Annotated in this window: 48 protein-coding genes and 1 tRNA gene (2 of these 49 running past the window's edge); 35 read left to right on the top strand and 14 right to left on the bottom strand. The window is 51.9% G+C overall.

Going from position 1 to position 57,671, the window contains the following annotated elements:
* The 3 genes from NSQ73_RS20200 to NSQ73_RS20190 form a co-directional block, all read left to right on the top strand.
* Window positions 1-531, top strand: partial view of an RsmB/NOP family class I SAM-dependent RNA methyltransferase gene (locus tag NSQ73_RS20200; protein WP_340987886.1) — the 3' portion only. The gene continues 1,056 nt to the left of window position 1, outside the view; only the last 531 of its 1,587 coding nucleotides appear in the window; its start codon lies beyond the left edge, outside the window; the stop codon is at window positions 529-531.
* 3 nt (window positions 532-534) lie between these two features.
* Window positions 535-1,299, top strand: coding sequence for a pseudouridine synthase (locus NSQ73_RS20195; protein ID WP_171718427.1), 765 nt, complete (start codon window positions 535-537; stop codon window positions 1,297-1,299).
* Window positions 1,300-1,953: 654 nt separating this feature from the next.
* On the top strand, window positions 1,954-2,757 hold the full coding sequence (locus tag NSQ73_RS20190) for a Cof-type HAD-IIB family hydrolase (protein ID WP_340987885.1): 804 nt from the start codon (window positions 1,954-1,956) through the stop codon (window positions 2,755-2,757).
* Window positions 2,758-3,271: 514 nt separating this feature from the next.
* On the opposite strand, the gene NSQ73_RS20185 is transcribed toward NSQ73_RS20190, so the two are convergent.
* Together NSQ73_RS20185 and NSQ73_RS20180 are read right to left on the bottom strand one after the other, a co-directional pair.
* Entirely contained in the window at window positions 3,272-3,361 is a 90-nt protein-coding gene (locus NSQ73_RS20185) for a sporulation protein YjcZ (RefSeq protein ID WP_197073075.1), read from the bottom strand.
* 115 nt (window positions 3,362-3,476) lie between these two features.
* Entirely contained in the window at window positions 3,477-4,883 is a 1,407-nt protein-coding gene (locus NSQ73_RS20180; protein WP_340987884.1) for an RsmB/NOP family class I SAM-dependent RNA methyltransferase, read from the bottom strand.
* Window positions 4,884-5,073: 190 nt separating this feature from the next.
* Between NSQ73_RS20180 and NSQ73_RS20175 the strand changes: the two genes are divergently transcribed.
* Genes NSQ73_RS20175 through NSQ73_RS20165 form a run of 3 tightly spaced genes read left to right on the top strand, consistent with a single transcriptional unit; the run spans window position 5,074 to window position 10,986 of the window.
* Complete coding sequence (locus tag NSQ73_RS20175; protein ID WP_340987883.1) at window positions 5,074-6,210, top strand: glycosyltransferase family 4 protein; 1,137 nt, start codon at window positions 5,074-5,076, stop codon at window positions 6,208-6,210.
* Window positions 6,211-6,214: 4 nt separating this feature from the next.
* Window positions 6,215-7,687 (top strand): metallophosphoesterase family protein, encoded by a 1,473-nt coding sequence (locus NSQ73_RS20170; RefSeq protein ID WP_340987882.1) that lies wholly within the window; start codon window positions 6,215-6,217, stop codon window positions 7,685-7,687.
* On the top strand, window positions 7,684-10,986 hold the full coding sequence (locus NSQ73_RS20165) for an AAA family ATPase (protein ID WP_340987881.1): 3,303 nt from the start codon (window positions 7,684-7,686) through the stop codon (window positions 10,984-10,986). The genes NSQ73_RS20170 and NSQ73_RS20165 overlap by 4 nt, the downstream gene beginning before the upstream one ends.
* Here NSQ73_RS20165 and NSQ73_RS20160 read toward each other — a convergent pair.
* Entirely contained in the window at window positions 10,973-12,100 is a 1,128-nt protein-coding gene (locus NSQ73_RS20160; RefSeq protein ID WP_340987880.1) for a YkvI family membrane protein, read from the bottom strand. The genes NSQ73_RS20165 and NSQ73_RS20160 overlap by 14 nt on opposite strands.
* Before the next feature lie 177 nt (window positions 12,101-12,277).
* Between NSQ73_RS20160 and NSQ73_RS20155 the strand changes: the two genes are divergently transcribed.
* From NSQ73_RS20155 to NSQ73_RS20135, 5 genes are all read left to right on the top strand, one after another.
* Window positions 12,278-12,847 (top strand): xanthine phosphoribosyltransferase, encoded by a 570-nt coding sequence (locus NSQ73_RS20155; protein ID WP_042135769.1) that lies wholly within the window; start codon window positions 12,278-12,280, stop codon window positions 12,845-12,847.
* Between the two features lie 108 nt (window positions 12,848-12,955).
* The gene (locus NSQ73_RS20150; protein ID WP_039309077.1) at window positions 12,956-13,273 is read left to right on the top strand and encodes a hypothetical protein; all 318 of its coding nucleotides are present in this window, start codon (window positions 12,956-12,958) and stop codon (window positions 13,271-13,273) included.
* 131 nt (window positions 13,274-13,404) lie between these two features.
* Window positions 13,405-13,623 (top strand): hypothetical protein, encoded by a 219-nt coding sequence (locus NSQ73_RS20145; protein ID WP_076244252.1) that lies wholly within the window; start codon window positions 13,405-13,407, stop codon window positions 13,621-13,623.
* 121 nt (window positions 13,624-13,744) lie between these two features.
* Window positions 13,745-14,536 (top strand): SDR family oxidoreductase, encoded by a 792-nt coding sequence (locus NSQ73_RS20140; RefSeq protein ID WP_340987877.1) that lies wholly within the window; start codon window positions 13,745-13,747, stop codon window positions 14,534-14,536.
* A complete protein-coding gene (locus NSQ73_RS20135) occupies window positions 14,533-15,210 on the top strand; it encodes an AlkZ-related protein (RefSeq protein ID WP_340987876.1) in 678 nt (225 codons plus the stop codon). Before NSQ73_RS20140 ends, NSQ73_RS20135 begins: the two co-directional genes overlap by 4 nt.
* Before the next feature lie 510 nt (window positions 15,211-15,720).
* On the opposite strand, the gene NSQ73_RS20130 is transcribed toward NSQ73_RS20135, so the two are convergent.
* Entirely contained in the window at window positions 15,721-16,179 is a 459-nt protein-coding gene (locus NSQ73_RS20130; protein WP_042135775.1) for a hypothetical protein, read from the bottom strand.
* Window positions 16,180-16,368: 189 nt separating this feature from the next.
* Here NSQ73_RS20130 and NSQ73_RS20125 point away from each other — a divergent pair.
* The 9 genes from NSQ73_RS20125 to NSQ73_RS20085 all read left to right on the top strand — a co-directional run bounded on the left by NSQ73_RS20125 (window position 16,369) and on the right by NSQ73_RS20085 (window position 24,762).
* Window positions 16,369-16,452: transfer RNA gene (locus tag NSQ73_RS20125), tRNA-Leu, on the top strand.
* Window positions 16,453-16,695: 243 nt separating this feature from the next.
* Window positions 16,696-17,706: a phosphotransferase family protein gene (locus NSQ73_RS20120; RefSeq protein ID WP_340987875.1), complete on the top strand. Its 1,011-nt coding sequence runs from the start codon at window positions 16,696-16,698 to the stop codon at window positions 17,704-17,706.
* 83 nt (window positions 17,707-17,789) lie between these two features.
* A complete protein-coding gene (locus NSQ73_RS20115; protein WP_340987874.1) occupies window positions 17,790-17,951 on the top strand; it encodes a hypothetical protein in 162 nt (53 codons plus the stop codon).
* Between the two features lie 35 nt (window positions 17,952-17,986).
* Complete coding sequence (locus NSQ73_RS20110) at window positions 17,987-18,430, top strand: hypothetical protein (protein WP_340987873.1); 444 nt, start codon at window positions 17,987-17,989, stop codon at window positions 18,428-18,430.
* 56 nt (window positions 18,431-18,486) lie between these two features.
* The gene (locus NSQ73_RS20105; protein WP_340987871.1) at window positions 18,487-18,942 is read left to right on the top strand and encodes a hypothetical protein; all 456 of its coding nucleotides are present in this window, start codon (window positions 18,487-18,489) and stop codon (window positions 18,940-18,942) included.
* 819 nt (window positions 18,943-19,761) lie between these two features.
* Window positions 19,762-21,108: a citrate transporter gene (locus NSQ73_RS20100; RefSeq protein ID WP_218639448.1), complete on the top strand. Its 1,347-nt coding sequence runs from the start codon at window positions 19,762-19,764 to the stop codon at window positions 21,106-21,108.
* A 101-nt stretch (window positions 21,109-21,209) separates the two neighbouring features.
* A complete protein-coding gene (locus tag NSQ73_RS20095) occupies window positions 21,210-23,342 on the top strand; it encodes a hydantoinase/oxoprolinase family protein (RefSeq protein WP_340987870.1) in 2,133 nt (710 codons plus the stop codon).
* Between the two features lie 60 nt (window positions 23,343-23,402).
* Window positions 23,403-24,107, top strand: a complete 705-nt coding sequence (locus NSQ73_RS20090) for a hypothetical protein (protein WP_052429454.1) — start codon at window positions 23,403-23,405, stop codon at window positions 24,105-24,107.
* Window positions 24,094-24,762, top strand: a complete 669-nt coding sequence (locus NSQ73_RS20085; protein WP_039309052.1) for a GntR family transcriptional regulator — start codon at window positions 24,094-24,096, stop codon at window positions 24,760-24,762. Before NSQ73_RS20090 ends, NSQ73_RS20085 begins: the two co-directional genes overlap by 14 nt.
* A gap of 92 nt (window positions 24,763-24,854) precedes the next feature.
* Here NSQ73_RS20085 and NSQ73_RS20080 read toward each other — a convergent pair whose 3' ends face one another.
* The 3 genes from NSQ73_RS20080 to NSQ73_RS20070 form a co-directional block, all read right to left on the bottom strand.
* Entirely contained in the window at window positions 24,855-26,003 is a 1,149-nt protein-coding gene (locus NSQ73_RS20080) for a DUF2812 domain-containing protein (RefSeq protein ID WP_340987869.1), read from the bottom strand.
* The gene (locus tag NSQ73_RS20075) at window positions 26,000-26,365 is read right to left on the bottom strand and encodes a PadR family transcriptional regulator (protein WP_256703871.1); all 366 of its coding nucleotides are present in this window, start codon (window positions 26,363-26,365) and stop codon (window positions 26,000-26,002) included. The genes NSQ73_RS20080 and NSQ73_RS20075 overlap by 4 nt, the downstream gene beginning before the upstream one ends.
* Before the next feature lie 92 nt (window positions 26,366-26,457).
* Window positions 26,458-27,144 carry a DUF7002 family protein gene (locus NSQ73_RS20070; RefSeq protein ID WP_340987868.1) on the bottom strand — a complete coding sequence of 229 codons (687 nt, stop codon included), beginning with the start codon at window positions 27,142-27,144 and terminating at the stop codon, window positions 26,458-26,460.
* Between the two features lie 80 nt (window positions 27,145-27,224).
* Here NSQ73_RS20070 and NSQ73_RS20065 point away from each other — a divergent pair, with 80 nt between their 5' ends.
* The 7 genes from NSQ73_RS20065 (at window position 27,225) to NSQ73_RS20035 (ending at window position 37,201) form a co-directional block, all read left to right on the top strand.
* Window positions 27,225-28,130 carry a GNAT family N-acetyltransferase gene (locus tag NSQ73_RS20065; protein ID WP_340987867.1) on the top strand — a complete coding sequence of 302 codons (906 nt, stop codon included), beginning with the start codon at window positions 27,225-27,227 and terminating at the stop codon, window positions 28,128-28,130.
* Between the two features lie 505 nt (window positions 28,131-28,635).
* A complete protein-coding gene (locus NSQ73_RS20060; RefSeq protein ID WP_340987866.1) occupies window positions 28,636-30,276 on the top strand; it encodes a response regulator transcription factor in 1,641 nt (546 codons plus the stop codon).
* A gap of 67 nt (window positions 30,277-30,343) precedes the next feature.
* The gene (locus NSQ73_RS20055) at window positions 30,344-32,158 is read left to right on the top strand and encodes a sensor histidine kinase (protein WP_340987865.1); all 1,815 of its coding nucleotides are present in this window, start codon (window positions 30,344-30,346) and stop codon (window positions 32,156-32,158) included.
* A 167-nt stretch (window positions 32,159-32,325) separates the two neighbouring features.
* Window positions 32,326-33,237, top strand: a complete 912-nt coding sequence (locus NSQ73_RS20050; RefSeq protein WP_340989338.1) for an ABC transporter permease — start codon at window positions 32,326-32,328, stop codon at window positions 33,235-33,237.
* Between the two features lie 23 nt (window positions 33,238-33,260).
* Window positions 33,261-34,136, top strand: a complete 876-nt coding sequence (locus NSQ73_RS20045) for a carbohydrate ABC transporter permease (RefSeq protein ID WP_340987864.1) — start codon at window positions 33,261-33,263, stop codon at window positions 34,134-34,136.
* Between the two features lie 64 nt (window positions 34,137-34,200).
* On the top strand, window positions 34,201-35,760 hold the full coding sequence (locus NSQ73_RS20040; protein ID WP_340987861.1) for an extracellular solute-binding protein: 1,560 nt from the start codon (window positions 34,201-34,203) through the stop codon (window positions 35,758-35,760).
* Window positions 35,761-35,791: 31 nt separating this feature from the next.
* Window positions 35,792-37,201, top strand: coding sequence for an FAD-dependent oxidoreductase (locus NSQ73_RS20035; protein WP_340987859.1), 1,410 nt, complete (start codon window positions 35,792-35,794; stop codon window positions 37,199-37,201).
* Between the two features lie 227 nt (window positions 37,202-37,428).
* Here NSQ73_RS20035 and NSQ73_RS20030 read toward each other — a convergent pair whose 3' ends face one another.
* A complete protein-coding gene (locus NSQ73_RS20030; RefSeq protein WP_340987858.1) occupies window positions 37,429-38,283 on the bottom strand; it encodes a YihY/virulence factor BrkB family protein in 855 nt (284 codons plus the stop codon).
* A 468-nt stretch (window positions 38,284-38,751) separates the two neighbouring features.
* Window positions 38,752-39,084: an HIT family protein gene (locus NSQ73_RS20025; RefSeq protein WP_340987855.1), complete on the bottom strand. Its 333-nt coding sequence runs from the start codon at window positions 39,082-39,084 to the stop codon at window positions 38,752-38,754.
* A 125-nt stretch (window positions 39,085-39,209) separates the two neighbouring features.
* Between NSQ73_RS20025 and NSQ73_RS20020 the strand changes: the two genes are divergently transcribed.
* Window positions 39,210-40,142: a hypothetical protein gene (locus NSQ73_RS20020; RefSeq protein WP_340987854.1), complete on the top strand. Its 933-nt coding sequence runs from the start codon at window positions 39,210-39,212 to the stop codon at window positions 40,140-40,142.
* A 203-nt stretch (window positions 40,143-40,345) separates the two neighbouring features.
* Here the strand turns inward: NSQ73_RS20020 and NSQ73_RS20015 are convergent, their stop codons facing one another.
* Entirely contained in the window at window positions 40,346-41,206 is an 861-nt protein-coding gene (locus NSQ73_RS20015; RefSeq protein ID WP_340987853.1) for an SDR family NAD(P)-dependent oxidoreductase, read from the bottom strand.
* A gap of 159 nt (window positions 41,207-41,365) precedes the next feature.
* Here NSQ73_RS20015 and NSQ73_RS20010 point away from each other — a divergent pair, with 159 nt between their 5' ends.
* From NSQ73_RS20010 to NSQ73_RS20000, 3 genes are all read left to right on the top strand, one after another.
* Entirely contained in the window at window positions 41,366-41,806 is a 441-nt protein-coding gene (locus NSQ73_RS20010) for a MerR family transcriptional regulator (RefSeq protein ID WP_042135848.1), read from the top strand.
* 488 nt (window positions 41,807-42,294) lie between these two features.
* Window positions 42,295-43,389 (top strand): glycerol dehydrogenase, encoded by a 1,095-nt coding sequence (locus tag NSQ73_RS20005; RefSeq protein WP_340987851.1) that lies wholly within the window; start codon window positions 42,295-42,297, stop codon window positions 43,387-43,389.
* A 130-nt stretch (window positions 43,390-43,519) separates the two neighbouring features.
* Window positions 43,520-44,467, top strand: a complete 948-nt coding sequence (locus tag NSQ73_RS20000) for a divergent polysaccharide deacetylase family protein (protein ID WP_340987850.1) — start codon at window positions 43,520-43,522, stop codon at window positions 44,465-44,467.
* Here the strand turns inward: NSQ73_RS20000 and NSQ73_RS19995 are convergent.
* The gene (locus NSQ73_RS19995; protein WP_340987849.1) at window positions 44,454-45,251 is read right to left on the bottom strand and encodes an N-acetylmuramoyl-L-alanine amidase family protein; all 798 of its coding nucleotides are present in this window, start codon (window positions 45,249-45,251) and stop codon (window positions 44,454-44,456) included. The two genes, NSQ73_RS20000 and NSQ73_RS19995, sit on opposite strands and share 14 nt — an antisense overlap.
* Before the next feature lie 195 nt (window positions 45,252-45,446).
* Between NSQ73_RS19995 and NSQ73_RS19990 the strand changes: the two genes are divergently transcribed.
* Window positions 45,447-45,635: a YqzE family protein gene (locus tag NSQ73_RS19990; RefSeq protein ID WP_042135853.1), complete on the top strand. Its 189-nt coding sequence runs from the start codon at window positions 45,447-45,449 to the stop codon at window positions 45,633-45,635.
* A 128-nt stretch (window positions 45,636-45,763) separates the two neighbouring features.
* On the opposite strand, the gene NSQ73_RS19985 is transcribed toward NSQ73_RS19990, so the two are convergent.
* The 3 genes from NSQ73_RS19985 to NSQ73_RS19975 form a co-directional block, all read right to left on the bottom strand.
* Entirely contained in the window at window positions 45,764-46,831 is a 1,068-nt protein-coding gene (locus tag NSQ73_RS19985; RefSeq protein WP_340987848.1) for a hypothetical protein, read from the bottom strand.
* Window positions 46,832-47,024: 193 nt separating this feature from the next.
* A complete protein-coding gene (locus NSQ73_RS19980; protein ID WP_340987847.1) occupies window positions 47,025-48,101 on the bottom strand; it encodes a YqhG family protein in 1,077 nt (358 codons plus the stop codon).
* A complete protein-coding gene (locus NSQ73_RS19975; RefSeq protein ID WP_042135858.1) occupies window positions 48,101-49,846 on the bottom strand; it encodes a DEAD/DEAH box helicase in 1,746 nt (581 codons plus the stop codon). Before NSQ73_RS19975 ends, NSQ73_RS19980 begins: the two co-directional genes overlap by 1 nt.
* Window positions 49,847-50,395: 549 nt before the next feature.
* On the opposite strand from NSQ73_RS19975, the gene NSQ73_RS19970 reads away from it, so the two are divergent.
* The 3 genes from NSQ73_RS19970 to NSQ73_RS19960 all read left to right on the top strand — a co-directional run.
* Complete coding sequence (locus NSQ73_RS19970) at window positions 50,396-53,047, top strand: adenosylcobalamin-dependent ribonucleoside-diphosphate reductase (protein ID WP_340987846.1); 2,652 nt, start codon at window positions 50,396-50,398, stop codon at window positions 53,045-53,047.
* A 567-nt stretch (window positions 53,048-53,614) separates the two neighbouring features.
* Window positions 53,615-56,746: a hypothetical protein gene (locus NSQ73_RS19965; RefSeq protein ID WP_340987845.1), complete on the top strand. Its 3,132-nt coding sequence runs from the start codon at window positions 53,615-53,617 to the stop codon at window positions 56,744-56,746.
* A gap of 23 nt (window positions 56,747-56,769) precedes the next feature.
* On the top strand, window positions 56,770-57,671 hold the 5' portion of the coding sequence (locus NSQ73_RS19960) for a hypothetical protein (protein WP_340987844.1). It continues 1,156 nt past the right edge of the window; only the first 902 of its 2,058 coding nucleotides appear in the window; its start codon is at window positions 56,770-56,772; its stop codon lies beyond the right edge, outside the window.

The following is a 57,671-nucleotide window of genomic DNA, read 5'->3' as shown; positions in this document are numbered from 1 at the left end:
AGAGCAGATAGCGGGCGCGCAGGCAAGGGCGGACGGGGGCTTGGCAAAACTGGAGCTGCTGCCGGACGGCAGGTCCAGGGAACCGGAGAAGAAGCGTCACTTGCGGTATATGCTGATTTTATTCAGGAGCTCCTTGGGAAGCTGCCCGCCGGATATCCGGTATGGTTCGGAGATCACTTATATATCTCGCCGCTGCCGCGTGAAGCGCTGGACGGACTGAAGACGATCCGTCCGGGCTGGTATGTCGGTCATATGAAGAGCGGCCGGTTCATTCCCGGGCATCCGCTGGCAATAGCCTTGCATCCTGCGGAGAGCAGCCGAAGTGTGTCGCTGTCCAGTGCAAGCGGTGAAGCTGTCTCCTACCTGAAGGGAGAGACCTTGTCGATTCCGGAAGAGCGCCTGTCCATTAAGGCCGGTCATGCCTCCAAGGGTTACATGCTCGTCTGCATTGACGGCTTCAGCGCAGGCTGGGGCAAATGGCAGGACGGTATGCTGAAGAACGAATATCCCGCAGGCTGGAGGTGGACATAGGTTATGAGTGGAGCAGGAAATACGAATAAGAAGCAGCGGATTGATAAAGTATTGTCCCATATGGGCATTGGCTCACGCAGCGATATCCGCAAGCAGGCGAAGCAGGGGCTGATTACGGTGAATGGTGCTGTCGTCAAAGACAGCGGCTTTCATGTAGACCCCGGGCAGGACGTGATCGAGGTTGGCGGTGAGCCGGTTCTCTACCGTGAATACATCTATCTGATGATGAATAAACCGCCGGGCGTCCTGTCCGCGACTGAGGACAAACGCGACCGTACTGTTCTGGATCTGCTTAAAGCTGAGTATGCGCTGTTCGAGCCGTTCCCGGTGGGACGGCTGGATAAGGATACCGTGGGTTTGTTGCTGCTCACCAATGACGGCAAGCTGGCTCATGAGCTGCTGTCCCCGCGCAAGCATGTACCCAAAACCTATGAAGCTACGGTCGAAGGTGAGGTCGATGCAGCGGATGTGGCCGCTTTTGCAGCCGGTGTGGAGCTGGAGGATGGGTATGTGACACTTCCGGCAAGCCTGAGGATTCTGAGCAGAGAAAGAGGCAGCAAGGTGCTGTCGTATATCTCGCTCACGATCACGGAAGGCAAATTCCACCAGGTGAAGCGGATGTTCGTGGCGGTCGGGAAGAAGGTTGTCTTCCTGAAGCGCGTATCGATGGGTGAGCTGAAGCTGGATGAGAGCCTGCCGCTCGGTGCCTGCCGGGAGCTGACTGCTGAAGAGCTGGAGCTGCTGCGCGGGGGCGGAGCGGAAGAATAAGGTGGCGGGTATAAGTGATGCAGCGGCGTATCCAGCAAATGAAGAGCGGACCTGGCAGATTGCCAGATCCTAAATGGTGGAAGGTTAATACAACTTCGGCGGACCGCCGGGGCTTGGGCTTGCATGCAGTAAAGCTGAAACGACTGTACACGTACACCGGACCGTAGCGGATACGAGCTATGCAACTTCAGAACTGAAAAAGTGAGTGTATTCAACAATGCTGCTTTTTGATTTGCTCCGTCCAAATGAAAATTCAGAGATAGTTGTATAATGTACAATTAAAAACAGCGAAAAGGGATGCTTACGTCTTATAACTGTATTCTGTACAACTAAATCTGCCCAAATGGGTGAAAACCAAGGCGCAATGGCAGTTTAATTGTACGAAATACAACTAAACGGAGAATCGGTTGTAAATCAGACGTTTTAGTTGTACAAAGTACAATTAAGCATATTGCATACCGTAATCGGGTTACGGTAATGGCTCGCTTACCGTACCTCCGAGGCTCACGCACTATTCAGCCGATTTTGGGCAGCTGCGCGGGTGAAGGATTTACACAACCTTTGATATAAACGAAATCTTAGTTGATGGGGTTTAGGTAAGCTTTTGATACAGAGTGAGGTAAATATTATACAGAGAAATAAGGATGGTGGAGTATGAAATACAAGCTGATAGCACTTGATGTGGATGGAACGCTGCTGGACGATGATCATCACTTAAGTGACGAGAATAAAGCGGCCATTGCCGAGGTTACCCGCCAGGGCGGTCAGATCGTATTGTGTACAGGACGCAGCCCGCAGAATTCGATTCCGTTCATGGAAGAGATGGGCTTGTCGGGGTACGTGCTGGGGCATAACGGAGCGGTGACGGTGAGTGTGAAGGACCGAAAAGTACTGCACCAATATGGAATGGACGCCAGGGGGCTCGATCCGTATATTGCGTATTGCCGCGAACATGATATTCATTTCGACGTTAACACTGCATTCGATATGTATGTCGATAATGTCGAGAACTTGACCAAGGAAGCCAACTTCATGTATGAGCATTTCCGGATTATGCCTGCATCTCTGCCGGCCTGGGAGGATTTCCGCGAACCGATTGTGAAATTCACCGTGTTCACGCAGTCTGATATTCTGGATGAAGCGCAGCGGGAATGGTCTACCTGGGGAGAGCAGTACAACATTCTGCGCAGCGGAGAGTTCTTTGTGGACTTCATGCACCCGGAAGCCTCCAAAGGCAATGCCCTGAAGAACCTGGCCGCAGAGCTGGGCATTCCCCAGGAGCAGGTCCTGTCGATCGGCAATTATTATAATGATATTTCTATGCTGACGTATGCCGGCCTGGGTGTTGCTATGGACAACTCACCGCTTGAGGTCAAGGCAGCAGCAGATGCGCTTACCGGAACGAATAATGACAATGGCGTGCGCGATGCGCTGGTGAAATACTGCCTGTCTTCCTGACTTCTGTCTTGATTGGCCCCGGCGGTGTACTAAGTGGAAAAACGTCATCTAATTATGCGGAAATCTCCGGACACAGGGCAGCAGTTGGAAAAAAGACACTTAATTCCACTCCCTCTGGAGAATATCGGGAATATGGGCGGAATTAGTGACGATAATCCACTTATTATTGGCAAAGCAGCAGAGACGGAATGATTAAGTGTTGAAAATCCAACTATTCCCACAGCCCGGGCTGCTTCACAGCATTTAGGATCAGTGAAGCTTGCTGAAGACGAAGGCTTACATAAAGCATGGTTCAGTGCCTTGGCGGCTCTGTACTGTGCTTTTTTTGTGGAGTTCCCCGTTCAGATAAAAAGAAAAACGCAAATAAAAAGTGGAAATGTAAAGTGAAAATGTAAAACGCAAATAAAAAGTGCAAATAAAAAGCGCAAATAAAAAGCGCAAAAAAGCAGCCTTGCCGCTCCTCAAAGGAACGGCCGGGCCGCTTGTGTCTATACGCTATGCTGCTTAAGCGGAATTAGACAAACAACGAACGGGAAATGATAACGAGCAATATGAAGAGCACCAAAATCGCACCGGTCGATGTGAAGCCTGGAACTGCACCCATGTCTGATTCCTCCCTTGACTCATGTCTGTTCCCATTGCCGCGTTAGTAGTTCAGCGGAGCTCCATGGGATAATGACATCATATGCGCAAGGAGGCTCCCTGAACTGGTCAGCAGCCTAAACCTCATCAATATGGGCTTTCAGAATCCGCAGGCCCTTGGGCAGATGATTCTTCAGCTGGCCGGAGCTGGCTTTGCCCCAGCCTACGGGCAGGCCATCCACACTGACCAGTGTCCAGCCATGCAGGCTGGCCGGAACAGGCAGGCTCTCTCCGCGCAGCCAGGCCTGGATTTCCGGACCCCCGGCAGGCATATCATAGCTCCGCGCCGCCTGATCCGGTCTTAACGCCATGGCCAGAGCGTGGGCGGGTTCGATCCGGTTTTTCTTCAAGTGCGCAATATGCAATCCGGCACGCGGAACCTTAAGGCCGTCGAGCAGGCCGGTGTGCAGCCGGTCATTGAATGCTTCGGGCAGCAGATACAGGGATTCACCGAAGAGAAGCGGTACGCCGCTTCCGGCAAAGCCGGGTAGTTCTACCGACGACCAGCTCATAAACTGCTGGTAGGCATCCCGGAGCGAGGAGCTTACTTTCGGACTGTTCTTGCCGCGGTCTCCGCGTTTGCTGCGGCCCTGGCGCTGTGCAGGTTCGGCATCTTCCTCTCCAGCTGCCTTGCGCAGCAGGGCTACGAAATGCCCTTCACCTTTTTCCAAATGAGGCCAGAGCCGTTTCGTAATGATCAGCTCCATATCGGGATAGCTCTGTATGAAGTGTTCGATCGTCTCTTCGTTTTCTTTGCGGTTAAAGGTGCAGGTCGAATAAGCCATACTGCCGCCCGGCTTCAGCATAAGGTAGGCATCCTGCAATATATCCCACTGTCTGGCCGCGCACATCTCCACATGCTTCGGTGACCATTCGCTTACGGCAGCGGGATCTTTGCGGAACATTCCTTCACCGGAGCAAGGGGCATCAAGCATAATCCGGTCAAAAACTTCAGAGAACCGCTTGGAGAGTTCCCCCGGGGTGGCCGAGGTGACAAGCGCATTAGCTATCCCAAGCCGCTCTACGTTTTCTGCGAGTATTTTGGCCCGTTCCGGGTGGATTTCATTGGATATCAGCAAGCCTTGTCCCTGCATCAGCGCGGCAATATGGGTGGTTTTGCCTCCCGGTGCGGCAGCCAGATCGAGTACAGTTTCCCCGGGAAGCGGTCCAAGCAGCTCAGCTGCGGACATTGCCGAGGGCTCCTGAATATAATATAGTCCGGCGGTATGGTAAGGATGTCTCCCCGGCCGTGCAGGCTCTTCATAATAAAATCCTGCCGGACACCATGGCACCGGAGTCAGGCTAAATTGGGATATTGCTTGTTCCGCTGCGGCGCGGCCCGGATCTGAAATGCTTTTTAAACCATTGAACCGCAGACCCTGGGTCCGCCGTGCATGATAGCTCTCCAGAAAAGCGTCTGCCGTATCCCCCAGCATCTCTCTAATGTCAGCGGTGTAAGCGGCAGGCAGCCGTTCTTCATTCATACTTCATTCTCCTCTAGTCAAAATCCAAGATAAGTAAAGCTGTCATCTTAGTTGCTGTTTCAGGTAGATACCGATAAAATCAAAGTATGGACCTTAGCGTACCTGTAATTGTACTTCTACATATACACAACTATATCATAATTGCCGGGTCTCACCGTAATCAGGGCAATTGTAAAGGGAGATGTACCTTATGAACTTGCTGCAAGCGCTATTCTTCCCGCCGGAGCAGCCCGGTGGTGTATCTTCTATGATCCCTTATCTGCAGGAACGCTTCCGGTCCAGCCGCTGGGAGATGGATTTGTTCTGGCTGCCCAAACGGATCCGGGGCAAGGGACGCGAAGAAATTGTCTTTGAAACCTTTGACTGGACGCAATATGGCGAAAGTCCGGTTGTGCAAAAATATATCCAAACCTACCGCGATTATATTTGGTGGACGAAGCTGCGGATGAGCAAAAGCTATGATCTGATCCATGCCCATCACCCGATTGCCGGGCTGGCGATGAAAAGAATATATCCGGAAATTCCTTTAATTCAAACGCTGCACTCCAGCTATGAACGCGAGCTGATTCTGAATGGAGCCATCCAGGAGGGCGGCCTGGAGCATCAGTTTCTGGCCTCGATTTACCGCGAGCTGGAGCATGTCAGCGACAGGCTGATGACGGTTTCGCGCGCTTTTGCCGAATATTTAACTCCTTATATTGATCATCCTGCGAGCATCGGCGTCATTCCCAACGGGTTCGACGAGAAGAGATTCAAGCCTGTGCCGCATGACAATGATATTCCGCAGCTGGTCACTGTTACCCGTCTGGTACCGGCCAAAGGGATAGATACACTGTTCAAGGCTTGTGCCGAGCTCAAAAAGCGGGGTCATGAATACGTACTGCATATTATCGGGGACGGACCGAGCCGTGCGGAGCTGGAGCAGCTGGCGCAGGATTTGGGGATTTATAATGAAACGATCTTTTACGGCTATACGCTGCATCCGGAGGAATTCATGCCGTTCTTTGATATTTTTGTCCTCCCTTCGCGGGCGGAGGCATTCGGCTCAGTCTTTGCGGAAGCTGCACTCAGCTGCCTCGCACTTGTCGGGACAAATGTCGGCGGGATTCCCGAGCAGATTGAAGATGGCGTCAACGGGCTGCTGGTGAATCCGGATGATGAGCTTGGACTGGCAGATGCCCTTGAGAAAGTGATCAGTGATCCCGGCTACCGTTATGAGCTGTCCCGTTCGGCCTGGGATAAGGCCAAAAGCCTCTATTCCCTGACCCGGGTAGCCAATGAACTGAAGAAGACTTACCTGCAGTTTCAGCCGGGAATGAAGGGGTGAGGGTATGATTCCTTTTCGATTCCTGCATGCTGCGGATCTGCATCTGGACAGCCGGTTTGCAGGGCTGTCCCATCTGCCGCAGGCCATACGCTCCTATCTCCGGGAGTCCACCTTCGCCGCCCTCGGGCGGCTTGTTGGCGTAGCTATAGAGCAAAAGGTAGATTTCGTTGTGATCAGCGGGGATGTCTATGATGTCTCCGATGCTTCTCTTCAGGGCCAGCTCCGGTTCCGGGAAGCGCTGGAGGAACTCGGGCGGCACGGGATTCAGGTGTTCCTGATTCACGGGAATCATGATCCGCTGGACGGGCCGCGTCTGGCAGCGGCACCGCCTGATCATGTTACTGTGTTCGGCGGTAATGAGCCTGAACAGGCCATCGCCTGCCGCAGAGAGGATGGCAGGGAGGTAGCCGTGATCAGCGGAATCTCCTATCCGACTGCCAAAGTGACTGAGAATACGGCGCTGCGGTATAACCGTCAACCGGGCAGCAGCCTGTTCCACATTGCCCTGCTGCACGGCAATGTGGACGGGGATCTCCAGCATGAGACGTACTCTCCGTGCAGCCGCAAGGATCTGATCAGCAGAGGCTACGACTATTGGGCGCTGGGGCATATTCATAAACGCAGTATTCTGCATGATCGTCCGCCGATTGTCTATCCGGGAAATATTCAGGGACGAAGTATTAAAGAGACTGGCCCTAAAGGCTGCTACACCGTCCACGTGGATGCAGAAGGTGCTGCGTCGCTGACCTTCCATGAACTGGACAGTGTGCGCTGGCAGGTCCGTGAGATCCCGGTGGAGGGTCTGGCGGATGAGGCTGAGTGGACGAGGGCCGTTGAGAATGCGATTGAAGACCTCCGGGAAGAAACACCGCAGCAGATGTCTGTGGTAAGATTCCGCCTGACCGGACGGGGAGCTATACATAAGATACTTACAGAGAAGGGGGCGGCAGATGATCTGCTCTCTGAGCTGCAGCGGCGGGAAACGGTCCGTGCGGAGCGTAAGGAGTATGCGGGGCTCGTATGGACCGAAGGCTTCGCTATTGAAACGGGACTGGCGGTTGACCGGGGCCGTCTGCTGCTGGAGGACAGCTTCCTCGGCGAAATGCTGCGGCTTGCCGGACGGAGCGGCGGGAACGAGCAGGAGCTGGAGGAACTGATCTCTACCGCGCTAAGGCCGCTAATGGAGAATCAGGAGCTGCGCAAGCTGCTCATGTCCGCAGGGAGCGAAGAGAAGCGGGACTGGCTAAGCAGTGCTGCGGAGCTGGGCATTATGCTGCTGAGCGGTGTGGAGGAGCAAGCCGGTGTGCCGCAGAATCCTGCGGCAGGAGAAGAGGTTCTGTCTGCCCGGGCCAGCGGGCCCTTGGAAAAAGACGGAGACGGTGGATCAGCGGTGAGCATGGTGATACAGGTGGACGAGGGCAGTGACGGGGAAGCGGCGGACCTGACTGTATGGCGGGAGCGGGGGGATGCTGAATGAAAATTGAGTCTTTGCGGATTGACGGCTATGGCCGTCTGGCCCGTCGGGAGATGAAGCTGAACGAAGGTGTCACTGTGCTCTTCGGGCGTAATGAAGCCGGCAAAAGCACTACCCTGCAGTTTATCCGCGCGATGCTGTACGGCATCCCCGGCCGGGCGTACCCTGCCGAGCGGTATGAGCCGCTGCAGGGCGGAACACATGGCGGGGTGCTGAATGCGCGTGATGATACAGGCGCCCTCTGGACGATCCGCCGGTTTGCTTCCGGCGGTGAAGGGCCGGGAAGAGGTGAGAAGCTGCAGGTTACGCTCAGCCATCCGGATGGAACCACAGAGGAGCTGCAGCAGGCTGAGCTGGAGCGCCGCCTGCTGGGCGGCATCTCGCGGAGTATGTTCCGCCAGCTGTTCGCCGTCTCGCTGAACGAGTTGCAGGAGCTTGGCGCGCTGCAGTCCGGTGAGATGAGCAGCTACCTGTTCCATGCCGGGATGGGCGGCGGCGGTGAGATTATGCGGGCGGAGAAACGCCTGCTCCAGGATGCCGAGAAGCTCTATAAACCACGGGGCAAGGTGCAGGATGCCGCCAAGATTCTGCAGTCTATTGAGAAGCTGGAGCGGGAGGTAGCGGAGAGCCGTTCCTATCTGCCCAGATATAATGAGAATACTCTGGCTCTGGAAGCGGTAGAGCAGAAGCTGTTACAGATGAAAGATAGCCGGGAAACCGCGGCTGACCAGCTGCTTAAGCTGCGGAAGGCGCAGGAGATCCGTGAGCTGTGGCTGAAATGGTCTGAAGCCCGGCTTGAGCTGGCAGAGCTTCCGCAGATCGATGCGTTCCCTGAAGCTGGAGTGGACCGCTGGAAGTCACTGGAGGGTGATCTGCGGGGGTTGCAGGGCGCGGCGTTCCGCCTGGAACGGCTGCAGGCAGAGCTTGCGGCTGAGCTTGCCGCGAATCCGCCTGATCCCCTGCTGGAGCAGCAGGGGCCGGCTCTCGAAGCGCTGGACCGCAGACGGGGCAGCTATGAGGACAAGCGCACGGAGCGGCAGCGGCTGAAGGGTGAGCTCGCCGCGCTGGGCGAACAGCTCCAGCGTATCCTGCGCAGCATGGGCGCGGGCTGGAGCGCCGCTGAGCTGGAGGGCTTCGCAGCCAGCGCGGCGGACCGGGAAGCCGCGCGGCGCTACGCTGCGTCCTTTGCCGGGTACGACCGGCAAATGGAGACCAGAGGCGCGGAGCTGCTGAGCCTCCGCGCCAGAATGGCCGCCGCCAGTGCTGCGCTGCAGGCGGCCGAACGCCAGCTTGCGCGCGAGCACGCAAGCGGCGCAGCGGACTTCGCGGGCCTCGCTCCGCGCAGCCCGCGTGAACTGCTGCAGCTGTGGGACGAGCTGCAGCAGGCCGCCGAGCGCTGGCGCGAAGCGCTGCTCGGCGGCTCTGCAGGCGGCGCGGAGGTCCCGCGCCGCCGAGGCACTGCCGCCGGGGACAGCCGCCCCGGCGGGAACGGGCGCCGGGCGCAGCGCTACCGGCGCCTCCTGCAGGCGGGCGCAGCGCTTACGCTGCTGCTGCCGCCTGCGCTGCTCTTGACCGGCGCGCCGCCGGTCAGCGCGTGGTCCGCGCTCGGCCTGCTGGCCGCAGCGGACCTGGGGCTGTGGGCCGCCATGCGCGCAGCGGCGGCCGTTAATCCGCCGCCTGCGCCGGGCGGCGGGGAGGCGGGCAAGGCCGCAGCGGAGATGCTGCGGCTGCGCGGGCTTTTGCTCTCCGGGGCGAAGCCGGAGAGCGGCATGCAAGACGCCGGCGGGCTGGAGGCCGGGATGAAGGAGCTGCGCCGCCTGATGGAGGCGTGGAATGCCTGGCGCCAGCGCGTCGAACGGCAGACCGCTGAGGTGGAGGCCTGCCGCACGGAGCTCGCGGTGCTGGCCGGACAGGAGCGGGTACTGGCAGAGGAGCTGGACAATGCCGAAGCCAGCTTCACAGAGCTGGCCGCTCGTTATGAAGAATGGCTGCGCCAGCGGGGGCTGCCGGAAGGGCTGTCACCGGACAGCCTGCCGGATATCTTCGCCCTGGCGGAGCAGGGCAATGAACTGCTCCGACAGCAGGGCAAATTATCCCTTCGGCTCAGCGGACTGGAGTCAGAGTGCGCTGCTTATGAGCAGGAAGGGATGATTCTGCTTAGAGATACTGAGGCTGCTGCCGATGCCTGCAGGGATCACTCCTCTGTTACTTTGATCTCTCCCGTACAACCCAACTCACAATCAGGCCCGCAGCCGGAGCCCCAAGCTGAACCTCCTGCCGGAGCCCGGGCTTCAACTCAAGCTTCACCGGACTCTCTTTCACTGCTAACCTGGCTGGAGCTGCGGAAGCGGGAATGGGAGGCGCTGAAGACAGAGCTGCTGCGCAGGGAGAGTATAGAGGCGCGGTTGATTGAAGTTCATGAGGAGCTGGCTGCGAACCGGAGGGAGCAGGAGGAGCTGAACGGGAGGGCCAGCAGGCTCCTTCAGGAAGGCGGCGCTGAGAACGGTGAACAATTCCTGCGCCGTTCATCGGCCTGGATGAGGCATAGTGAGCTGACGCGGTCGGTACGGCAGTGGGAGCTGGCGATGTTTGGCGGATGGGAGCAGGAAGGCAAGGCAGAGCTGCTCTTGCTGCTGGAGCATCGGGATGCCCGGGTGCTTGAACAGGAACGCATAGCGGCGGAAGAGGCGGTATTGAACCTGGAGGAAGAACGCAGTTCCCTGCTCCAGCAGCGCGGCAAGCTGCTGCAGGAACGGGAGGACCTGAGGGGACGGTGCATGGAGGACTCGGCGCTTCAGCAGCTGGAAGAACAGCGGGCGGCGCTGCGTAATCTGGCCGGGCAATATGCGGTAACGGCGCTGGCGGCCGAGCTTATGGGACGGACGCGGCGGATCTATGAACAGGAGAAGCAGCCGCAGGTGCTGCAGCTTGCCTCTGTATATTTCTCCAAGCTGACGCATGGGGAGTACCGCCGGATCGTAATGACTCTGGGGCACAACGAGCTGAAGGCGGAGCATAAGGACGCTGGACTGCTGGACAGCGGACTGCTTAGCCGGGGGACGGCGGAACAGCTGTATCTGGCGATCCGGCTGGCCCTTTCGGAGACCATGAGCAGTCAGGTGAACCTGCCGCTGTTCTTCGACGATTTGTTTGTCAATTTCGATGAACACCGCTTGCATGCGGCGCTCGGATTACTTGGCGAGTTGTCGTTATCCCGGCAGATTGTGATGATGACCTGCCACCGGCATGTGGCCGAAGCGGTGGCGGGGATCATACCTGCTGCTGCGGTTATTTCCGTGTAGTCCGGATCACCGGCTTAACCGCCACAATGGTGATGCCCTTACCTCCAGTTCCAGAGGCAGGCGGACCGCTTGGCCGCGGCGGCTGTGACATGGGAGCACGCATCAGCATGACCGCCCACACCAGGCACAGGGCGCCGAAGATCGGGTAGAATACCCCGAGCAGGGAACTGAAGCCGAATTGGCTGAACACATAACAGACCAGCATCAGCAGCGGGGTTACCAGGGCTGGAGCGACCGGCAGGCGCTGCTGCAGTTGAACGCTCACCCCATAGATGTCAGCAACGAAGGTACTGAAGATTTCCATGAAGATCAGCAGCAGAAAAATCGTCTGCACGATGGGGCCCAGCCGGAAGGCGATGCTGCCCATCGGAATCTCGAACTGCAGAATTCCCGGCATCTGTGAGCTCATGGCAAAATGGGCTGCCAGCAGCATGAAGCCGATTCCGGCTCCGCCCAGAATCCCTCCGCGTACTAGCGCCTGCTCATCTTCGGTATGCCGGGCCAGCGGAACAAGCACAGCCTGGGCCATGCCGAGGTTAAAGGCTGTATATAGGAGCGGAGACATCCAGGCACCGAAGAAGCTGTGGTCTGTCGGCAGGAACAGGAATCTTTCTGCACCGGGTACACCCAGCGTATTAAATACAATAATCAGCGACAGAGTAAGCATCAAAGGAACCACCAGGCTGTTGATCTGGAGGATTCCGGAAATGCCGCGCTTCAGGAGCAGGTAGGACCCGAGAATGGTGAGCAGCAGCCCCGCCTGATAGGGCATTCCGAGATGCTCCTTAAAAATAGCCCCGGCACCCGCCAGCATGATGCTGTTCACGCCAATCAGAATAATCATGGTGAACAGGCTGATACTGGCCCCGGCCTTTTCTCCAAACAGATGGCGGTTGAAATCTTCGTAGGAGTCTGCCTCGATCCGCCGGGCGATAATCATCATTTTGGTGCCGAGCCAAATAAATATCGCGGTGGAGAACAGGATGGTCAGCAGGGCCCAGTGGCCGTATCTTGTGAAGAAACGGAGAATTTCCTGGCCGGTGGCGAAGCCGGCACCCACAATGGTGCCAATATAGGTGAAAGCGATCTGCAATGTGCGGACTCGGGACTTCATGGCTCTCCTCCTCTGAATGCTGCGAAGATTTAAATAGCGGTGCGGGCAGGATTGCCTTGTGCAGTCCGCATAGTACAGGTTATGATGAGGAACAGAAGGACATGACTTCCGCCTTGTGAATAAGCTGGTATTACAGTGGAACGTCTGGAATTATAAAGGTAATGGAGGTTCAAAGTCATGGAAATATTGAAACAGCGGATTTTGGAGGAAGGGGTCGTCATTTCGGATCAGGTGCTGAAGCTGGACGGTCTGCTCAACCACCAGGTTGATCCGATGCTGACGATGGAAATGGGACGGGAGTTTGCCCGCAGATTTGCTGAGGCTGGAGTGACACGCGTAGTTACCGTGGAGTCTTCGGGTATTGCCGTGGCATTTGCCACCGCTTATGAGATGAAGGTGCCGCTGGTCTTTGCCCGGCGCAAAAAAACGCTGCTCGCGGATCCCGATGCCTTATGCGAACGGGTGCCGTCTTTTACCAAAGGGATCGTCACGGACATTATGCTGTCCCGCCAATACATCTCGGAGAATGACAAAATCCTCTTCATCGACGATATTATCGCCAACGGAGACGCCGCGCGCGGCCTGATCAAGATCATCCAGCGTTCCGGTGCCGAACTTGTGGGTCTGGGCGTAGTGGTCGAGAAAAGCTTCCAGGCCGGCGCCCGTACAATCCGGGAACAGGGTATCCGTCTGGAGTCGCTTGTCGATATTACCTCACTTAGTGAGGGAACGATTACTTTTGGGTAAGATTAAAGTGACAAATACAGGAACATAGCCTATTTTTGAAACATCTGCTTTTCACCCTATAAGTTTTCCTTTATAATAAAAATTAGACATGAGAGAGGAGGCGTCACAATGGGGAAAGAACCGGTGACAGAGCAATTTTTTATTGATAAACTAACCGAGGCTAAGGATCACTTCGAACGTGCGCTGGATTGCAAACATACGGAGTTCGACGATTTGTATCCCTATATGATCGAACATCCTCAGTTTTTCTGGTACAAACGCTACGTAGCTTGGTCGGAGCTTCTGACAATCACAAGTTTGTGTGAAGAGCTGTCCTTCAACTGGAGACAGAAATTCACCGATCATCAGGTAGAATATCTGGAACAACGGGTGATGTCCGCTAAAGTTCTTGACTTCTGGTTTGAGAAGAATGAAGCGCTGATATAAGAACTTCATAAGACATACAGACTTACCCAGTTCGTAACTAGACCCGGATGATTTATCATTTGGGTCTTTTTCATGATTCGATTTAGGCAAATATTGGACAAGCTAAGGACAGAGAGGGGAGTAGAACAATTATGATCAGTGATGAACAGCTGGATGCCTACCGGATTTCCGGTGAAAGGATACGTGTTGTGCGGGATGGACTGGAGAGCAATGATGTCAAGGGGATTGTGCTGGCCTGGGATGAGTCCCAGGTAATGATCCGGCGTCCGAATAAGCGTGTTGTGAAGCTGGACCGGAACTACCTGTATCAGCCGTTCAGCGAACCGAGACCGGAAGCAGATACTTTGTAAAAAGCAAACGGAATACGTATGCTGTTTTTAAATACAGCTTTACACTCAGCTGAGTACGCTGCAGAGCGTACTTTTGCTGATTTTGCAGGACCCTTACATTGAACTGCCTAAGGAGGAGCATATGAACCATCAGAATAAAATCTCTGTCGTCACCGGCGGTGCTAACGGAATTGGACGCTGTATTACGGAGGAGCTGCTGGAGGCGGGAGCGGTGGTTGCCTGTATAGATACTGATCTTGCGGCCGGACGCTGGCTGGAGGAGCAGTATGGGGCGGAGCGGCTGTTTTTCTATCCGGGAGATATTGCTGAGCGTTCGGTCATTGAGGATTTCACCGCACAGGTTATCAGCAGATTCGGACACGTGGATTACCTGATTAACAATGCCTGCATTAGCAAAAAAGGCCTGCTGTCGGAGTGCAGCTACGAGGATTTCGAATATGTGCAGCGGATCGGGGTAACTGCGCCATATTATTTGACACTGCGGCTTAAGGAATATTTCGCTCCGGGAGCATCCATCGTGAATATATCTTCAAGCCGGGAGCGCATGTCCCAGCCGGATACCGAGAGCTATACGGCCGCCAAAGGCGGGATTGGCGCGTTGACCCATGGCCTTAGTGTAAGTCTGGCCGGTAAAGTGCGGGTGAATGCGATCAGCCCCGGTTGGATTGATACCACTGCCTATCATGGTACGGGAGAAGCAGCGGACCCGGTTCATTCAGAACCGGACCGGCTGCAGCATCCGGCCGGACGGGTCGGAACACCGCCGGATATCGCGGCAATGGTGCTTTTCCTGTGCAGTGATGCTGCGGGGTTCATCACCGGGGAGAATATAAATATCGATGGCGGTATGTCCAAGCTGATGATCTACCACGGGGATGAAGGCTGGGCGTATGAACCGGGAGGTCCGTTATGAAGCTGCCTGTAATTAAAAATGCGCGGGAGTTAGCCGATCTGGTGCGTGAGATCGGTTTCCTTCCGTTATTCCGCTGTGAGATTGATGGTTTCTCCCTGCAGGAGTGTACTCCTGCGGGCTACTGGTTCGTGAAGGATGTGGAAGGGCCGTGGGAGTGGCGTGAGGAAGTTGCCGCAGAGGGCGAGATCGCTTATGCGAAGCTTTTTAACAAAAAAGCCGGGTTTATCAGCAAAGCATGGTACCCTGACTTCGCCAATTACCGCAGGGACGGATACGACTTCGACGCCAGATATGATGATGGACTGGCCTCCATGCCCAGCAAACAAATTATGGATGTGCTGATGGAACACAATGAGGGACTGCTCTCCAATGAGCTCAAGCAGCTGGCCGGCTTCGGGAAAAACGGGGCCAAGGGCTTCGACACCGCAATGACGCATCTGCAGATGCAGACCTATATTACAGCCAGCAGATTCGAATACAAGCATGATAAAGAGGGGCGTCCGTACGGCTGGGGAGTCGGGCGGTATGCGATGAGTGAGCATGTATACGGGGAAGAATGGGTTACCTCGCGTTACGCTGATAAGCCTGCGGAATCGAAGTCACGGATTGCTGAGCATGTGGCGAAGCTGTTCCCGGATGCGGGGATGAAGGAGATTGAAAAGGTCATTAAGTAGAGGAGCGCCGCGCCCGATACTGGTTGAACTTTTGGTTTTCGATTTTGGGGTTGCCGTGACTACAGAGAATAGGTGAACTTCAGGCCGCTATTGCCGGAAGTATTTCTTATTCCGATATTTGTACCGGAGATCACATTGCTTATTAAATCCTGCACAGAATACAACATTTCCCTCAGGAATTCGGCCCTAATCCAAAATTGTTGTATAAAAGGCAACAACTCTCTTTGTTTTAGCGGTTTGGTGGAGGAATTATTGTATTTCATACAACAATCTGTCCGAATGCCCAAGTATCGAGGTATCAAAGTTGTAATACGTACAACAATTATGCCTATGTAGTGTTAATTTAACAATCTCAGGCTCGCTCTGCGGACAACGGGACAGGTAGAGGAATGGAATGGTTCCGCTTTTGTTCAATTTCAAACTATATGGAACCTGTAGGGAAGTGTAAGTACACAAAGAGCCTCGTCCAGTAAATAGGACGAGGCTCTTTGTGGATTAACCAGTAACGGCCTAGAAGGACAAGGCCATCTGTTCCACCCGTTCTTCTCTGGGAAGAACGGAGGCAAGCTCGGCACCCAGCCCGAGATAAGCGCGCATACGCAACATCATTTCGTTGCGGAAGCCGGGCCATAGGATATGGATATCCCCGGAGTATCCCCGGCAGGTATACTCGGCCGTAACTCCGCGCTGATCCTGGCGGATGGTATTGATCTTCAGCTGATGCGAAGTAAGCTCACGGGTAACCTCCTGCAGCATCAGCGAAGTCTTCTTCGTGGCGCTGGAGACCAGCTCCATGTAGAGCTGGGGAGTCTTGAAGAGACCGCTCTTACCAATAACTCGGCAATCGCGCTCAAACACTTTATGGATAAACGTTAGCAGCAGATAGCTTCTGACAAGGGACAATTCGTCTTTGGTTATATCTTCAGGAAGTGTTGGTGTGATTAGGGTGTTTCTCTTGGTAGTCGCCATATAAATCACCTCATTTATAGTATGCGAACCTTTGTTCTCATTATACATCTTTTGGGTAAGTAAATGCAATATTCATCTTGAAAATTATTGGAAATAATCAAAAATTAAAAAAAAGATAAAAAGGTTGACTCTGAAATCCCAGCATGATAAGATCTATCTTGTGACTGCGTAAGCAAGTCAACCTAATATGCGGTCATGGCGGAATTGGCAGACGCGCTGGCTTCAGGTGCCAGTGATAGCAATATCGTGGAGGTTCGAGTCCTCTTGACCGCATCACTGATTTCAACAAAAGACCCGTACATTTACCTTATAGGTAATGTACGGGTCTTTTGTTGTGGAGAATTGGAAATGAATACAGGCGGCGTCAGTCCAGATGGATCAGTATAGGCATTGTGTTAGGCAACATTTGTTTGGTAATATTATACACATGGAAAATTTTACTGGCAATTCGATTGGTTCAAGCAAGAGAAGAAATGTAAGCCTCAACAGACTGGGCAAATAAAAGGAGGTCATTATGTGACTGCTGCAATAATTTTTGCATCAAATAAGTTAGGGGTAGTACATGACGATCAAATGCAGTTGATGCTTGATAAATTTAATTTAGGTAAACTTATTTCTTTCCAAAAAACTGTGAATGGTGCTATGGGACAAACGATGTATGTTTCCTCAAACGAAGGAGAATTTATTCTAAAAGGAAATCCATTGTATCCCGGACAATTTATTGAGGAAAAGTACTTTATAGAAAACATACATAAAAGAACGAATCTAACTGTTCCTACTCCCTATATAATCGATGATTCAGAAGAGATATTTGGATGGAGCTACTCTTTAATGCCTTGCCTACAAGGCGAACATATGAATTCAGAACATCTAAAGATCACACTAAGTACAGCAGACAAGTTCAAAATAGCAGAATTAATTGCGAAGACTTTAGCTGATCTGCATAGCTGGAAAGTTACCCGCTTCGGCGAACTCGATACCAATAATCTCAATATTGCTGCCTTTGAGGGAAGTTATACGATATGGCTGTACAATCGAATTAAGTTTTGGTTAGAAGATGCTAAGAAGTATTCAGTAATAACAGATGAAGATTTAAGATGGGCCAATTTATTAATGGAGGACTCCAAAGAGGCTTTTGAAGATTTTACCTCTCCAAGCTTCGTGATGGGCGATTTCAAGCCTGGAAACTTCCTCATACACCCAGGAATGAACGGCTGGGAAATAAGCGGCTTATTTGATTTCACTAATTCATATTTTGGAGACCCTATTTCTGATTTGATAAAGATGATTACAATCTATTTAGATAACGGTGAACTTGAACTCGCTAGTCATCTTTTAAAAGTTTATTTCGATGGTTCAGAAGAAAAGGAAGCCTTAAAAAAACGTATCAAAGTACATATGCTTCATCAACGAGTCTTGGATTGGGGCTGTGCAAAAGCAATGAATATGGTTACTTGGGATAATGAGTTGCCATTTTCGCATTGGGTAAAGAGCTATACCAATTCAGTAGCAAGTCTACTAGAATGAAATGGATGGATGATCTTATTTTAATCAGCTAATCGGCGGAATACTTAATATTATTTTATGAATGTGAAGGAGGGATTTTTATAATGGGAGAAAGACGATGGGGGATTGTCAATCCTGTTGGGCTGCCGAACGGCTTGCGGGTTCTTAAAGAAGGTCAGAAAGTTGCATTCGACCTATTCGAATTCCCGAATCTATCAGACTCCCAGCGAAGAACAGCTAAGAATGTGCAAATTTTAGAGGATTGAAGGTGTCTTGATCCTAAACAATATGAGGTGAACTAATGAAGAAGGTATGGGTAAATAACTTGTTTATTTATTTGGGATTCTTAGTAGTAGTGAGCTTAGTTTTTGTTTTAGGGTTACAATACCAACATTTTTTAAAGGAAGAAGCAATTAAGACCTATCAACTTAAAACCAGCGTTGTCTTTTCTGTTCTCTTTCCGATTTTCTTTGGATTATTACTCGGTTTGCTAAGATTCTTTGAATTACTGCGGAAGACTGGAGAATGGACAATAAATTGGCTTAAGCTCTGTATATTCGGCATTCCTTCACTCTATGTCTCTTTACTTCCATTATTATTTTGGTCGGGTCTATCTATTTCTTATTATGATTTATCTTTGGGCTACCTTGTGATGACTCCGGGAACAACAGCTCATACAATTAGCGGTCTGATGTTCGGTTTTTTATTATTCTACGTAATTGAAAGGAAACTCAAAGAAGCGTAGCACCGGGAGTTTCGCATGGTATTCTAATAAAAGGGATTTGACCAGGAGGGACAACGTTGACGGAAATAAAGTATCCAGTTAAAAATCCATCAAGGATTGGAACCATTATAGGCATGATTGCTATGATATCGAGTCAATCTGTTCTTGTAGTGAGATTATGGGATCAGAGTGGGGTATTCTACACTTCGTTAACAGTGGTTCTTTTGGGTTTAGTTCTACTATTACTTGCATTGTACAGAACCTTTTTTAAGAAACTAACCGAGTTATGCTTATCTAATGAGCAAATTATATTAAACGGGAATATTGTTGATTCAAAGGATATTAAAGTGATAATGATCAGGGGATACTTTAAACCTGTTATTGGGATATTACCTTACAGGAGGAAGATCGTCCCATTGGATATGGCATTCAGGTATTCAAAGGATGAAGATAAAGGTATCTCGGATTTAAAGAGTTGGGCAAAAACGAACAATGTAAAGATGGTCAATAAATCATTTCAAACATGGATATAAGTGCATTCTAAAGCGTTTTTCGGTACGGTCTGCGACCAGAATTATCTTATTCAGAGGACGAGCTTAATCAATGTGACATGCTTGTTCGTTACGCGATTATGTGGTGGACTTGCGGACATGAGGGGCGTTATTTTGCCGGAATGGGAACATTTATCTCCCATGCGGACAGGAGAGGCGTTATTTAGGATAAATGGCAAAGAAAGGGCGAAAGTTTGAGGGAATAAGTGCATCTCAGTCCGCAAGACTCATAAAACATCCCAACTAACTCTCAACCCAAACCCAACCAAGTCCAACCAAGCCCCAGCCTTAACCGCGCTCCCAGCTCCACCTCAGCCGTCAGCGGCAGAAGCGCCAACAACTTTTTTCATCCCAACCCAAGCTAACCATCCCGTATCAATATCGCTCCAACCCAGCTGTTTTCAATCCATCTATTCCCGCCACACGTCACCGATCTGCCTTACGTCATTAATTAGCCTCAGGTCACCGGTCCGCCTCGAATCATCCACCCGGTCTAGCGCCAGCATACCCAGCACTAATTATCCCCCCGTGTGGCCTTCCTGACAGTAACTCCTCCTGATAAGGAGGTATCATGTTAATATCGCACTTTTTCCCTGCGGATAAGTCACTGGTTCACCCGGCAGAATCAACGTTTATCAGTGTTTTTGAGGCTGACAAGGCAGTGGAATTCACCGCGCAGAATTGTGTTGACGCCCGAGCAACTAACATGTTAATATTTTCCCGAGACAAACTAACATGTCAGTGAGGCTATATAGCATGTTAGCATGTTATTCATATATTCCTATTACAGGAGGTTATTTTGTGGATGTGGCTAATGTTGTAATCGGTTTCATTATGGTTTTATCATTTTTTGGATTGGTGTGGTACTGCGTCAAGGGGTATAACCTCATGGTGGGCTTCTTCGTCATGTCGGTCCTGTGGACCTCGATTGCCCTGATCGGCAATTCTATTCATCCAACCTCCGTTATGGAGGGCAAGACCTTTATTGATGTCCTGACGAACGTCTTCCAGACGGGTCCGGAGAACTACGGTAAAGCGATTCTGGTTAACATCTTCTTCGGCGCCTTCTTCGGCAGAGTCTTGATCGACACAGGGATTGCTGCAACGCTGATCCGTAAGGTGGTAGAGCTCGGTGGAGACAAACCAAGAATTACGATGTCGCTCTTATGTATTGTTACTGCGGTAATCTTCACCTCTATGACCGGTATCGGTCCGGTAATCTCCATTGCCGTAATCGTACTGCCGATCATGCTGTCGCTCGGTATACCTTCACCGATTGCCTTGTTCTCCTTCATGGGCTCCATTATGGCCGGTATCTTCGGGAACATTGTTAACTTCAAGCAGTATCAGGCTATTTTTGCCACAGCCAATGAAAGTTATGCCAGCTACGACTACAATACATACTTCAAATTCGGCATGATTGCGATGGCTGTCTCCCTGATCGTTGTTCTGGTGGTATCTAACCTGTCCATGAACAAGAAGGTCTCCCGTGCCTGGGCAGCCACTCCGGATGCCGGAACTACGGTTGATGCCCCTGCAATCTCCTGGATTTCCATCATCCTGCCGGTAATCGGTGTGGTGGTGTTCAAGCTTCCGATTATCTTCGGATTTATCGTTGCCGGTCTGTTCGCCTTACTGACCTGCGGCAAGTTAAAGGGTGGTTTTGCAAGCGTTTGCAGAATGCTGTCTAAGCAATTCGCAGACGGGGCCATCGATGTGGCGCCGATGATTGGATTCTTGCTCACATTGTCCATGTTCAATAATGCGGCAACCTATGCTTCCCCTTATTTCAAAACCTTGCTTGACGGTGCAATGCCTCAGACGGCGTTATTGCTCTGTATCGTATTCGCCATCCTGACACCGCTCGGCTTCTTCCGCGGCCCGATGAACCTGGTCGGTTCCGGTTCGGCCATTCTGGCAGTAGTTGTGGCTACCGCAGCCTGGCCTGTACAGTTCCTGTATCCTTTGTTCGCCATCACTACAGTAGCGCCGCAGCATTTGGACGTTACCCAATCCTGGGTAGCCTGGGGCTTCGGATATACGAAGGTTCCGGCCAAGGAATATATGAAGATGTCCATTCCTACAGGCTGGATTATCGGGATTATTCTCTGCGCGATTGTATTCTTCATGTACGGCAATTTGGTGTAGCACCGCTTATGTATTAGCAGAACCGGCTGCTGCGTCCCTGTCCGTCAGGAGCCGGTTATTCAACCTTCAGTACAATTAATGAAGAGAAACGGAGAAATCATATGGGTAAAATGGTTAGAATGGGGATCGACGTCGGCGGAACACATACAAAAGCAGTTGCCATCGACAACGAAACACATGAAATTATCGGGAAATCGTCCGTCAAGACTACGCATGATCATGCGAGAGGTGTAGCCGCCGGTGTTGTGAAATGTTTTCAGAATTGTCTGAAGGAAAATAACATCAAGCCGGAAGATGTAGTCTTCGTTGCACACAGCACAACGCAGGCAACCAATGCGCTGATTGAAGGCGATATCGCACAGGTTGGCATCATTGGCATGGCTAAGGGCGGTCTTGAAGGCTGGCTGGCCAAACGTCAGACCAAACTGCAGAACATCGATCTGGGCAACAGCAAAGAGATCAAAATCTACAATAGCTTCATTAATATTAAGAAAATGTCCGAAGCCTCCGTGCTGCAGGTCATCGATGATCTTAAGCGTCAGGGTGCACAGGTGATTGTGCCTTCCATGGCTTTTGGCGTAGATAATGGCAGACCTGAAGAGCTCGTCTATAAAGAAGCTGAGAAAAAAGGTATTCCGACCACCATGGCATCCGATATCACCAAATTGTACGGACTCACCCGCAGAACGAGAACGGCAGCGATCAACGCAAGTATTCTGCCCAAGATGCTGGATACCGCCAATTCAACCGAACAGTCCGTAAGGGAAGCCGGCGTCCATGTACCTCTGATGATCATGAGAGGCGACGGCGGGGTTATGGAAATCAGCGAAATGAAGAAACGTCCTGTGCTTACGATGCTGTCGGGTCCCGCAGCCTCAGTTATGGGGTCTTTGATGTATCTGAGAGCCTCTAACGGTGTGTATTTCGAGGTGGGTGGAACCACAACCAATATCGGGGTTATCAAAAACGGCCGTCCGGCCATTGACTATTCCATCGTCGGCGGTCATCCGACCTATGTCAATTCACTGGATGTGCGCGTACTCGGTGTTGCTGGCGGCTCCATGATCCGGGCGAACAAAAGCGGAGTAGTGGATGTCGGACCGAGATCGGCACATATCGGCGGTCTGGATTATTCGGTATTTACCGATCCGGACAAGATTAAGGGTGCCAAGGTGGAATTTTTCTCGCCCAAACCGGGTGATCCGGCAGATTATGTGGCCATCCGTCTGGAGAACGGGGAGCGTGTGACGATCACGAATTCCTGTGCTGCGAACGTGCTGGGCCTTGTGAAGCCGGAGCATTTCTCCTACGGGAATGTGGAAGCCGCCAGACGGGCGATGCAGGCATTAGCCGATTATTGCGGAACCACGGTCGAAGATATTGCCAAGCAGATTATGGAAAAAGCGTATGCGAAGATCGAACCGATCATCCTGGCGCTGGCCGAGAAATACAAACTGGAGAAAGACCAGATCTCTCTGGTCGGAGTTGGCGGGGGAGCCGCTTCGCTGATCGTCTATTTCTCTGAGAAAATGGGTCTGAAATACAGCATCCCTGAGAATGCTGAGGTGATCTCGTCCATTGGTGTTGCCCTGTCCATGGTGCGGGACGTGGTAGAGCGGATCATTCCGTCACCTTCCAAAGAAGTGATTGCCGCACTCAAAATGGAAGCGATGAACAAGGCGATTCAGAGCGGAGCCACTCCGGAAAGCATCGAGATCCATATCGATATCGATCCGCAGACGTCCAAGGTTACCGCGATTGCTACGGGTTCCACGGAAGTGAAGACGACCGAGCTGCTGAAGGAATGTGATGAAGCGGAGCTCCGCGAGCTGGCCGCGAAGGATATGCGTATTTCCATCGACCGGACACAGCTGCTTGAGAAAACGAGGTATGTCAGTATTTTCGGCGAAAAGGTTGAGAAGGCCGGTGAAGCGGGTGCAGTCCGCATTCTGGACACCAAAGGGTTCATTAAGGTGCAACGAGGCCGGGCGATGGCCCTCAAGACAACTGCCGGAGATTACCTGAATGCCGTCAAAAAGCTCTGGGAGGCTATGGCCGTCTACCAGACTGAACTGATTGCCCGGCCGGACTTCTATCTGTGTATCGGTGCCCGGGTGATGGACTTTACCGCTTCCGATTTCGAACAGCTGGAGCTGCTGATGGATATCGAAATTTCCACGTTTGAGCCGGATACGGAGGTTATCGTTGTCGCTGCCAATGTCAAGCAGAGCTGACGCTAATCTATTGAAATTATTCATAGCCATATTAATGAAGGAATGAAGAATGGGGGCAGCATGCAGGTGCAGATGAAGCTGGGTGTAATGATGCGTGATTTGCTGCAGGTAGAGGATGAAGCTTGGGGGCTGTACGCTTTTTCCAGGGACATTCTGAACCGGCGCATTCTGCCTGAAACCAAGACAGAGATGATTGCCAAAGCTACAGCCTGCGGCAAAGCCTATGCACAGCGGATCATCCGTGAATACGGAACCCGTGATGTCCGCGTGATCGCGGACAAATTGAAGCTGAAGCTAGAATTTCAAAGTGCGCTTATGACAGGGAAACGTGTGCTTTTTGCCTGCTATACCCCGCCGTACACAATCGAAATTATGGAGGAGCCCGTGCGCAGAGCGGCGGAGCTGGTCCAGGAGGAAGAGCCGGCGCTAGTTGAACTTTTTCAGCAAGCTGGTATAATGAATACTATCCTTGGACACGAAATTTTTCATTTTGTAGAAGACCAGTTTGCACATGAAATCTACACCCGGACTGAGAAGATTCTGCTATGGAACCTGCTTGGGTTCAAGAATTATTCTACAATACGCACCTTGAGTGAAGTGGGAGCCATGGCCTTTACACAGGAACTGAATAGACTCAGCTACGCGCCGTTTATTCTGGATGTTCTGTTGTATTACAGCTATGATGCTGCCAGTGCGGAGAAAATATATCGTGATGTACTAGGAGTGAGTTCAGGAAGGTGTAGGGAACCCGTTGAAGATTATTAATAACAGTAATTCACTAAATGATGTAACTTACAATAAAATAAGAGAAGACATCATGAATATGACGTTGGAGCCGGGAATGGATGTCAGTGTGCAGAAGCTCTCTGAACGCTATGGCGTAAGCCGGACACCGGTACGGGAAGCAGTAGTCCGCCTTCAACAGTCTGGACTGGTGGAAATATATCCTCAGCGCAAAACAGTGGTCTCCAAAATTGATCTGCAGCGGGTCCGTGAGGAATGGTTCATCCGCACATCGCTTGAATCTGCCGTGATTGATGAATTCATCCGCAAGTGCAGTGAGCTTGTAGCAGATACGATGCAGGAACTGATTAACAAACAGAAGAAATATATGGACAAGAAATATTTCCGGGAATTTTACTTCAAGGACAATCGTTTCCACCAGCTGATCTTTCAGACGGCCGGGGAAGAGCTATCCTGGTTCACGATTGAAGAGGTAGCCTCGCACTATAACCGTATCCGTCTGCTCTATGGCAAGATGGAGGGCGTGCAGCAATCCGATATTGATAAACATGTGAAGATGGTAGCGGCCACCCGCAAGCGTGATGTGGAGGGAATGCGCAAGATTGTGATGGAGCATTCCAATACATTGCTGGAACGGGTACAGGTGATGTCCAAGCAATACCCGCAATTTTTCTGAAATATGGTAAGCATATGCTTAAGGCGTATCCTTGAAGCCTGCTCCGTTTGGAGTATGACTTCCGGTATACGCCTTTTGTTGCGGTGTAATACCTACAGCTTCTTAAGCCGCCGGTAATACAGCCAGGTTCTGCCTGCGAATGAGCCGAAGAGAAGGATACTGAGGAACATAAGTGAAGTATTCCATGCCCGGGAAGCGGTGATTCCGTCTTGCAGCATGCCGTCAATAAATGCCGTCACATTCAGGCTGTAGAGCAGAATCATCGGTAGAAATAATGCTGTATAGCTGATGGCAATTTTACGGGCATGCTTCAAGCGGTGATACGGGTCACTGTAGATCTCCGGTTGTTCTGCACGATCCTGCTCCTCCCGGCTCCAGAGGGTCCATTTCTGCAGAGAAGAGGATGAGCTATATACTTTATGCCAGCCTGCCTGCCGGTGCAGCTCGAAATACTCTTCATCGCCAATGACCTGATAGTCGGCATGATACTTCATGATACGTGGACTGCCTTGGCTGAAATGGAACAGCGTGCCTCCCGGGCCGACTTTATACAGATTCCAGCCCAGCCGCTCCTTATCCTCCAGCCATTCCTCCAGCCGGTCAGGAGCGTACATCCAGCCTAACTTCAACTTCGTCATCGTAACACCCGCTGGCCTACGCGGTTCGTGAATCTTCTTGAAGTCCTCATGATTCAAGAGTAGCCCCTTGCTGGCCGCCCGGAGCTTAATAATCGAATAGATTGCAAGTACGAGCAGGATTACAGCCAAGGCTGCTGCGGCCCAGGTAACCGCCCACATAGGGCTTGGCTGTACCTGAAGCGGAGCATCCTGGGTCAAGGAGAAGCCTAGAGCAATCAGCGGAATCATTGCAATGAGCAGCAAATAAAGAAGTATTCCCATAAAAATATATGAGACTTTGCGGTTTCGCCTCAAGACATCCTTGCGGGAAGGGGAGGCCTTAATCTGTGACGGCTGCTGATCATTCTCGTAGACGCTCCACTTGCCTTGCTGCAGGCGCTTGCTCCAGCCTTCAGCAGCAAGAGAGGAAGACATGGAAGGCTGGGAGGATGGTCCATACCCGATCTGATAGGAACGTTGTGCCGGTTGATCTTGCCGGAAGGTGAACCGCCGGAGCAGCAGGTTCCACTCCGTCAGCACCCAACCCTGACTCGCCATATCGGCCAGCCAGGCTTCTGACTTGGGCAGGTCGTAGCTCCAGAAGGGCCGAAATACCCTCTTCATACAAATTCCTCCTCACTGGTAATGGCATTGCGGTGAAGTTCCTTTAATCTGCTGATTTCTGCGCGCATTACTCCTTTCCCCAGATCTGACACCTCGTACACTGTTTTTCTCTCTTCATCGGCGAATACAACAATCAGTCCATCCTTGTTCATCTTCGTCAAAGTTCCATATACCGTACCGGAACCCAGTCTAAGCCGTCCTTCAGAGAGCTCATCCACATGCTTGATGATTCCATATCCGTGGCGGGGTATGGTTAGGGACAACAGAATATAGAAAGCCGTCTCTGTCATCGGCACGTACTTTTTCAGCACTTTATCCATTGTGGACAACGCATTCACCTGCTTCGCCAGTTCATTGTGCATAACTCATGGCCTTCAATATAATATGTCTTGCCGTGACTATGTCATAACGTGACTATATCACGATGCGACATAAGTTTCAAGGCTAGCGGCAATTAATGTGCCGTCAGAGTCAGCAGTTGACATACAGGCTGCCAGATCTCAGGAACCAGCTGCGGCTCCGAACAATAGACCGTCTGCAAATACCGGCTGAGCGGGGATATTTGTCCTTCGACCAGCACTTCCTTGATCTCCGATGGTTTGGTGGGTATCGCCTGCCCGGTTGTTGACATGAACTCTGCAATGGGCAGCAGCATCCCGCAGCTTTTGCGGTAGGACATCCGATGCGGGAATCTGGGCGAGCTGCCGGAATCATATTTGGAAAGCTTGATCCGGTCAAACTGTCCGGTGAGCAGCTCGCTGGCGTTGAATTTCAGGATGGCAAAAACTTCGCCGGGCTCTCTGCGGGAGTACATCGCCGCCATGGCTAGGCAATCCCGCCAGGTCGGCCACAAGAAGACATGGCGGTCAAGGCAGAGACGGAATTCTTCAGGGGTTGTGTCCGGGTCCATTGCTTCAGGTGTGATGCGCAGATGGGAATTCAGGACAACCGGCTGCCCGGCGTATTGTACCTGGAGGGCTGTAGTCCGGCGTACTCCGGCTGCATGCGCCGGACTCAATACGGATGAGGCGTACAATGCGTCAAGTGCAGCCATGGCGGGCAAATTCCGGGCCCGGGTGAAGTGGTATAACGAAGTGCGGAGCGGGCTTTTGGTAATGGCAGCAATCAGTGAATGTTTCATAGTGTTATTTTATCCTTTGCGGGAATTGAATACTTTGTTATTTTAGAAAGGGAAATGCTGAAAGGGAAAGGATGAGAAAGATGAAAGCTGAAGCACTCGAACAGAGCAGAGTGGAGGCGTTTTTGAATTTTTGCCGGAAGCACCGGGACGAACTGGATGATTCTTACCTGATCGATGAGGAGCTTGCCGGGTTCACGCTTTCCCCGGACCATCCTACATATATTGTTGCCAATTCCTCAGGTCAAATTACCGCAGCAGTCTCGCTCATCCTGAATGATTACAGCCGCAGAGGGCGCAAGGCCAGATTTAGAATCCTTCATGCGGAAACCGAAGATGTAAATGTATACCAGGCTCTGCTTGAGGCAATTCTGCCCCATGCTGCCGGAATGGATAAGCTGAATCTATTTGTTCCCGCGGGAAATACTGCGGCGATGGAGGCGTTGGGGGCTGTGCGGTTTGCGGTGGAGAGGTATATCTATGTCCTCGTAAGAGAGGAGCCGCATATTCCAGAGGTCAGCTTGCCCGCCGGTTACGAGCTCATTCCCTTCCGCGCCGGAACGGATGAAGCCGTCTGGTGTGAAGTACGAAATGCCGGTTTCGCTAAGCTTCAGGGCAACGAGACGCCGGCCACACCAGCGATGGTGAAGCAGATGATCAGCGGAGCCGACTATATCGAAGGCGGTTTACAGATACTGTACCATAACGGCAAAGCTGTGGGAATTGTACGCGGCTGCGCCGATGAGTATGAGGATGAGCCTGCCATGAGTATTGGGCCGCTGGCAGTATTGCCGGAGGCTCAGGGGAGAGGACTCGGCAGAATTCTGCTGCGGGCAGCACTCCGGTTCGCGGCAGAACAGTCGTATGCGCGCACCGTCCTGTGTGTGAATGCAGAGAACGAACGGGCGCAGGCTTTGTATATTGGGGAAGGCTTCAAGCAGGCGGAAGCCCTTGCCTGCCTGGCTTACACGGTGAGTGAAGAGGGGTAGCGGGGGGCTTGATGCTATATGCTATGGAGTGGAGGCGCTGATCGGGGGAGGGGAGTTGCGATTGGTGATGTAGAGTTGAGATGCTGATTGCTCCCATCCAACCGTGACGGACTGTAGGGATCTTATTTTGCCGGAATCAGCCAATTTTGAGATGAAGCGGACTGAGAATCGCCTATTCAGCCTAGAACACCAGAATTAGACCCATTATTCAGGGCATAGCGGAATCTCAGTCCGCGAAGCCGGCAAAACAGCTGTTTTTCCCAAAATAACGGATTCTGAGTCCGGGTGGAACGGCTGTTTGTGCTGCCTGTGTGCTGTTATTCGTGGTCTGCTTGCATCATCGGCCCCTTATTTATTGCCTTCTTGCAGGAGATGCACTTTGGATGTAGAAATTCAGGTCAGCAGGTTATTCAATCCAGTAAAAACCATTTACTCTCCATATGCACCATTATATTGCCAAACTCCGTCTAACCTGGACAGATTCACTATTAAAGGGGACAAGGAAATGAAAACACTGGTTATTGTGGATGATGAGCCTTCGGTGGTGAACGGGCTGCGGACCTATGTGGACTGGGCGGCACAGGGGATTGAGCTGGTCGGAACCGCAGATGACGGGGACACGGGGCTGGCGCTGATCCGGGAGCTGAAGCCGGATATCGTGCTGACGGATGTCCAGATGCCGTCAATGGACGGCATCCGCATGGCGGCCGAGGTCCGGGCGCTGCTGCCGGAGGCCAAGATCGTCTTCATCAGCGGCCACAATGATGCCGGATACCTTAAGTCCGCGCTGCAGATGCATGCGGCGGACTATATTTTTAAGCCGGTTAGCCGCAAGGAGCTGTCGGTGGTGATGGGCAAGGTGACTGCTGCGCTGGATGCGGAGACGCAGGAGCGGAAGCGGATCAAGGAGATGCAGGTGAAGCTGACGCAGAGCATGCCGCTGCTGCGCGAGAAGTTCCTGCTGTCCGTAATCAGCGATGGTGTTCATACCGCGCATATTCAGGACAAGCTGGAATTTCTGGGCTTGCAGCAGCTCGCGGCAGACAGCTACATCCTCATGGTCATTCTGCTCGATGATGTGCCGCAGGTGCTGGACACCCGCAGCGAGCAGGACAGACAGCTGCTGTCCTATACGGTGCTGAATATCATCCAGGAGCTGATTGACAATCAGATGCGCGGCGTGACCTTCGAGAAGGAGCCGGGAGAGTACGTCGGGATTCTGCTGGCCGGACAATTGCAGCCGCAGGAGTTCAGCGAATCTCCAGAGAATGACCTGCTGGTGCTGGCAGAATCAATCCGCAGCAATCTGCGGCAATGGCTGAAGCTTAGTGTAACCATCGGGGTCGGCGAGGGGGTTGAGCACTTGCCGGAGATCCCGTCCTCCTACAAACAGGCGAGGGATGCAGCTGACCAGAAGTGGTATCTGGGCAAGAACCGGATTCTGACCATGGACAATATCGTGTCCGGAGAGCGCGGCGAGAATCTGCGTTACCGGTACGAGCCGGAGTGGGGGGAGCGGGTGTGGTCTGCCCTGAAATCCGGAGACCGCGGACGTCTGCAGACGGAGCTTGGTGACATTTTCAGTCTGCTTGGGCAGAACCGGGGACAAGGGGCGCGGTATGCGCAGAATGTTAGTCTGCATCTGATTCTGCAGTCCGGCCAGGTGCTGCTGGAGCTTGGCGGGATGACGGAGGAATGGGAGAAACGCGAGACGGCCGCCTGGAAACAGGTTGCGCGCCAGGAGACGATGCAGGATCTGCTGGGATATACAGAAGCCTATCTGCTTGAGGTCTGTGATTTCGTCGGGATGAAGCGCAGCGGCAAGACAAGCGAAGTGATAGAGCGGGTCCGTCAGCTGATTGGAGAACGGTACCCGGAGAATCTGGCAGTGGCGGATATTGCGGCAGGCGTCTATCTCAGTCCGACCTATGTCCGGCTGCTGTTCAAGCAGGAAACGGGCGAAACGCTGTTCGAATATCTGACCAAGGTCAGAATCGAGCAGTCAAAGAAGCTGCTTAGAGACCCGCAGAACAAATTCTACGAAATCTGTTATGCCGTTGGCTACAGCGATCCCAGCCATTTCAGCAAGCTTTTCAAGAAAATAACCGGAATTACCCCCAGCGCCTATAGGGAGCAGAGTCTATGAGCAGGGGCAATCCTATGAAGATCAGGCTGCACAGGAATGTAAGCATGCCATATAAGGAGGCTGTGCAGTGAAAAAGGGCTGGAGCTATTTGACCGGACTGGGCCAGGGGATTCTGGCGGCGAGAAAGTGGCTGATTGCCTATGTGATACTCATTCTGCTGCCGGTATCCGTCATGCTGGCATCCTTCTATCAGCGGTCCAGTGACATTCTGGAGCAAGAAGTCACCAGTACGATGCAGCTGACCCTTAAGCAGGCAGGGATGAATCTGACCTATAAGCTGGATCATATCCGTGACAGCAGCAATTCAGTTTTCATGAACCAGGTACTCTACAGTAATCTGCAGCAGAAGGACAGCATCACCGATGAGCTTAACCAGCTTAAGGAGCTGCGCAATTTAGCCGAAACCGCCCAGGAGAATGAGGATATTTTCCGGCTGCGGTTTTTTGTTGATCCTTCCCGGATGTACGGAGGGGACCGGGTGAATCTGTATCCGCTATCTGAGATAGAGCATTATCCGTGGTACAGGCAGGTGCTGGAGGCCGGGGGCGGTATGGTCTGGACCGGGGTGTATGAGGAGAGTTATATCGATTTCGGTGACAAAAAGATTTTTTCTGTCGCAAGGATGCTGCGCAATCCGAAGGCATATGAAGAGACCATCGGCATACTGGTGATGGATGTATCTCAGGATCTGATCGCAGAAGTCATGTCAGAGCTTCATTTCTCGGACAGCTACGCCCCTTATCTTCTGGATAATGAGGGCCGGCTGATCTACAGCACCGGAGAGAACGGTCCGCAGGAAGTCAGCATGCTGCCGGAAGAACTGCTGGAGACGGTTAAGCAATCGGAGGAGGGGATCGTTAAGCGGACCCTTGGGCGTGAAGAGGTTAATGTGGTCTATACCACGATCGGAACTTCAGGGTGGAAAATGATCTCCCAAGTCTCTGAATCAGAGATTTCGCACCGGGCAACAGCAATGAACCAGTTCACCAGCATTGCCACGCTGGCAGGGATCACGGTCATGTTCCTGGTACTCGTGTTTGTGCTGCTGATGTTCCTCGTGCAGAACATGCAGCGCAGAGTGCAGCTGATTCTGCGGATGATCCGCAAGGAGGGCATCGGCTGGCTGGAGGATAGAAGGACGATGCCAGGCGGGGATTTCCGGCTGCTGGAACGCAGTGTGGACCATCTGATCCACAAGGTCAACATTCTGATGGAGGAATCCTATCAGGCGAAGATGCAGGAGCGGGAGGCGCAGCTAAGAACCCTGCAGGCCCAGATTAATCCGCATTTTCTCTACAATGCGCTGGATATGATCAACTGGTCGGCAATTTCGCATGATGCGGAGGATACCAGCCAGATGATTGAGGCGCTGTCCCGCTATTTCCGGCTTAGCCTGAATCAGGGCCGCGATAATGTCAGCCTTGCCGATGAACTGAATCTGGCCAAGGTGTTCATGGAGATTCAGCAGAACCGCTTTCCGTCCACCTTCACCTTCAGCGTCCAAGTAGAGCCGGGACTTGAACAGTATATGATTCCCAAGCTTACCCTCCAGCCGCTGGTGGAGAATGCGCTGCTGCATGGTATCCGCAAAACCCGCAAGAAGCAGGGGAATATCGCCATAACAGCCCGCCGGGAGCAGGAGGATATCCTTCTGGCGGTGTCCGATGACGGGATCGGCATGAGTCCGGAGCAGGCCAGACGGCTGCTGCTGGAGCCTTCCTCCGAGCTGCGCAGTGACGGGATGCCGGGCTCCTTCGGACTCTATAATGTCAACGAGCGGATACGATATTTTGCCGGCAACCGGTATGGCTTGTCCATTGAAACAGAACCCGGCCAAGGAACAGTGATCAACATCAGAATTAAAGCGGTTCCATTCGAATAAGCAGATTGCCTGATATACAGTCGCGTAAGACCAGAAATAATCAGATTACCACCTACAACCGCCCCCCGGTTTCTAAGTATAATCAACTCACAAACAGATGGGGGTGAATGAACTTGGGTGGGAGTATCACGGATTTGAACCGGAAGAGCAAACTTCAGGCAACCAGAATCAGGTCCGCCAGCAAGTGGAGGCTCGCCTGGAGAAACAGGGATTATTATGTGCTGCTGATACCCGGTCTGCTGTTTCTGCTGCTCTTCAAATATACACCGCTGTACGGAGTGCTGATCGCATTTCAGGATTTCAACATTTTCCAGGGCATCAGAGGCAGTGAATGGGTAGGGCTGGAGCAATTCCATAAGCTTATCCAATCGGACGAATTCGGAAGGGTATTCATGAATACACTGCTTATCAGTGTGTACAAGATTGTCCTTCTGTTTCCGGTGCCGGTCCTCATCGCGCTGGTGCTGAACGAGGTCAGGCTGATGTTCTTCAAACGGACGATCCAGACGATTATTTATCTCCCGCATTTTCTGTCCTGGGTGATTATTTCCGGTTTGTTCGTCACCATCCTCTCCACCTCGGGCGGACTGGTCAATAATATCATTCAGTGGTTCGGCGGAGAACCGGTCAGCTTTTTTGTCAGCAATGATTATTTCCGCAGTGTGGTTGTCTTTACGGCCGGCTGGAAGGAATCAGGGTGGAACGCGATTGTCTTCATTGCCGCCATTGCCGGGATCGATCAGGAGCAATACGAGGCGGCTGCCATTGACGGGGCGGGGCGAATCCGCAGAATGCTGCATATCTCACTGCCGGGTATCCTGCCGACTGTGGTGCTGATGTTCATTCTCCGGCTGGGCTCGGTGCTCGATGCGGGAACGGAGCAGATTCTGACCATGTACAATCCGGTAGTCTATGAGACAGCGGATGTGATCGGAACCTTCGTCTATCGCATCGGGCTGGGCAAAATGGATTACAGCTTCAGCACCGCGGTGGGCCTGTTCAACTCGGTAGTAGGCTTCATCCTCATCGTTTCGGGAAATTATATCAGCCGGAAGCTGCTGAACCGCGGAATCTGGTAGGCGGGAAGGAGACAGTATAATCCATGACCAAACGAACCAAAGGCGACAGGCTGCTCGATATCTTTGTCTACCTGTTCCTGATTACGCTCGGAGTGATGATGCTGCTGCCGCTGGTTAACGTATTATCGAAATCGGTCAGTGAGGAATGGGCAATTACTTCGGGAAAAGTAGGCATTCTGCCGGTAGGCTTCCAGCTCGACACCTTGCGGGAGGTTATCTCTTCCTCAATGTTCATCCGGGCGTTCTGCGTATCCGTAGGCGTCACGGTAGTGGGCACCCTGATCTCCATCTTAATGACGGCACTTACGGCCTATCCGTTATCCAAACGAAATCTGCCGGGCATCTCCTTTTTCATGGTGCTGTTCATCTTCACGATGCTGTTCAGCGGCGGGCTTATTCCCAATTATCTGCTAATGCGCCAGCTGCATCTGATCAATAATCTGTGGGTGCTTATCCTGCCCGGAATGATCAGTGTATTCAACATGCTGGTGATCAAGAGCTACTATGAGAGTCTTCCCGAAGCGCTGGAGGAGTCCGCACGAATTGACGGAGCCAAGACGTATACGATTCTGTTCCGGATTATTCTGCCGCTCAGTATGCCGGTGATTGCCACGATTGCGCTTTTTTATGCTGTCGGGTACTGGAATGATTACTTCGGGCCAATGATCTACATCAACGATACCGCGCTTAAGACCTTGCAGCTCTATCTTCAGGATGTGGTGATGGACGCCAGTGCAGTCAACGCCGTTAATAAAAGTGTGGATGACCTGATGAACATGTCACCGGAAGGCATACGTGCGGCAACGGTGGTCGCTTCGACGGTCCCGATTCTGTTCGTATATCCGTTCCTGCAGAAGTATTTCATCAAAGGTGTACTGATTGGCTCGGTTAAAGGCTGAGGCGGATTTTGTACGAAGTAAGACTGGAAGCTTAAGCTCACAAAACTTATAGGGGGTTATCTTAATGAAACAGACGAAGTGGCTGTCACTCCTGCTGAGTACCGGGCTGCTGCTCGCTGCAACTGCCTGTGGTTCTTCTAACAACACGAATAGTAACGGGGAGGACGCTTCAACAGCAGCACCAGCTTCTGCAGAAGCAACTGCCGCACCGGGAACGTCAGAGAATGCTGCCAAGCCGGAGCTGAAATCGCTTAATCTGTGGTCGAAGGATGATTACAATACGTATCCGCTGGCCAAGGTGATCGAAGAGCGGACCGGCTATAAGGTGAAGTATGAGATGCTTCCCGCCGACAAGGCGATGGATAAGCTCAATCTGCTGATCTCCTCTGCCGAGCCGTATGATGTCATTACCATTTCCGGTGAAAAAGCCGTGTATACCGATTATGCCAAAATGGGCGCACTGGTGGATCTGACCCCGCTCATCGAGGAGTTCGGCGATAATATCAAAGCTTCCATCTCCCAGGCGTCCTTCGATGCAATGAAAATTGACGGCAAAATCTATGGTATTCCCAACAGCTCATCACAATTTGCCGGTGCCGATCTGATGATCCGCCAGGACTGGCTCGATAAGCTGGGGCTGAAGACTCCGACTACGCTGGATGAATTCACGGAAGTGCTGAAGGCATTCAAGGAGAAGGACCCAGGCGGAACCGGGAACAGCGGCGCCCCGATGTCAATCGATGGTGCACTGGCAACAACGGCGAATATTACAGGTGCCTTCGGAATAGGCACGAGCTGGAATACGGTGGACGGCCAGCTGGTTCCGGCCCCGCTGCATCCGGGCTTCAAGGAATATTTGACGTACATGTCCGATCTATATAAACAGGGTCTGCTCGATAAAGAATTTGCCGTGAACAAGGATGCTACTCTGAAGGAGAAATTCACCAGCGGCAAGATCGGGGTTATTCAGCTGCCTTGGTATGATATTCCCGGAATTGCCGATGCCCTGACCAAGAACTTTCCTGATGCCAAATATGCTTATCTTCCTGCCCTCAAAGGCAAAGACGGTCAAATGGGCCTCGGCATGAGCGGCGGGTTCGACCGCATTACCTTCATTCCGAAATCTGCGAAGCATCCTGAAGATGCGATTAAATGGATCAATGCCAAGCTGGAAAAGGAAACCTTCAAGCTGATTGCCATCGGTGAAGAAGGCAAACATCATACGTATAAAGACGGCGTATACAGCCCGATCCTGCCGCTGTTCACGGACGAACGCGGCAACGCCAGCAATTATCTGACCGGTATAGACGAGAAGCTGTACCCGATCTACTGGCAGGCCCGGGTGCAGAAGGATGCACGTCTGTTTGCAGGCTTCTCTTACCTGAACAATGAGCTTCCGGCGGAAGCAAGAATTGCCGATCCGCTGGCGCTGGCGCCATCCCTGCCGGAATATTCGAAGAACAATGCTTCGCTGAATCAGATGATTAATGATTTTGCCGTCAAAGTCATTGTCGGTGAAGAGTCCCCGGATGCCGTGGCTGATTTCGCCGAGAAATATAAAGCTGCAGGCGGAGAGGCCAGCACCAAAGAGGTGAATGACTGGTATGCTACAGTGAAGAAATAGAGTCAAAGAAAACATTTTAGGAGGTAAAAGAATGAACAGCTACAGGATGCGGAGCAGTGAGATTCCGCTGCAGGATTCCTGGGATGTCATCGTTGCAGGCGGCGGGCCGGCGGGTTGTACGGCGGCCGCTGCCGCAGCCCGGGAAGGGGCAAGGACACTGCTGATCGAAGGAACAGGCAGCCTGGGCGGAATGGGCACATCGGGACTAGTGCCGGCCTGGTGCCCGTTCTCGGACATGAAGACGATCATCTACCGGGGACTGGCGATGAAGGTGTTTGAAGCTTTGAAGGCGCAGATGCCGCATGTGAGCAAAGAGGCGATGGACTGGGTTCCGATCGAACCGGAGAAGCTCAAGGTCATCTATGATGAGCTGGTAGCCGGAGCAGGGGCCACGGTGCTGTTCAATACGCAGCTGGGTTCCGTGGAGGCGGATGAGGAAGGTAATGTGCTGGCACTGATTACTGCCAGCAAGAATGGACTGCAGGCGCTGAAGGCTAAGGTCTATATCGACTGCACGGGCGATGCCGATGTAGCGGCCTGGGCAGGAGCGGAATATCTCAAGGGTGATACGGCAACCAGTGAGCTGATGCCTGCCACGCACTGTTTTACCTTGGGTAATGTCGATGAATATGCTTATCTGAACGGTCCGCTGCTGCATAACAACAACAAAACCAGCCCGATCTTCGATATTCTGGGCTCCGGCAAATTCCCCTTAATTCCGGACTCGCATATCTGTAACAATGTCATTGCTCCCCGGACGGTGGGCTTCAACGCGGGACATCTATGGGATGTGGATAATACGGATGCCTTCTCCGTATCTGCCGCATTGATGCAGGGAAGGAAGCTGGCCTCCGTCTATAGGGATGCCCTGGCAGAATACATGCCAGCTGCGTTTGGCAGCTCTTATGTAGCCAACACCGGCTCGCTGATGGGTGTGCGGGAGACGCGGAGAATTACCGGAGACTATGTGCTGAGTGTGGATGATTACGTTAACCGCCGCAGCTTCGCGGATGAAATCTGCCGCAACAGCTATTTCATTGATATCCATGGGACGGAGAAGGAAGAGAAGCAGGCGGGAGGCAAGCCGGAGGTCATTAAACGCTACGGTCCGGGAGAATCGCACGGCATTCCATACCGCTGCCTGACGCCGCGTTCACTGAAGAATGTGCTGGTCGCGGGACGTTCGATCTCCTGTGTCCGTGAGGTGCAGGGGAGTGTCCGGGTGATGCCGGTCTGTCTGGCGATGGGCGAAGCGGCCGGGATTGCCGCAGCACTTGCTGCGAATCTGCCGGATTATGATGTGCATGCAGTGGATGTAGCTGTGCTGCGCAAGCGGCTGAAGGAGGAGGGGGCTTATCTTCCCGATCCCGTAGCCGGAACAGTATTTGGTGATCCGGGTGCGGCGGCAGGAGAAGAGGGAAAACCGGTGAGGTATCACTGAGACATGAAGAGAAATAATGCTAGCTAGCATATAGTTGTTGTTTCCAATTAGGCAATCCCCCGGTCAGCGGGGGGGTGCCTGTCTTGTTGTACAGGAATCGTACACCTTGCGAAAAACCGAATACAATGTGCCCATGATAGGGTAGACGAGCCGAATGAGGCTGCATCCCTCTGATTCCAGCGGATGCAGCCCCAAGTTAGTTGCTGTTAAAAATACTGATAATCCGGTTATTTTACCGTAGCTAGGTCAACTTTACGTTTGAGTAGGATCGCGTTGATCTCGCCTCCGGCGAGGATAATAATCGAGCTGATATATAGCCAGATGAGCAGAATCATTACGCCTCCGAGACTGCCATAGGTTTTGGTGAAATCACTGAACTGATTGACGTAAATGGAGAAGAGGACTGATGTAATAATCCAGCCGAGGGTTGAGAACAATGCACCGGGCACCACCTCCCGCAGAGCCAGCCTGCGGCTTGGGGCGATCCAGTAGAGCAGGGTGAACACAATGAACATGACCAGCAGCGGCACGGCGTATTGCAGCAGATCCCATAGCTTCTGGAAACCGTAAGGCAGATCGGTCAACAGGAAGACCTGTGTCTTGAGCCAGGTACCGAGGACTAGCAGCAGAATGCTGAGCAGCACGACAAAACCGATCGTCAGGGTAGCGAGGAAGGCGATCCCTCTTATTTTCCAGAAGGCCCGGCTCTCATCAATGTCGTAAGCGCGATTGAGCCCCTTAATGATTGCATTGACCCCCTTGGAAGCGGCCCAGAGTGTAGCCAGCATCCCGAAGGATAACAGCGCCTGACTGCGTCCCTCGGACACATCCTGCAGAATCTCTTCTATAATAGAGACGGCTTCGGCAGGCATCACCTGTTCCAGCTGCTGGATTTTGTCCTCCAGGGAAATATTCGCGTACCCGATCAGGGTCATAATGAAGATCAGAAAGGGAAACAGCGACAGAATCAGATAATAGGTCAGCTGTGCGCTGATCCCCTGGACATCATCGGCTTTGATTTTTTGCAGCAGCTGTTTGATGAATGTGAATGTGCCGCCGGAACCGGCAGTCCTTCTGCTCATATAGCCCTCCTTCACTTATTGCGGTATAGGCTTGTTTATGAAAATATATCCATATATATGTGTCCCGCACAAAATTATCCTTAGGTTCAGTAAGCTTGGTCTTATTTTAACACAGTGGGGTTGAAGAAGCAGAACGGCGGCGGTCCATCTTTTACCGGACGTTCTTTATAAGCTGAGGTAGTTGTGAAAGGAGATGCTACGCATGGCCAGAACCAAAAATCAGATGTTGATGGGATACTGCTCAAGCCGATGCATCTGTTCTGGGACCCGGGCTATGAGAATACGTCCGTTTCACCGAGCTAACGGTCTCCAGTGCAGTTATTTACTAGTATCCACCGGAAATCGGAAAAAAGACTCGACGAGAGGGCTTAAGCGTGCTGTGGTCCGTTAGCTGAGCTGAATGAGCCAAATTCAAGACATTAAGCGCCATACGATCCGCAGCGGCTCAGAGATAGCATGTACAAGCACTTATGATCTCAGCGGCTCGCCATAGCTGATATGCCAGTGCAGATGCTTCGAATCCTGATAGTCTCCAAGGTTCGTGCTCACTCTGCAAGCCCCATACTCTCCGGTTACCTGGGCGGCCACCTGCTTAATTACTCCGATAAGCTCAAGCAGCAGGTCATTATCGCTGTCCTGAAGAGTCATAAGTGAGGAGATATGCCGCTTAGGGATAGCCACAATATGAACGGGATAAAAGGGCCGGGTGTGGTGGTAGGCTAGCACATTGTCCGTTTCGATTACTTTTTGCACAACTGTTTTGCCGCTTAATACTTCGTCACAGTAGAAATCCTCAGTCATATGTATCCTCCTTGGCAATGAGTGTCCTCTTGTATTTTACTGGAAATCTCTTAGAATTATATGTATGAAATCATAGCACTTGCTGAGAGCCGGTTCATTACCATTATGCCAAAAGGAGATTGTTCATGAAGCTGCTGCTGGAGGATTACGAGGTTATACGGCGATGGATGTACCGCAATGCCCGCCCGCTGGACCTGGCGAGATGGAAGTTTCACTTTGAAAAGGGCGGAATGCCGCCTGTGTTGGAAGCATTATCAGCCTATCAGAATGAAGACGGGGGCTTCGGACATGCCCTGGAAGCCGATGCGTGGAATCCGGATTCTACACCGGTCATGGCGGGAACGGCTGTGGAGAGACTGCTGGAATTGGAATTTGAAGATGGCGGCCATCCGGTGGTGCAGGGCATTCTGAAGTATCTGGACAGCGGTGCGGACATGGAAGACCGGACCTGGAGGAATGTGGTAGCCTCTAACAATGATTACCCGCATGCTCCTTGGTGGCACACGGATTCGAACAGTACCGCACGCAGTATCTATAATCCGACAGCCATATTGGCCGGATTCATCCTGAAGTATGCTGACAGGGACAGTGCACTGTATGAACGGGGGATGGGCATCGCCCGTGAATTGACTGATTTATTCCTGCAAGATCCCGCACTTGAGATGCATCCGCTGAGATGTGTTGCCACGCTGCTGGAATGTATCGCCTGGGCGGAGCTGCAGGAGCAGTTCCCTTATGTTTCCTTGAAGGAAGCTGTCAAAGAGCAGAGCACGCAGCTCATCAGCCGCGATGAGGGGCAATGGAACGGATACAGCTGCAGACCGTCCTTTTTCCTGAAGTCGCCGCAAAGTCCGGGTTATGCAGAGCTTGCCGGGCTGATGCACCAGGAGCTGGATCATCTGCTGGAGACCCGAAATCCCGAAGGGGTCTGGAACCTGACCTGGACCTGGGCCGGTTATGAGCGGGAGTTTGCTATCAGCGAGAACTGGTGGAAGGCACATATTGTTATAGAGAATATTCTGCTGCTCCGGGAGTTTGGACGGATAGCTGAGCTTTAAGGGACCAAAAGAGCAGCTGATCCTGACGAAACTTCCGGAGGCTTTTTCCGCTTAAACAGCAGAGAGGACGGACTGATTGTGAAAAAGCGGAGCGTCCGCCTATGTGCTCACGTTGATCCTACTTAAAAACAGAGGGCTGTCCCGAGCATCCGTTTTATGGATTTTGGGACAGCCTCTTTGGTATGTGCAGCCTTCCCAATGAATCAGGAGCTGCTGCCGGCCGTGCGGAACTCCTGCTGATAAATGGTCTGGACATTCTTCAGAATAGTACTGCTGTGCTCTGTGAATTTAAGCGGGGTCACCTGATTCTTGATCAGGAACACACCGGGCTTGCGGCTGTGCTCGCCGAGTGCGGCCTGATATAACAAGCCAGCTCCATGAGTGGGTTCCGGGAAGAACATACGGATAACCGGTCTCAGCCAAAAAGGAATTCCGGATTTCTTGCCTCCGCGAATCGTATTGTTGCCGCCTGGATCGGCACTGCGGATCAGGATGCCTTCCGCCGCAAGCGCCGGGGCGATCTCACTGGTCCACAAGGACAGGGCGAGCTTGGTGTCCGCATAAGGCCCGGTTAGCTTTTGGAACTTGGCAGGATGCTCCAGGGCGGCCGGATCGAATTTGCGCTTCATCATAAAAGCGTTGGAAGAAGTGTTAATCACTGTGCGCATTGTGCCTTTCAGGATCAGCGGCTTCAGCTCCATCGTGAGGATATACGGGACAACCGTCTGCAGCTCATAGTGCAGCTCACGTCCCTGCCTGGAGAAGCTTAACTCCGGGAAGCTGCCGCCGGCATTATTGAACAGCAGATCAATCTGCTTTTCATGGCTAGTAATATCCTGCAAGGCACGCTTCAACTGGGCGAAATCGGAGAGGTCTGCCTTGTACATCCGCAGCTGTCTGCTGCTGAGCGCCTCACGGATAAGGGAATCGTCCTCTGGAAAAGCTGAACGGATGAGCGCGATAATCTCCCAGCCTTCGCTCAGCATTCGGCGGGTCAAGGCGAGTCCGATTCCATTATTCGCGCCGGTGATCAGCGCAGTGCGTTGTGCTTGTTGTATAGTCATAATAAGGGCTCCTTTGGAAATGTAATGGTGAATGGTGCCCATTGTATAACTTGGAGCCGACTCCAAGTCAAGGCCGGAAATTAACGATTGACTTGGAGCTGACTCCAAGTTATACAATAGAATAAACTGAAGACCATACAATTCAAATGAGGTGGGCCTATGAGTCTGGCTGATGCTAATATCATTCAAGGATATTCGATCAAAGAAACAGCCGAGCGGACCGGGATCCCGGAAGATACCATCCGGTATTACGAGAAGATCGGACTGCTGCCCCGGGCGCAGCGCAAGGGAAACAGCCACCGCATCTACAGCGATCAGGATCTGGAGATGATGAAGCTGATCAGTTGCCTTAAGAAGACGGGGATGTCGCTGGACGACATGCGTCCATATCTCAACCTGTCTCTTGATTCAGACCTGTCCGAATATCCGGAGCTGCATGAGATGATCCTGAATCATAAACAGAAGATCCTGGAGCAGATCGCTTCGCTGCAGCAGATTGTGGATTTTATTGACACTAAGATTGAGCATGGCAATCTTGGACCGCAGACATGTGAGCTGACCGGCGATACCCGCAAAATGCCTGAACGCCGCAAACGCTGACCTTATTACCGCACAGCCTCATTCCAAATCACTTTGGAGTGGGGCTTTTTGCCATTATTACGCCAGCATGCAGCTGTTTCACATGTCACCTTCTCATTTCTCGCTGAAGCACTGGAGGAGCAGCTTAGGCAACAGTTTGACTGCACCGGCGGCAGGAAATAGGTGGATTTTCAACACTTGCTCATTACCGGAAGAGCCCTTCCCAGACAACAGTTGGAAAACCGGCACTTAAAATGCGGCAAATCGTTCAGCGTGGAGGGAATGCATGAGATTAAATGACGTTTATCCACTTACTTGCCTCAGATGGTCCAAAAGATCGAAATTAAGATACGTTTTTCCAATTGCTAATTTTGCAGCCCTGTGACTGACATTTTATATAACTGCTATTTATGTATCTGCAATTAACATAGGGATCAGCGGAGTTTGGTCATTGCCGGATTCCAGATTCTTCCTTAGAATGAAAAGAATTAGAACAGGAGGAATTCATCATGTCACAGATCATCTATTCACCGTCAAAATATATTCAGGGCAGCGGGGAGATTACAAGGCTGGGGGTGTATTGCCTGCAGATGGGGGCGAGAGGAGCCTATGCCATTGTAGATCCCTATATTCTCTCCTTGTACGGACAAGAGATCAGCAAGGGCTTTGCGTCGGAGCAGATTCCGCTGCTGCTGCGTGAATTTAAGGGCGAGTGCAGTCTAGTACAGGTGGACCAGATTGTGGCGGAGCTGGGTAGCAGCGGTGTGGATGTCATCGTGGGTATTGGCGGGGGTAAGACACTGGATACGGCAAAAGCCGTCAGTCATTTCGCCGGGCTCCCGGTGATGCTTGTGCCGACCGTAGCGTCAACGGATGCGCCTTGCAGCGCCCTGTCGGTCCTCTACAGCGAATCGGGCGAATTCGACCGGTATCTGCGGCTGCGCCGCAGTCCGGATATCGTGGTCGCGGATGTGGAGATTATCGCCAAAGCTCCGGTAAGACTGCTTGCTGCCGGAATGGGCGATGCCTTGTCGACGTATTACGAAGCAAGAGCCTGCAGCAGAGCCGGAGCAGTTACCAGCGCGGGAGGGACAGGCACTCTCGCGGCCCTGGCACTGGCCCGTACATGTCTGGATACGCTGCTCGCCGACGGCGCGCAGGCGCTGCAGGATGCCGCTGACGGACGCGCCACAGCCGCAGTTGAACATATTGTCGAAGCCAATATATATCTCAGCGGCATCGGCTTTGAGAGCGGCGGACTGGCAGCGGCCCATGCCATTCATAACGGGCTGACGCTGCTTGAGGAATGCCGGACCGTGCTTCACGGGGAGAAAGTGGCGTTCACCACACTGGTGCAGCTGATCCTTGAAGGAGCAGCGGAAGCCGAGATCACCGGGGCGGTGGATTTCTGCCGGGGGGCAGGTCTGCCTGTAACGCTGGCGGAGCTAAGGTTAGCGGGTGTTGCACAGGACCGGCTGCTCTATGCCGCCGAGGCGAGCTGCAGCGAGGGCAGTCCGATGGCCAACATGCCGTTTGCCGTGACATCGCAGCAGGTGCTGGAGGCGATTCTTGAAGCCGACCGACGCGGGGCAAAGGTTTCTTAAAAGATAATTTATATGTTTTGGCGAGTTAGTTTAAGCCTTGTTAATTATTGCGTAACTTCAGCGTACATATTTATCCTCCATGAGCCAAACAATGAGAACAATTGTTGAATCACGAAGGAGGTGTTCCATTTTGGAGAAAAGCAATCACAGCGTAAAGCACATCATTCTCTATCCTTTGGCCGCCGTAGTTGTTCTGATGACCACGCTGATTCCGTCAGCGCCTCAGTCCGTATCTGCCGCATCGCAACCTGGTGGACACTCTGCCCGTAACCTTGAAGCTGCAGTCTCCACGCTCCGTCCGGTAACTGATACGCATGCAGACAGCAGCGGAAACAGCGGTTCAGTTGACCGGCAAGCGGAGAATAAGAAGTTGCCCAACCGGGTGGCCATCATTGTCGATGATTTCGGCAACAACATGCGGGGCACGGAGGAGATGTTCAAGCTGCCGGTCAAGATTACCGTTGCGGTGATGCCATTCCTGCCCTCGAGCGAGCAGGATGCACGCCGTGCGCATGAGCTTGGCTTCGATGTCCTGGTTCATCTGCCGATGGAGCCGCGCCAGGGCAAGCCGGAATGGCTTGGACCGGGAGCGGTGCTGACCAGGATGAGTGATGCAGAAGTCCGCCAGAGGGTGGAGGCGGCGCTTGAGAATGTTCCTTATGCGATTGGCATTAACAACCATATGGGCTCCAAGGTGACCGGTGACGAGCGGGTGATGGGTATTGTGCTCGCGGTATGCAAGGAGCGCGGACTTTTCTTCGTAGACAGCCATACCAATTATCGCTCAGTTGCCGGTAAAATGGCCCGGGAGCTGGGGCTCCCGCCAGTGGAGAACCACATTTTCCTGGACGACGTGCATTCTGCGAGCCATGTGGTTAAGCAGATGAAGCTGGTCCAGGAGCGGGCCCTGAACCAGAGATACTGCGTGACGATTGGCCATGTCGGCATTCAAGGCAAAGAAACCGCAGCGGGCATCCGCAGCGGCATTGCCGGAATGAAGGACAGCGTTGAGTTTATCGGAATCTCCGAGCTTGTCCGGGAAGAGTGGAAATGGAATTCGCAGGTCACACTTCCATAAGGTACGCCGCAATTCCGTTGGCAACCGCCTCGGCAATCTCTTCCTGACCCTTCGGGGTGCACAGCTTCTCGCGGTCCGCCGGACTGCTTACAAATCCCGCCTCGACGATAACCGTTGTGGCGGTTATTTTATTGAGCAGGTAGAAGGGTTTGCCTTGTCTGGGGTCATTCTTCATTCCATACAGCCCGTTCAGCTGATCCTGAATCAATCTGGCCAGCAGGAAGCTGCGCCCTTCCTGGCGGTACAAGACAAGCGGACCATGCTTGGAGGGTGACTTTGCCCAATTGATATGAATGCTGACCACGACATTCGCCGGCAGCGTTTCGGCCAGTTCCTTGCGCTGGGCCAGATCACGCAGGTGCCGGGATTTACTGCGCAGCCAGAGATTCTCATCGCTCGGCGCATAATCGCCGGTCCGGTTCAATATGGCATCGAAGCCGTCACTGCGCAGCAGGAGAAACAGCCTGCGTGAGATCGCCAGGGTAATATCCTTCTCCAGGATGGTGCCGTGTGAGGTTCCGCCGTCAATCCCTCCGTGTCCGGCATCAATCAGAATGATCCGCTGGTCATGACCGAGCATATGCTGGCGGTCTGACGGGTTGTCGGTTAAGTGGTTTACTCCCGGTGTGGCGGCCAGGATGGTCCCTGCATGTCCAGCTGTCAGCAGAGTCAGCACCGCTATCGAAGCCAGTATCCTCCGCAGCCTTCGCCCTAGCCGGAAATGTTGCCCAGGACGGCTGGCCCCTCCTGCATGATCTTCTTGTAAATGTTCCGAAATTCTCAAGTGAATAACCTCCCTGCCGGAATCATCATCAGTATCTTAGGTGGAATCTCTGTTAGATTGTGCCTTAACAGCCAAACCTATACGAAGGTTAGCGGTTCCGGTTTAGAGAGCGGGGATTTGGAGCACACTAAAGTCATGGAGAAAAGGCAGGGCGGCAGGCGGCGACCCGCCAGCGCCTGCATGGGAGGGATAGTAATGGCATCCAGCGGAGATGATCTGGTGAAATACATTACGGAGAAAGTAGTCATATATATGGAGGACCCGCGCGCCGTACATGCACGGCGGAAGGCAGAGAAGCAGCCCTGGGCCGAGAAATGGTTCGGCACGCTGCCGCTCGCCTGGTCGGTCTGGCGTAGCAAATGGAGCCGCAAGGATCGGGAGTAGCCAGCCTAGCAGCATCGCAGCTCAACCGAATTCAGAACAGCCTTCCCTTAAAGCCGCTTGACACGGCTGAAGGGAAGGCTGTTTGGCATGTACAGCTGTATATAGGATTATCGCTGAAACCTTCAATATTAATGCGGTGCTGCGCCGAGCGTCGTTCCTCCTGATAGCGGCAGCGGCGGCTTGTGGAAGGTTCCGTACTTCTGGAGGGCCGTGAGCGGGAGGTACCGTTTCGCCCCTGGACCGGCAGCGGCGTATATAACTGCCGGTTCAGCACCCCCATTACTTCCGGCAGAGGCCGTAAGCCAGCTCTGGCAGCCTGTAATCATGAACGGAGCACCCAAGGCATCGTTGCGTCCTGTCGACTGGAAGGCAAGGCTGCCCCGGTTTTTAAGCAAAGTATTTAAGCTGGCTTCGCTGATATTCTTCAGCTCAGGAGCGGTCAGCCACTGTAAATCTGCATACGGGTCATCCTGCCCGCTGCTAAGCAGAGCGGGCAAGGGAGCGCGGACTTGTTGTCCAGACCCGGTGTACACCACCAGGGCATTAGCATCAAGCTGGCCGTCCAGGATTCGGTTTGCCTGGCTAAGGCTCCAAGGCAGTACCTGAAGTACTGAGGCATTGAGATACAGCGTCTTGTCTGCAAGCGTGAGCTTCCAGACCGGCAGCAGCGGAGCGTACAGCGCCGATAGTTCTATTTTACCGGAATAAGAGGAGGTAATCAGTCCTTCCTGCACCAGATACTGGCGCAGATCACTCATACTATAAGGGAGACCATAGGTACCGGCTCCGTATTCACTCAGCAGATATTTGCCCCCGTCCGCAGCAGATATAATGAGGTATCCGATCCGCTGCTCCCCGTTCATCACATTGACCAGCCAGCTGCGTGTCCCCGGACCCAGAGGATAGACCTCAGTTTCGGCATTCTTCCATTCCTTAAACGGAGCATCCGCCGACAATTGGCTAATCGTGAGGCGGGTGAAATCCTGCAAGGTTTCAGATGCGGGCGCCTGTGTCATCACAAGTCCGGACAGCAGCTCCTGCAGGACGGCTTGTGTGACAGTGGCCCTGCTGCCTATTGACGCGAGCGCCGGAGGCGGGGAGGCGCTGGCGGCGAACAGAGTCAGCCCGAGAGTCAGACAGAGGAGCAGGCGGGTACGCCGCCCGAGCGGCCCCTTCTGCTTCGCTTTGATTTTCATGTTATCGTTCACCTTTCCTGTTCCAAAGGTTAATCGCAAGAATTACCGGGTCCGGCAAGCCGGAGCCCGGCAGGTTCTGCTTCATACTTTTAATTGTAGGGGACAAGCCTTGAAAAGGCTGTTGCTTACTGTCGCGGCAGCCTGCAGGAATTCCGCTGTTTTTTTGTTTGCTTTTAGCGAGCCGGGTCGCATTCTATGTGCTGCGCAGGTGAAACAGCCCGTACGTTACGGCAGAAACTGCAATCTGCGGCTCATACTGCCAGGTGGTCTCTTTGCGGCGGCGGTTGTATTGCTCCTCTATGCCGAGGCGTTTCTCCTCATCCTGCTCCTTCAGCAGCTCCTCATAATAGATATCCACGATGCTCAGCTCCAGACGCAGGCGTTCGCGGGCTTCCTCGGCCCAGGTGTAATCCAGCAGAGCCAGCTTCGAGGTCAGATATCCCTCCAGCCTGTCGGCTCCGGCAGTAACGGACAGCTCGGAAGGCTGGATGTGGATATTCTCCGGCAGCCTTGGCGTAAGCTCCCGCGAAGCCAGCCGGGCCTCGAAGTCCGGAACAATCAGCCCGGAGGTCAGTGACACCGCGATGAAATGCAGCTCTTCACGCTTAAGATCACAGGTCATCTCCACCTTATAGCAGACGGCAAGCCAAGGCTCGTAGGCGGCTGAGAACAGCGTGGTCCGCTGCCGGAGTCCCGGGTCCTCGAACAGCTGCAGGCATTTGCCCTCATCCCGTGCCGCTGACCAGATCTGCCGCAGGCGCTTGCTGCCGTAGATCACATCCTCGCGGCGGATCATGCCCGGCCCGATGCGCGGCAGCTGCGGAACGATGCCGAAGTACCGGGCGAGGATGCTGTCCTCCGGATCAGCGGAGACCCCGGGCGGCACCACGCCTCCGGGTGCAGCTGCCGGTGCGGCGCCAGGCTCCGCGCCTGCCTCAGCATCCGCAGCACCCGCCGCGCCGATGCCGCCCGTCAGAGGTCCTGCCGCCGGGCGGACCGCCCCGCCGCGCGGACGGGCCGCAGGCGCAGCTGCCTGCGCGGCCAGTTCATCGTACTTCTCCGGATCGAAGACGAAGCTGAAGGACAGGGTCTCCGGATCTACGCCGGTGCGCTCCACGAATCCCCAGTAATAAGGGCGGTCCGTCAGCATCCGGTCCGCGCGTGGCGAGAGCTTCACCGTCACATGCAGCGGAGAGGATTCGAGAATCGTACATTCTGTCGCTTCCAGGTAATCCATGACCTGCTTGCGTACTTCCACAGGGGTCAGCATTAAGGAGCCACCTCGCTTTCATCCAGATTGGCATGGGTCAGCTCGCTGAGTGAATCACCGATCTGATCCAGCTCGCTGCGCAGCTCCTCGTCGCTGCGGGCCTCGAGGACGATTTTATATAAGCTTTTCTCAAGCGACTCCTTCTTCTCGAAGCGTTCCAGGATGACATCCAGCCCGCCGATAACCATCTCGAACATATTGATTTTTTCGTGCAGCAGGTGAAGAATATGCTCCTCGATCGTGCCTTCGGTAGAGAGATTGTAGATGACTACATCGTTCTCCTGGCCAAGCCGGTGTACCCGGCCGATCCGCTGCTCTACGCGCATGGGGTTCCAGGGGAGGTCGAAGTTGATCATATGGTGGCAGAACTGCAGATTGATCCCTTCGCCGCCTGCTTCCGTAGCAATCATTACCTGGGCGCGCCCGCGGAAGAGGTCCATCATCCAGTCTTTTTTGCCGCGGTTCATCCCGCCGGAGTAAGTGACACACTGCAGTCCATGCTCACGGAAATATTGCAGCAGATATTCCTGGGTCGCCCGGTATTCGGTGAAGACGATGACCTTCTCGTTCATTTGGCGGATCAGCTCCATCGTTTTCTCCGCTTTGGTATTCGTCTTAACGGTACGGATCGTCTGGAGCAGACCCATCATCCGCTCACGTTTCGGTGAATCCGCCGGAAGCTTCTTGATCAGATTCACAAGCGTGACGAACACCGCATCCCGGCTGCTGCATACCTCGCGCTGGAGCGTAACCAGGGAGAGCATGCTGCTGAGATTGCCGCCCGCTTCCTGATATTGGTCTTTGACAAAGGCGGTGACGCCGTCATATAATTCTTTCTCCTCTAAAGAGAGGGTAAGCGGGATATTGCGCACTTTGCGCTTCGTGAAGTTCACGGGACCCTCGCCGCGGCGGTTGCGGATCATCACCTTGGAGAGCTCGCCTCTCAGCTGGACTTCGTTCTTCGGCTGGCGTTTATCGACCACGAAATTGGTGGCAAAATCCCCCTGATTCCCGAGCTGTCCCGGCTTCAGTAATGTGATCAGATTGAACAGCTCGCCGAGATCATTCTGCACGGGAGTGGCGGTGAGCAGCAGGCAGTACTTCTTGCGCAGCTGCTGTACGAACAGATAGTTCGTTGATTTCTTATTCTTCAGCTTATGGGCCTCGTCGATAATCAGCATGTCGAATTCCTGGCTCAGCAGCATCTCCTTGTGCGGATCACGCTTCGCCGTATCCATGGAGGCGACAACAATGTCGTTGCCCCAGGAGTAAGCTTTCTTCTGTGCCACGGCTGAAATACCGAATTTACTGTTCAGCTCGCGCACCCACTGCAGGACAAGAGACGCTGGGACAAGGATCAGAACTTTACTTACGAGCCCGCGCACCAGATATTCCTTGAGAATCAGTCCGGCTTCTATCGTCTTGCCTAGCCCTACTTCGTCTGCCAGAATGGCCCGGCCTGACATTTCAAACAGCACCTTATGGGCGGTATCCAGCTGGTGGGGGAGTGGGGATAACCCGGACAGATGTTTCAGACACTGCAGCTCATCGAAGCTCGTAACGAGTCCCGATTGCTCTCCTTGTATGGCCAGCCGGGATAATCTCCAGTCTCCCCAGGGTCCGCCTTTATCGAGCTTCGACTCCAGGTCCTGCAGCCAGTTACGCTCAAAGGACAGAGGAACAGGCAGCAGCGGGGCAGGCGTACTTCCCCCTTGCGGCAAGGAATTGCGGAATAATTGCGTCATGTTGCAGCCTCCTCCGGCGCGGTTTCATATCGAAATGCGTAGCAGTAGTATGCGCGTAAAAGAGAGATTTCATAACCTGCTATCCTCCGGCTGCTGCCGTGGAGTATCGTCCGGAGCCTTGCGGCGGTACTGCTGCTGGTGCTTCGGCGGCTTCGGCGGATCTTGAATATCCGTGGCGGAATCTGTCTTCCGGCCCCGGAAGCTTATCAATCTGGAACCTGTAAAAAAGCGAGAAAGAGGGAGAAAATCCACTATCTTTTACCGTTTTTCCGAAATTCCCGCCATGGGCCGCTTTTTTGGAAAAAGAACTCTGATACAATATGTGGTATAGTTGAAAAGCTGATGTATACAATATATTGTTACAAAAGCTTGAAACTTTGATTATTCGCGGGTTTTTGCGGTTATTTGTTATTGACAAGAGGAACTTCCGCTGTACATGCAGGCTGCGGCCACTCAGGCGCCGGAAGTTGTTGTTGTGGGTTACAAAATGTCTAAGCCCACACCAAGGAACGGAAGTATTACCTATCAATCATCCGGGAGGTTTTTCTATTGAGTACAGTGGAACGCAAGCAGCGTCTTGAGGGGCTGAGTGAAAAAATATTTTTGGACCGTTATGCCTGGAAGGACGCGGACAGCAATAATGCCAAGGTAGGCGATGTAGTGCTTGTCCTGACGAAGGATGATCCGAAATTCCCAACCAAGGAGGTTGGCGAGATTGTTGAGCGCACCGGCCGGATTGTTACGGTGAAGACCCGCAGCGGTGAACTCGTGCAATCGGATGTGGAGAAGCTGACACTGAATATTGAGAAGACCCCGGAGGAAATGTGGGACCGTCTTGCGGCAGCGATGGCTTCCGTAGAGCAGACTCCCGAGCTTCAGGAAGAGTGGACAGGCAAGTTCCGCTCTATTCTTGATGACTGGAAGCTGGTACCGGGCGGACGGATTGCGGCAGGTGCCGGAGCAAGCGAGGAGCTTACGCTGTTCAACTGTTATGTTGTACCTTCCCCGAAAGACAGCCGCGGAGGCATCATGCAGACGCTGTCCGAAATGACCGAGATTATGGCCCGCGGCGGCGGTGTTGGTATTAACTTATCCTCGCTGCGTCCGCGCCGCGCGATTGTAAGAGGCGTGAACGGATCATCCAGCGGCTCAGTGTCCTGGGGCGGTCTTTTCAGTTATACAACCGGACTGATTGAGCAAGGCGGAAGCCGCCGCGGTGCGCTGATGCTGATGATCAATGACTGGCATCCGGATGTGGTGGACTTCATTACCGTGAAGCAGACGATGGGTCAGGTAACGAATGCCAACCTGTCGGTATGCGTGAGCAATGCCTTCATGAAAGCTGTCAAAGAGGATCTGGACTGGGAGCTGGTCTTCCCGGATACCACCGATCCGGATTACGATACAATCTGGGACGGCGATCTGGATAAATGGAAGGCAGACGGCCGCCGCGTCATTCCTTACCGTACCGTTAGAGCACGCGATGTGTGGCATACGATTATCGAATCGGCCTGGAAGTCGGCTGAGCCGGGCGTAGTGTTCATGGAATATTACAACCAGATGTCCAACAGCTGGTATTTCAACCCGATTATCTGCACCAATCCATGCGGTGAGCAGGGTCTGCCGGGCTGGGGCGTGTGCAATCTGTCGGCCGTCAACCTCTCCAAGTTCTACGATGCGGAGAATCATGACGTGGACTGGGCGGATCTGGCGACAACGACCCGCTATTCCGTGCGTTTCCTGGACAATGTCATCGACAAGACACCTTATCATTTCCCGGAAAATGAAGCCAACCAGAAGCTCGAACGCCGCGTAGGACTCGGCACAATGGGATTGGCTGAGCTGATGATCAAGCTGAATATCCGTTACGGCAGCCCGGAATCCCTGGAGTTCCTGGACAAGCTCTACGGCTTCATGGCGCGCGAAGCTTATCTGGCTTCTGCTGAGATCGCTGGCGAGAAGGGATCTTTCCAGGCTTTTGATACCGATAAATATCTGCAGAGCGGCTTCATGCGTAATATCACCGAGGTCTATCCGGAAGTAGGCGAATCCATCCGTAAGCACGGCATGCGCAACGTTACAGTGATTACCCAGGCCCCTACAGGTAGTACTGGAACCATGGTCGGCACTTCGACCGGTATCGAGCCTTATTTCGCATTCAAATATTACCGCCAGAGCCGTCTGGGCTATGACGAGCAGTTCGTGCCGATTGCCCAGGAATGGCTGGAAGCCCATCCGGGTGAAGAACTCCCTGAATACTTCGTTACTTCGATGGATCTGTCCGCTAAGGATCATATCCGTGCACAGGCTGCGATTCAGCGCTGGGTAGACAGCTCGATCTCCAAGACGGCGAACTGCCCGTCCGACTTCACCGTTGAAGAGACTGCCGAGCTGTACGAAATGGCCTTCGACCTGGGCTGCAAAGGTGTAACGATCTACCGTGACGGCAGCCGTGACGTACAGGTACTGGAAACGACGAAGAAGGAAGAGAAGAAGGACGCTCCGGCGGCAGTTGAGACTGCTGAAGCTGAGCCCGTAGAAGCTGAAGTTGCCCCTGCTCCAGTCACAGTTGCAGCAGCACCTGCACCGCAGCCTGCGGCTAATGTAGTGGACAAACAATACAAGAAACGCCCGCAGGTGCTGCGCGGCGCTACCTATAAGATCAACACGCCATTCGGCATGGCGTATATTACCATCAACGACCTTGACGGCATTCCGGCCGAAATCTTCCTGAATGTCGGTAAAGCCGGCTCCGACGTCTTCGCCATGGCGGAAGCACTGGGCCGCGTCTGCTCGCTGTTCCTGCGCTACGGCGACCACGGTGAGAAGGTCGAGCTGCTGATTAAGCATCTCAAAGGCATCGGCGGCTCCGGCGCCATCGGCTTCGGTGCGAACCGCGTCGAGTCCATCGCCGACGCTGTAGCCAAGGCGCTGGAGACCCATGTGCTGAACAACGCCCATGACGATCATGTGCCTGCACCTATCGCAGCTACACTGGAGCTTGATTTCAATGAAGCGCTGAACGCCGAGCTGAAATCAAGTGTTCCAGCTGCGGCTACTGATGATGGGCACGGGGGCCATGGTGCTCATAGCCACGCGACTGCTTCGCGGGATCTCTGCCCTTCTTGTGGTAGTGCATCGCTGATTAATATTGAGGGATGTAAGACTTGCGGGAATTGCGGGTATAGCCGGTGTGGTTGAGTAGATTATTGGCATGATGATAAGAATGACTCATGTGGTGGATCATGAAAGCTGCAAAAACGGCCACAAAAGATCTACATAAAAATTCAATAATGAATCTTTATGCGGATTACTGTATATTCATTAGTTGTCTCTTGTGTCTGATCTATTTTATCTTTTTTATCTTTTTTATCATTAACCACCAGACAAGAAATATGAATGTCATAGCCTGAACCTTTAATTTTATTTTTATTTGAGAAGTGATTCCTTCTCGTTGATAAATTTAGTTTCAATTCATAACGAGAGCTATTCGAACTGCACGTTCTCAAACAGTTGACACAAAGAGACTTGATGGATCATTCCATCAGGTCTCTTTGCGTGGTCGTATATGAAATTTATAAGGTTTGAGTATATTTATAGATCATCTCTGTATGCATTGATTTCTTTTTTTACCCTTTTACTCGCCTAACTTCTAGTTAAAGGATACATAATTTATAAAAATCAAGTTAATACTTTTGGAGATTAAAAAATTGTCAGGGATAACAGGATGATCAAGCCTCTATTAACAAGGAATAGGTGGGATATTCAGTGGTTATATTCAAGCAATATTTAAGTTCAAATTTATATATTTCTGATGCATCTAATGAAGACTTGGGATATTGGAGCGCATTTGTTTCAATGGGCTTTAATCCGGGCCGTGATCAGCTAACCCTACGGGAAGCTTTTAAGTTAACAATGTTCTCCCCTTGTTTTTTTCTCTTTACATCTGAAACTCCGTTACTTGAATCACCTGAAACCATTGATAAAATTATCAAAAAAATTAATGAATTCATGGATAAGGGATATCCCAAAGGAATCCTTTGGCTGTCAGATATTAATAAGGATATTAAAATTGCTTCATGGTTAATTTATCAAGAAGCAAACATAGAAATGCAGATTCCCATCAGTGAATCTTTAAGTTTTCTCATTAAGAATGAGGGGGAAATATCTTTAGAAAGATCTGATTCAATACAAGTTGATACTCTTCTGCATCTTTGGTGGGCGGGAGACAGAGGCCGCACATATTCGCTTGCATATACAAATATAGCAAATATCCCTTTCAGCGGTTCAAAAATGGGATGTCTAAATTTCGGTATGAACATAAAAACAGAGTATCTTTTCTCTCATTTGATGGTGGGGTTTCATTTAGGTCTGCATGATGGACAGATTAGCCATAAGGATCGTTTAGGATTATTTCCATTAATCAAAAGCTCCAGCTATAATTCCTTAAGCTTTAAGATTACCGTTGATCCTTGCAATTTATTTACCGATCATGTCGATCCTTTATGCCGGACTGAGTTTTTATTTGCTGATACAACAAGAAGGTCAAATTTTCTTTCCCAATTTACTACAACAACGGGGGTTTCTGTACTACTCGAACCATTAACTCTTTCCGAAAAGCCCGCTCGTTTACGATTAACCAGAACGGTCAATAAATCCTTTATAGTTGCCTCACCTGATGGTGATTTTATAATAACGGCTGATTTGGGAGACGGGGAAAAACGCACGTTTGATCTTATGGGAGGAATATTTGGAACCGAAGGTATCCGCTGTTTTCCAAATCATGTAATCCGTTTTGAACATGGACATTCAGCTTTTATTGTGTATTTAAATGGAGAAAAACCAACCTTGGCAGATGAATTTGTTACTGCATGGGTAAACTTCCCTGGACAGACGGGTACAGGGAATTCAGTTCGTTATATTGGTGAGCCGGAAGGACAGATTAAGTATGGCCAGGATAATATAGTATTTCCGGCTTCCACCCTCCTTGGAGGCGTTGATCCGGGATACCACCTTCCTTCTGGCTGCTTGTTCCCTGTCCTTCCATACAATGGAGTGATATTAGGAAGAAGTGGCTCTTATTTTGATAAACAGAATTTCATCGATATTGAAAAACAGGTGCTGTTCCCTACAAGACGAAGCATAATTATTGAAGCTCAAAGGAAAGAGAGTCAGCCTCCTATAGAGTTATCTCTCACTGTTGGATTCGGAACCACCTACTCAGGAAGCATCGTCAGTTGGGATAAGGATGGACGCTGGAATGAAATTCAATTGGCCAAGTATCAAGAAGTTGGAGAGCAATTTAAAATTACCAGCCCTACGCTGGAGCTCCAGCAGACTATGCAAACCAATGAGCTGTTCTTAGTAGCGGATGTTAGCGGGAAAATCGGTGTTCCAGGTCCGATCACTTCTGATGATCCCAAATTTAGTAATATAATTGAAGTGGAAGGATGGAAGTTCAAGTTAAATATAGGGCAAAAAAATAATGGCAGTTTCAGCAATATCCTAATCATGAAGGGCTGTACAGGAAAAAAACTCGTTGATTTAGTTAAAGAGAGCCAAACAGACAATTGGACCATGAAAAGTGATTTTACTAGTGATCCTGTGGAGCTGTCCAAATGGCTCACTACAGAGTTAACTGCCGAAAAGGTTCAAAATAATCCCCGATATTCGAAGCTGGCTAAGGTTATTGAAGATGAAAATTGGCTTGGAACGATTCTCCTTCACGCCGATGTTGAAATGCCGCAGGATCTTCAAGGATTAGGTTGCTGGATGAAACAGGGTTTTAATGCCCACCATATCATTATCGATAAAACTCCTGTTGAGGTTGTTACACAGAACGACGGTAGCGTCGTTATTCAGCAGAATGAAATTAGCTCAATATTAGGATTGATTCATTATCATGACTCCTCCTGTACTGCGTCTAACAACGAGGATAACTTCTGTGTTGAGGAAATGATTGTTTATTTTGAAGGTGCTGAAGTCAAAATTTTCGAGGCCAAAGCATTATTGACCATGAACAATTGGTTTAATGATGAGGTTGCTGCGGATTCTAACAAGCTAATAACATTAGCAGGAAAACGTGTAATTTCTGATGGACATATAAAATATCAGATGCTTATTCCTCCTGAAACAAAGGTTTCATTTCGAACAAGTGTTTTTGATGAAATCCTAATTAAGGAAGGAGAATTTTTCACTTCCGACAAACACTCCTTCATAGGTTTTAATGTGCTTGCTAAGTTCTCAACAAATATTGGCGGGTTAGATATTTTCGGCTTCTCATCGCTTGGGCTCAACGGGATAAAACTGGATATGTTTTGTGGTCCAAGTACGCCTTTTCAGTTCAATCCGTCAGAAGCTTTACCTGATTTGGATTCTTTAATTGTGCGAGCGCGCTCGCTAATTCAAAGTCTTGGTTTGAACCTAGACGGATTCATTTCCGGTGTCGGGAATGATCCGTTAGCGGCATTCGGGTGTATAGAAATTAAGATAGAGGGGGCAGCTCTGCCTGATACAAATGGTCCATGGTATGGTCTCCGCTTCAATATTCATTTAGGTTCGTTAGGGGAGTTAGTCAGCAAAAGCAATCTGAAATCAAGTTTGTATCTCATCTGGAGACCGGGAAACAACGGTATAGCAATAGGTATAACCATACCTGGTGTTTCGCCTGAAAAGGCGACTTTACCATTGCAGGGAGTACTAAAATTGGCTTTACCCCAGATTAAGCTAAAGTTCGACGGGACAAACTTTCGTTTGGAAATTGAAGAACCGGAATTGTTCATGTTGGGTCGGAAATACAAAGGCGAAAATATGACGCTGTCTTTATTTGGATCGACCGCTGCAACTCCCCTTACAGATCTGTCGAAGGAATTGGCGTGGTATGGAAAATTCGGCGACTAAAAATTAGGAGAGGATGAGAGAAAATGAATGAAGATGGATTGAAGCTTTTGATCTTGGGCCAACATATCGGGATATCGCAAATAAATAATCAAAATAGTACCATAAATCAAATTTTTGATTATTTGGAAGCTTGGCCGGACTCTCCTGATTTCACAGGGGATACGAATAAGGGAGACCCTTATGTGGAGCCATCTGTCTCATGGTTAATCGCCTTGCTACTGGAAAGTGATTGGATAGAAATGAAAGTTTTATTTTTAGACCCGGAGCTTTATGGGATGAAAATAAAATCAAAATTATATGATGGAGTAAATATCGATATTTCATACCGGAAAGTGGATGACAATTTAGGTCTGTATCAGATCGATTATCAGTTGCCTCCAGCAATTCGTAGACAATTAATTGGCGCCTATACAGTAACATTCCCTAATATCGGCTTAGAGCTGTATACAAACGGTGATTTCCAATTAGACCTAGGCTTTCCGTGGAATCTTGATTTTTCAAGGTCATTCCAGATCGAAGGATATATTCCGCCTGGAATTCCTGTACTTGGGTCCGGTGGTATGTACCTTGGAAGGTTTAAGGAAGCCAAATCAGATTTATTGCCGCCCGGCGATACATATGGCGCGGTTCTTACCTTTGGTTTTGGTATGCAGGTGGGGATTGGAAAGTCTTTTGAACTGGGAGCGCTGAAGGCTGGATTTTCCTTAACGGTTGTAGGAATACTTGAAGGGATATTAGCTCCGATCAAATCATTCACTACTCATCCTGCATCGTCTGCTATACCAGCCGATGCATTAATGGATGATAAATACTATTACAATGTGCAGGGTGTTGTTGGCATTGTAGGTAAGCTGTTCGGCACCGTTGATTTTTGTGTGATCAAAGCCGATGTTAATGTGGATTTATCGCTTTTATGTCAGACCAC

It is taken from the genome of Paenibacillus sp. FSL R10-2736 (assembly GCF_038000245.1).
Classification (GTDB): Bacteria; Bacillota; Bacilli; order Paenibacillales; family Paenibacillaceae; genus Paenibacillus_AQ; species Paenibacillus_AQ phytohabitans.
Note: the sequence above shows the minus strand (reverse complement) of the source record. Positions and strands in the feature narration are given on the sequence as shown.

Bases quoted from the DNA above. Each gene is read 5' to 3' on its own strand.
- NSQ73_RS20195 (WP_171718427.1), top strand. From the start codon at position 535: ATGAGTGGAGCAGGAAATACGAATAAGAAGCAGCGGATTGATAAAGTA.
- NSQ73_RS20110 (WP_340987873.1), top strand. From the start codon at position 17,987: ATGAAGAAGGTATGGGTAAATAACTTGTTTATTTATTTGGGATTCTTA.
- NSQ73_RS20010 (WP_042135848.1), top strand. From the start codon at position 41,366: ATGAGTCTGGCTGATGCTAATATCATTCAAGGATATTCGATCAAAGAA.
- NSQ73_RS20090 (WP_052429454.1), top strand. From the start codon at position 23,403: ATGCAGGTGCAGATGAAGCTGGGTGTAATGATGCGTGATTTGCTGCAG.
- NSQ73_RS20095 (WP_340987870.1), top strand. From the start codon at position 21,210: ATGGGTAAAATGGTTAGAATGGGGATCGACGTCGGCGGAACACATACA.
- NSQ73_RS20035 (WP_340987859.1), top strand. From the start codon at position 35,792: ATGAACAGCTACAGGATGCGGAGCAGTGAGATTCCGCTGCAGGATTCC.
- NSQ73_RS20070 (WP_340987868.1), bottom strand. From the start codon at position 27,144: ATGAAACATTCACTGATTGCTGCCATTACCAAAAGCCCGCTCCGCACT.
- NSQ73_RS19980 (WP_340987847.1), bottom strand. From the start codon at position 48,101: ATGCTGACCCCTGTGGAAGTACGCAAGCAGGTCATGGATTACCTGGAA.
- NSQ73_RS20140 (WP_340987877.1), top strand. From the start codon at position 13,745: ATGAACCATCAGAATAAAATCTCTGTCGTCACCGGCGGTGCTAACGGA.
- NSQ73_RS20160 (WP_340987880.1), bottom strand. From the start codon at position 12,100: ATGAAGTCCCGAGTCCGCACATTGCAGATCGCTTTCACCTATATTGGC.
- NSQ73_RS20145 (WP_076244252.1), top strand. From the start codon at position 13,405: ATGATCAGTGATGAACAGCTGGATGCCTACCGGATTTCCGGTGAAAGG.
- NSQ73_RS20030 (WP_340987858.1), bottom strand. From the start codon at position 38,283: ATGAGCAGAAGGACTGCCGGTTCCGGCGGCACATTCACATTCATCAAA.
- NSQ73_RS20175 (WP_340987883.1), top strand. From the start codon at position 5,074: ATGAACTTGCTGCAAGCGCTATTCTTCCCGCCGGAGCAGCCCGGTGGT.
- NSQ73_RS20060 (WP_340987866.1), top strand. From the start codon at position 28,636: ATGAAAACACTGGTTATTGTGGATGATGAGCCTTCGGTGGTGAACGGG.
- NSQ73_RS20165 (WP_340987881.1), top strand. From the start codon at position 7,684: ATGAAAATTGAGTCTTTGCGGATTGACGGCTATGGCCGTCTGGCCCGT.
- NSQ73_RS20190 (WP_340987885.1), top strand. From the start codon at position 1,954: ATGAAATACAAGCTGATAGCACTTGATGTGGATGGAACGCTGCTGGAC.
- NSQ73_RS20080 (WP_340987869.1), bottom strand. From the start codon at position 26,003: ATGAAGAGGGTATTTCGGCCCTTCTGGAGCTACGACCTGCCCAAGTCA.
- NSQ73_RS20005 (WP_340987851.1), top strand. From the start codon at position 42,295: ATGTCACAGATCATCTATTCACCGTCAAAATATATTCAGGGCAGCGGG.
- NSQ73_RS20040 (WP_340987861.1), top strand. From the start codon at position 34,201: ATGAAACAGACGAAGTGGCTGTCACTCCTGCTGAGTACCGGGCTGCTG.
- NSQ73_RS20130 (WP_042135775.1), bottom strand. From the start codon at position 16,179: ATGGCGACTACCAAGAGAAACACCCTAATCACACCAACACTTCCTGAA.
- NSQ73_RS20155 (WP_042135769.1), top strand. From the start codon at position 12,278: ATGGAAATATTGAAACAGCGGATTTTGGAGGAAGGGGTCGTCATTTCG.
- NSQ73_RS19990 (WP_042135853.1), top strand. From the start codon at position 45,447: ATGGCATCCAGCGGAGATGATCTGGTGAAATACATTACGGAGAAAGTA.
- NSQ73_RS20135 (WP_340987876.1), top strand. From the start codon at position 14,533: ATGAAGCTGCCTGTAATTAAAAATGCGCGGGAGTTAGCCGATCTGGTG.
- NSQ73_RS20115 (WP_340987874.1), top strand. From the start codon at position 17,790: ATGGGAGAAAGACGATGGGGGATTGTCAATCCTGTTGGGCTGCCGAAC.
- NSQ73_RS19985 (WP_340987848.1), bottom strand. From the start codon at position 46,831: ATGAAAATCAAAGCGAAGCAGAAGGGGCCGCTCGGGCGGCGTACCCGC.
- NSQ73_RS20150 (WP_039309077.1), top strand. From the start codon at position 12,956: ATGGGGAAAGAACCGGTGACAGAGCAATTTTTTATTGATAAACTAACC.
- NSQ73_RS20180 (WP_340987884.1), bottom strand. From the start codon at position 4,883: ATGAATGAAGAACGGCTGCCTGCCGCTTACACCGCTGACATTAGAGAG.
- NSQ73_RS20025 (WP_340987855.1), bottom strand. From the start codon at position 39,084: ATGACTGAGGATTTCTACTGTGACGAAGTATTAAGCGGCAAAACAGTT.
- NSQ73_RS20185 (WP_197073075.1), bottom strand. From the start codon at position 3,361: ATGGGTGCAGTTCCAGGCTTCACATCGACCGGTGCGATTTTGGTGCTC.
- NSQ73_RS20170 (WP_340987882.1), top strand. From the start codon at position 6,215: ATGATTCCTTTTCGATTCCTGCATGCTGCGGATCTGCATCTGGACAGC.
- NSQ73_RS19975 (WP_042135858.1), bottom strand. From the start codon at position 49,846: ATGACGCAATTATTCCGCAATTCCTTGCCGCAAGGGGGAAGTACGCCT.
- NSQ73_RS20015 (WP_340987853.1), bottom strand. From the start codon at position 41,206: ATGACTATACAACAAGCACAACGCACTGCGCTGATCACCGGCGCGAAT.
- NSQ73_RS20065 (WP_340987867.1), top strand. From the start codon at position 27,225: ATGAAAGCTGAAGCACTCGAACAGAGCAGAGTGGAGGCGTTTTTGAAT.
- NSQ73_RS20020 (WP_340987854.1), top strand. From the start codon at position 39,210: ATGAAGCTGCTGCTGGAGGATTACGAGGTTATACGGCGATGGATGTAC.
- NSQ73_RS20075 (WP_256703871.1), bottom strand. From the start codon at position 26,365: ATGCACAATGAACTGGCGAAGCAGGTGAATGCGTTGTCCACAATGGAT.
- NSQ73_RS20045 (WP_340987864.1), top strand. From the start codon at position 33,261: ATGACCAAACGAACCAAAGGCGACAGGCTGCTCGATATCTTTGTCTAC.